Source organism: Streptomyces sp. HNM0574, assembly GCF_012726235.1.
Lineage (GTDB): Bacteria > Actinomycetota > Actinomycetes > Streptomycetales > Streptomycetaceae > Streptomyces.
Genome location: NZ_JAASAH010000006.1, coordinates 56,525 through 114,195 on the forward strand (window position 1 = coordinate 56,525; position 57,671 = coordinate 114,195).

At 73.6% G+C, this 57,671-nt stretch carries 45 protein-coding genes (2 of these 45 running past the window's edge); 31 read left to right on the plus strand and 14 right to left on the minus strand.

The features are described 5' to 3' along the window. Nucleotides 1-27, minus strand: partial view of a LacI family DNA-binding transcriptional regulator gene (locus HCC30_RS12960; protein ID WP_169442874.1) — the start only. The gene continues 960 nt to the left of window position 1, outside the view; 27 of the gene's 987 nt are visible here — the first part of the coding sequence; it begins with the start codon at nucleotides 25-27; the stop codon falls past the left edge of the window. 233 nt (nucleotides 28-260) lie between these two features. On the opposite strand from HCC30_RS12960, the gene HCC30_RS12965 reads away from it, so the two are divergent. Then, nucleotides 261-1,202 (plus strand): ROK family protein, encoded by a 942-nt coding sequence (locus HCC30_RS12965; RefSeq protein WP_169442642.1) that lies wholly within the window; start codon nucleotides 261-263, stop codon nucleotides 1,200-1,202. Between the two features lie 356 nt (nucleotides 1,203-1,558). Further along, nucleotides 1,559-2,590: an NUDIX domain-containing protein gene (locus tag HCC30_RS12970; RefSeq protein WP_169442643.1), complete on the plus strand. Its 1,032-nt coding sequence runs from the start codon at nucleotides 1,559-1,561 to the stop codon at nucleotides 2,588-2,590. A gap of 77 nt (nucleotides 2,591-2,667) precedes the next feature. Here the strand turns inward: HCC30_RS12970 and HCC30_RS12975 are convergent, their stop codons facing one another. Beyond that, nucleotides 2,668-4,053: a dipeptidase gene (locus HCC30_RS12975; RefSeq protein ID WP_346776614.1), complete on the minus strand. Its 1,386-nt coding sequence runs from the start codon at nucleotides 4,051-4,053 to the stop codon at nucleotides 2,668-2,670. 202 nt (nucleotides 4,054-4,255) lie between these two features. Between HCC30_RS12975 and HCC30_RS12980 the strand changes: the two genes are divergently transcribed. Continuing rightward, nucleotides 4,256-5,518, plus strand: a complete 1,263-nt coding sequence (locus HCC30_RS12980) for a geranylgeranyl reductase family protein (protein ID WP_346776615.1) — start codon at nucleotides 4,256-4,258, stop codon at nucleotides 5,516-5,518. Between the two features lie 19 nt (nucleotides 5,519-5,537). Here the strand turns inward: HCC30_RS12980 and HCC30_RS12985 are convergent, their stop codons facing one another. Beyond that, the gene (locus tag HCC30_RS12985) at nucleotides 5,538-6,770 is read right to left on the minus strand and encodes an MFS transporter (RefSeq protein WP_169442645.1); all 1,233 of its coding nucleotides are present in this window, start codon (nucleotides 6,768-6,770) and stop codon (nucleotides 5,538-5,540) included. Between the two features lie 35 nt (nucleotides 6,771-6,805). On the opposite strand from HCC30_RS12985, the gene HCC30_RS12990 reads away from it, so the two are divergent. Together HCC30_RS12990 and HCC30_RS12995 are read left to right on the plus strand one after the other, a co-directional pair. Next, the gene (locus HCC30_RS12990; RefSeq protein ID WP_169442646.1) at nucleotides 6,806-8,038 is read left to right on the plus strand and encodes an ROK family protein; all 1,233 of its coding nucleotides are present in this window, start codon (nucleotides 6,806-6,808) and stop codon (nucleotides 8,036-8,038) included. Nucleotides 8,039-8,072: 34 nt separating this feature from the next. Then, on the plus strand, nucleotides 8,073-8,456 hold the full coding sequence (locus HCC30_RS12995) for a PPOX class F420-dependent oxidoreductase (RefSeq protein ID WP_169442647.1): 384 nt from the start codon (nucleotides 8,073-8,075) through the stop codon (nucleotides 8,454-8,456). Nucleotides 8,457-8,480: 24 nt separating this feature from the next. Here the strand turns inward: HCC30_RS12995 and HCC30_RS13000 are convergent, their stop codons facing one another. The 3 genes from HCC30_RS13000 to HCC30_RS13010 all read right to left on the minus strand — a co-directional run bounded on the left by HCC30_RS13000 (nucleotide 8,481) and on the right by HCC30_RS13010 (nucleotide 10,410). Continuing rightward, a complete protein-coding gene (locus HCC30_RS13000) occupies nucleotides 8,481-9,281 on the minus strand; it encodes an aminoglycoside 6-adenylyltransferase (RefSeq protein WP_169442648.1) in 801 nt (266 codons plus the stop codon). Nucleotides 9,282-9,373: 92 nt separating this feature from the next. After that, nucleotides 9,374-9,814, minus strand: coding sequence for an ATP-binding protein (locus tag HCC30_RS13005; protein WP_169442649.1), 441 nt, complete (start codon nucleotides 9,812-9,814; stop codon nucleotides 9,374-9,376). Nucleotides 9,815-10,098: 284 nt separating this feature from the next. Then, entirely contained in the window at nucleotides 10,099-10,410 is a 312-nt protein-coding gene (locus tag HCC30_RS13010; RefSeq protein WP_169442650.1) for a hypothetical protein, read from the minus strand. Nucleotides 10,411-10,543: 133 nt separating this feature from the next. Between HCC30_RS13010 and HCC30_RS13015 the strand changes: the two genes are divergently transcribed. Continuing rightward, the gene (locus tag HCC30_RS13015) at nucleotides 10,544-11,734 is read left to right on the plus strand and encodes a PLP-dependent cysteine synthase family protein (protein WP_346776616.1); all 1,191 of its coding nucleotides are present in this window, start codon (nucleotides 10,544-10,546) and stop codon (nucleotides 11,732-11,734) included. Nucleotides 11,735-11,779: 45 nt separating this feature from the next. Here HCC30_RS13015 and HCC30_RS13020 read toward each other — a convergent pair whose 3' ends face one another. Continuing rightward, on the minus strand, nucleotides 11,780-12,259 hold the full coding sequence (locus tag HCC30_RS13020) for an SRPBCC family protein (RefSeq protein WP_169442652.1): 480 nt from the start codon (nucleotides 12,257-12,259) through the stop codon (nucleotides 11,780-11,782). Nucleotides 12,260-12,349: 90 nt separating this feature from the next. Next, on the minus strand, nucleotides 12,350-13,180 hold the full coding sequence (locus HCC30_RS13025) for a DeoR/GlpR family DNA-binding transcription regulator (RefSeq protein WP_169442653.1): 831 nt from the start codon (nucleotides 13,178-13,180) through the stop codon (nucleotides 12,350-12,352). A 195-nt stretch (nucleotides 13,181-13,375) separates the two neighbouring features. Here HCC30_RS13025 and HCC30_RS13030 point away from each other — a divergent pair, with 195 nt between their 5' ends. After that, on the plus strand, nucleotides 13,376-15,871 hold the full coding sequence (locus HCC30_RS13030) for a hypothetical protein (protein ID WP_240979548.1): 2,496 nt from the start codon (nucleotides 13,376-13,378) through the stop codon (nucleotides 15,869-15,871). On the opposite strand, the gene HCC30_RS13035 is transcribed toward HCC30_RS13030, so the two are convergent. Further along, complete coding sequence (locus tag HCC30_RS13035; RefSeq protein ID WP_169442654.1) at nucleotides 15,841-18,339, minus strand: right-handed parallel beta-helix repeat-containing protein; 2,499 nt, start codon at nucleotides 18,337-18,339, stop codon at nucleotides 15,841-15,843. The two genes, HCC30_RS13030 and HCC30_RS13035, sit on opposite strands and share 31 nt — an antisense overlap. 167 nt (nucleotides 18,340-18,506) lie before the next feature. Then, the gene (locus HCC30_RS13040) at nucleotides 18,507-19,109 is read right to left on the minus strand and encodes a hypothetical protein (RefSeq protein ID WP_169442655.1); all 603 of its coding nucleotides are present in this window, start codon (nucleotides 19,107-19,109) and stop codon (nucleotides 18,507-18,509) included. A gap of 540 nt (nucleotides 19,110-19,649) precedes the next feature. On the opposite strand from HCC30_RS13040, the gene HCC30_RS13045 reads away from it, so the two are divergent. Next, on the plus strand, nucleotides 19,650-21,065 hold the full coding sequence (locus tag HCC30_RS13045; RefSeq protein ID WP_169442656.1) for a family 2B encapsulin nanocompartment shell protein: 1,416 nt from the start codon (nucleotides 19,650-19,652) through the stop codon (nucleotides 21,063-21,065). Between the two features lie 59 nt (nucleotides 21,066-21,124). Next, nucleotides 21,125-22,501 (plus strand): family 2B encapsulin nanocompartment shell protein, encoded by a 1,377-nt coding sequence (locus HCC30_RS13050; protein WP_169442657.1) that lies wholly within the window; start codon nucleotides 21,125-21,127, stop codon nucleotides 22,499-22,501. A 94-nt stretch (nucleotides 22,502-22,595) separates the two neighbouring features. Here HCC30_RS13050 and HCC30_RS13055 read toward each other — a convergent pair whose 3' ends face one another. Continuing rightward, nucleotides 22,596-24,980: a phosphoketolase family protein gene (locus HCC30_RS13055; RefSeq protein ID WP_169442658.1), complete on the minus strand. Its 2,385-nt coding sequence runs from the start codon at nucleotides 24,978-24,980 to the stop codon at nucleotides 22,596-22,598. Between the two features lie 151 nt (nucleotides 24,981-25,131). Here HCC30_RS13055 and HCC30_RS13060 point away from each other — a divergent pair, with 151 nt between their 5' ends. The 3 genes from HCC30_RS13060 (at nucleotide 25,132) to HCC30_RS13070 (ending at nucleotide 28,637) form a co-directional block, all read left to right on the plus strand. After that, nucleotides 25,132-26,472 carry a helix-turn-helix domain-containing protein gene (locus HCC30_RS13060; protein ID WP_169442659.1) on the plus strand — a complete coding sequence of 447 codons (1,341 nt, stop codon included), beginning with the start codon at nucleotides 25,132-25,134 and terminating at the stop codon, nucleotides 26,470-26,472. Between the two features lie 246 nt (nucleotides 26,473-26,718). Continuing rightward, nucleotides 26,719-28,242 carry an aldehyde dehydrogenase family protein gene (locus tag HCC30_RS13065; RefSeq protein WP_169442660.1) on the plus strand — a complete coding sequence of 508 codons (1,524 nt, stop codon included), beginning with the start codon at nucleotides 26,719-26,721 and terminating at the stop codon, nucleotides 28,240-28,242. Then, nucleotides 28,242-28,637, plus strand: coding sequence for a DUF779 domain-containing protein (locus HCC30_RS13070; protein ID WP_169442661.1), 396 nt, complete (start codon nucleotides 28,242-28,244; stop codon nucleotides 28,635-28,637). Before HCC30_RS13065 ends, HCC30_RS13070 begins: the two co-directional genes overlap by 1 nt. A gap of 11 nt (nucleotides 28,638-28,648) precedes the next feature. Here HCC30_RS13070 and HCC30_RS13075 read toward each other — a convergent pair whose 3' ends face one another. Then, nucleotides 28,649-29,488, minus strand: a complete 840-nt coding sequence (locus tag HCC30_RS13075; RefSeq protein WP_169442662.1) for an MOSC N-terminal beta barrel domain-containing protein — start codon at nucleotides 29,486-29,488, stop codon at nucleotides 28,649-28,651. A 140-nt stretch (nucleotides 29,489-29,628) separates the two neighbouring features. Then, nucleotides 29,629-30,297, minus strand: a complete 669-nt coding sequence (locus tag HCC30_RS13080) for a DUF6643 family protein (RefSeq protein ID WP_169442663.1) — start codon at nucleotides 30,295-30,297, stop codon at nucleotides 29,629-29,631. Between the two features lie 615 nt (nucleotides 30,298-30,912). Between HCC30_RS13080 and HCC30_RS13085 the strand changes: the two genes are divergently transcribed. The 7 genes from HCC30_RS13085 (at nucleotide 30,913) to HCC30_RS13115 (ending at nucleotide 37,361) form a co-directional block, all read left to right on the plus strand. Further along, nucleotides 30,913-31,605, plus strand: a complete 693-nt coding sequence (locus HCC30_RS13085) for a class I SAM-dependent methyltransferase (RefSeq protein ID WP_169442876.1) — start codon at nucleotides 30,913-30,915, stop codon at nucleotides 31,603-31,605. A gap of 143 nt (nucleotides 31,606-31,748) precedes the next feature. Further along, nucleotides 31,749-32,825 (plus strand): pyridoxal-phosphate dependent enzyme, encoded by a 1,077-nt coding sequence (locus tag HCC30_RS13090; protein ID WP_346776627.1) that lies wholly within the window; start codon nucleotides 31,749-31,751, stop codon nucleotides 32,823-32,825. Beyond that, the gene (locus tag HCC30_RS13095) at nucleotides 32,822-34,051 is read left to right on the plus strand and encodes an ATP-grasp domain-containing protein (RefSeq protein ID WP_169442665.1); all 1,230 of its coding nucleotides are present in this window, start codon (nucleotides 32,822-32,824) and stop codon (nucleotides 34,049-34,051) included. The genes HCC30_RS13090 and HCC30_RS13095 overlap by 4 nt, the downstream gene beginning before the upstream one ends. A 38-nt stretch (nucleotides 34,052-34,089) precedes the next feature. Then, the gene (locus HCC30_RS13100) at nucleotides 34,090-35,067 is read left to right on the plus strand and encodes a ferric reductase-like transmembrane domain-containing protein (protein WP_169442666.1); all 978 of its coding nucleotides are present in this window, start codon (nucleotides 34,090-34,092) and stop codon (nucleotides 35,065-35,067) included. Nucleotides 35,068-35,258: 191 nt separating this feature from the next. Next, nucleotides 35,259-35,420, plus strand: coding sequence for a hypothetical protein (locus HCC30_RS13105; RefSeq protein WP_169442667.1), 162 nt, complete (start codon nucleotides 35,259-35,261; stop codon nucleotides 35,418-35,420). 173 nt (nucleotides 35,421-35,593) lie between these two features. Then, nucleotides 35,594-36,832, plus strand: coding sequence for a hypothetical protein (locus HCC30_RS13110; protein WP_169442668.1), 1,239 nt, complete (start codon nucleotides 35,594-35,596; stop codon nucleotides 36,830-36,832). Nucleotides 36,833-36,851: 19 nt separating this feature from the next. Beyond that, on the plus strand, nucleotides 36,852-37,361 hold the full coding sequence (locus tag HCC30_RS13115) for a hypothetical protein (RefSeq protein ID WP_169442669.1): 510 nt from the start codon (nucleotides 36,852-36,854) through the stop codon (nucleotides 37,359-37,361). Between the two features lie 7 nt (nucleotides 37,362-37,368). Here HCC30_RS13115 and mgtE read toward each other — a convergent pair whose 3' ends face one another. Continuing rightward, on the minus strand, nucleotides 37,369-38,736 hold the full coding sequence (mgtE, locus tag HCC30_RS13120; RefSeq protein ID WP_169442670.1) for a magnesium transporter: 1,368 nt from the start codon (nucleotides 38,734-38,736) through the stop codon (nucleotides 37,369-37,371). Between the two features lie 1,072 nt (nucleotides 38,737-39,808). On the opposite strand from mgtE, the gene HCC30_RS13125 reads away from it, so the two are divergent. From HCC30_RS13125 to HCC30_RS13180, 12 genes are all read left to right on the plus strand, one after another. Continuing rightward, entirely contained in the window at nucleotides 39,809-41,662 is a 1,854-nt protein-coding gene (locus tag HCC30_RS13125) for a phage tail sheath C-terminal domain-containing protein (protein WP_169442671.1), read from the plus strand. A gap of 136 nt (nucleotides 41,663-41,798) precedes the next feature. After that, a complete protein-coding gene (locus tag HCC30_RS13130) occupies nucleotides 41,799-42,323 on the plus strand; it encodes a phage tail protein (protein WP_169442672.1) in 525 nt (174 codons plus the stop codon). 19 nt (nucleotides 42,324-42,342) lie between these two features. Beyond that, entirely contained in the window at nucleotides 42,343-43,107 is a 765-nt protein-coding gene (locus HCC30_RS13135) for a hypothetical protein (protein ID WP_169442673.1), read from the plus strand. Then, on the plus strand, nucleotides 43,100-43,867 hold the full coding sequence (locus HCC30_RS13140; RefSeq protein WP_169442674.1) for a hypothetical protein: 768 nt from the start codon (nucleotides 43,100-43,102) through the stop codon (nucleotides 43,865-43,867). Before HCC30_RS13135 ends, HCC30_RS13140 begins: the two co-directional genes overlap by 8 nt. Nucleotides 43,868-43,871: 4 nt before the next feature. Next, entirely contained in the window at nucleotides 43,872-44,834 is a 963-nt protein-coding gene (locus HCC30_RS13145) for a DUF4255 domain-containing protein (protein WP_169442675.1), read from the plus strand. Nucleotides 44,835-44,867: 33 nt separating this feature from the next. Continuing rightward, nucleotides 44,868-46,811: an ATP-binding protein gene (locus tag HCC30_RS13150; protein ID WP_169442877.1), complete on the plus strand. Its 1,944-nt coding sequence runs from the start codon at nucleotides 44,868-44,870 to the stop codon at nucleotides 46,809-46,811. Further along, entirely contained in the window at nucleotides 46,808-47,155 is a 348-nt protein-coding gene (locus tag HCC30_RS13155; RefSeq protein ID WP_169442676.1) for a hypothetical protein, read from the plus strand. The genes HCC30_RS13150 and HCC30_RS13155 overlap by 4 nt, the downstream gene beginning before the upstream one ends. Further along, entirely contained in the window at nucleotides 47,152-54,768 is a 7,617-nt protein-coding gene (locus HCC30_RS13160) for a DUF4157 domain-containing protein (protein WP_169442597.1), read from the plus strand. Before HCC30_RS13155 ends, HCC30_RS13160 begins: the two co-directional genes overlap by 4 nt. Nucleotides 54,769-54,795: 27 nt before the next feature. Further along, nucleotides 54,796-55,554 (plus strand): hypothetical protein, encoded by a 759-nt coding sequence (locus HCC30_RS13165; protein ID WP_169442677.1) that lies wholly within the window; start codon nucleotides 54,796-54,798, stop codon nucleotides 55,552-55,554. Between the two features lie 19 nt (nucleotides 55,555-55,573). Next, nucleotides 55,574-56,323 carry a hypothetical protein gene (locus HCC30_RS13170; protein WP_240979549.1) on the plus strand — a complete coding sequence of 250 codons (750 nt, stop codon included), beginning with the start codon at nucleotides 55,574-55,576 and terminating at the stop codon, nucleotides 56,321-56,323. Between the two features lie 8 nt (nucleotides 56,324-56,331). Then, nucleotides 56,332-56,712: a hypothetical protein gene (locus tag HCC30_RS13175; protein ID WP_169442678.1), complete on the plus strand. Its 381-nt coding sequence runs from the start codon at nucleotides 56,332-56,334 to the stop codon at nucleotides 56,710-56,712. Continuing rightward, nucleotides 56,705-57,671 carry the 5' portion of a hypothetical protein gene (locus HCC30_RS13180; protein ID WP_169442679.1) on the plus strand. It continues 173 nt past the right edge of the window, so 967 of the gene's 1,140 nt are visible here — the first part of the coding sequence; its start codon is at nucleotides 56,705-56,707; the stop codon falls past the right edge of the window. Before HCC30_RS13175 ends, HCC30_RS13180 begins: the two co-directional genes overlap by 8 nt.

Below are 57,671 nucleotides of genomic sequence, written 5' to 3' on the forward strand. Positions count from 1 at the left end.
CCGCGCGCGGGCCGCGACGTCCTTCATGGTGGGCCGCTGGCCGTAGCGCGGCTCCGGGGCGCCGGCTCCGGCGGGTCGTGCGGTGTCGGCCACGGTGGGTCGTCCTTCTCGTCTCGGGTGTGGGGGCGTCGGCGGCGGGCAGCGGTCAGCATATCGGGTGGCACCGACGGCTGGACAACGTTGTCACAGTCGCGTCAGACTGACGCCGGACCGCTCCCGGCCGGTGAGCGGCAGGCACGTCACCCCGGGAGCAACCGCGCATGCGCACCGACCTCGTGGCCGCACTCGACATCGGCGGCACCAAGATCGCGGGAGCGGTCGTGGACCGCGACGGCACCCTCCTGGCCCGCGCCCGCCGACCGACCCCGTCCGGCACCGAGGCGGAGGCGACCATGGGCGCCGTCGCCGAGGTCCTCGACGAACTGGCCGGCGAGACCGCGCTGTGGTCCCGCGTCGGCGCGGTCGGCATCGGCAGCGCGGGCCCGGTGGACGCCGGTACGGGCACCGTCAGCCCCGTCAACATCCCGTCCTGGCGCGACTTTCCGCTCGCCCCGAGGGTGCGCGAGCACACCCGGGGGCTGCCCGTGACGCTCGTCGGGGACGGGGTGGCGATGGCCGCCGCCGAGCACTGGAAGGGCGCGGCGCGCGGCCGGCCCGACGCGCTGTGCATGGTGGTCTCCACCGGCGTCGGCGGCGGACTGGTGCTCGGTGGACGGGTGCACGCCGGGCCCTCGGGCAACGCGGGGCACATCGGGCACATCAGCGTCGACCTCGACGGGGACCTGTGCCCCTGCGGCGGCCGCGGCTGCGTCGAACGCCTCGCCAGCGGCCCCAACATCGCCCGCCGCGCCCTGGAGCACGGCTGGCGCCCCGGCCCGGACGGCGACACCGGCGCCGCCGCCGTCGCGGCCGCCGCGCGCGAGGGCGACCCGGTGGCCGTGGCCTCCTTCCACCGCGCGGCCCGCGCGCTCGCCGCCGGCATCGCCGCGACGGCCACGCTGACCGACATCGGCGTCGCCGTGGTGGGCGGGGGAGTGGCCTCGGCCGGTGACGTGCTGTTCGCGCCGCTGCGCAAGGCGCTGCACGAGTTCGCCGTCCTCTCCTACGTACGCCAACTCGACGTCGTGCCAGCGCAGATGGGCACCGACGCGGGCCTGATCGGCGCCGCCGCCGTCTGCGGGCTCCCCGCGCCCGGCGCGTGAGGCGGCGGCGCACGGGCGCCGTACGGGGGTGCGGTGCGCGGGGCGCGGCCCGTGCGCGCCGGAGCGGTCGGGTCGCCGGGTGGCTCTGTACGGCGACGGGGGTGGACGTGTACGACTGCGGGGTGAACTGCTCCGACGGGGACGCGCGGAGCCCGGTACCGGCGCCCGCCGCGCCCGGACGGGCGGCCGGGTTCCCGGGGCGGCCCGGGAATTCCGCCGGGGACGTGCCTCGGGTGACCGTCGCGGGTAAGTACGGCGGGAGCCGGACACGTTGACGGATCCCGCCGGGCCGTCCCGCCGGGGCGGGAGCGCGGCGGGCAGAGGATGCGGGGGCGACGGATGAGGGGGAACCGACCGTGTTGGTGTGGCTGAACGGCGCCTTCGGCGCGGGCAAAACCACGACGGCGCACGAACTCCTGGACCTGCTGCCGGGCAGCACGCTCTACGACCCGGAGCTGCTCGGGGCGGGACTGCGGCAGATGCTGCCCAAGGAGCGGCTCGGCGAGGTCGACGACGTGACGGAACTGCCGTCCTGGCGCAGGCTCGTGGCGGACACCGCCGCGGCGCTGCTCACCGAGGTGCCCGGGCCGCTGATCGCGCCGATGACGCTGCTGCGCCGGGACTTCAGGGACGAGATCTTCGGCACGCTGGCCGCTCGCCGCATACCGGTGCGGCATCTGCTGCTGCACGCTGACGAAACGATCCTTCGCCGCCGGATCGGCCAACGGGCCGACCGCGAGGGCGAGTCGGGCCGGCACCGCTGCCTGGAGCTGATCCCCGCCTACCGCGACGCGCTGGAGTGGATCGGCCCCGAGGCGCACGTCATCGACACCACCCGGCTCACCCCCCGGCAGACGGCCGAGCGGATAGCCGAGGCCGTGCACGCGGGCGCGGGCGCGCAGGACATCGTGCAGACCCCGGAGCCGAGGGCGGAGACCGTCGCCGCCGGGGTGCTGCTCTTCGACGAGCGCGACCGGGTGCTGCTCGTCGACCCGACGTACAAGCCGGGCTGGGAGTTCCCCGGCGGCATCGTCGAGTCCGGGGAGGCGCCCTCGCGGGCCGGACTGCGGGAGGTGGCCGAGGAGTTGGGCCTGAGCCTGGAGGGCACCCCGCGGCTGCTGCTGTCCGACTGGGAGCCGCCGCGCCCGCCCGGGTTCGGCGGTCTGCGGCTGCTGTTCGACGGGGGCCGGATCGCCCCGGCGCAGTCCCGCGGCATCCTGCTGCCCAACACCGAGCTGCGGGACTGGCGTTTCGCCAGTGAGGAGGAGGCCGCCGACCTGCTCCCGCCCGTCCGCCGCGACCGCCTGCGATGCGCGCTGCGCGCCCGGGAGCTGGGCCGTCCGCTCTACCTCGAACGCGGCGTCCCGGTGGGCAGCGGCGGCTGCTGACGCCCGTCACGGGGGAGGGGCCGCACCGCGTGAAGGGGCGGCGGGGAACCCGGAGTCCGGGCCCCGCCGCCCGTCCGTCAGGCGCCGGAGGCGTACCGCTGGAGGAACAGGGCCTCGGCGACCGAGAGGCGCTCCAGCTCCTGCGGCGAGACGCTCTCGTTGACGGCGTGGATCTGCGCCTCCGGCTCGCTCAGCCCGATCAGCAGGATCTCCGCCTCCGGGTAGAGCGAGGCCAGTGTGTTGCACAGCGGGATCGAGCCGCCCTGGCCCGCCGTCTCCATCTCCGTCCCGTCGTACGCGTCGCGCAGCGCGGAGGCCATCGCGGAGTAGGCCGGGCTGGTGGTGTCGGCGCGGAACGGCTGGCCCTGGCCGACCTTCTCCACCGACACCTGTGCGCCCCACGGGACATGGGCCTCCAGGTGCGCGGTCAGCAGCGCCGCCGCCTCCGCCGCGTCCTCACCCGGCGGGACCCGCAGGCTGACCAGCGCCCGCGCGCCCGCGTGCACGGACGGCGTGGCGCCGACGACCGGCGGGCAGTCGATGCCGAGCACGGTCACCGACGGGCGGGCCCACAGCCGGTCCGCGACCGTACCGGCGCCGGGCAGCCCGACGCCGTCGAGGACCTTCGCGTCGCGGCGGAACTCCTCCTCGGGGTACTGGAGTCCGTCCCAGCGGGCGCCCGTCTCCAGGCCGTCGATGACGGTGCTGCCCTCGGCGTCCCGGACCGAGTCGAGGGTGCGGATCAGCGCGGAGAGCGCGTCGGGCGCGGCGCCGCCGAACTGGCCCGAGTGCAGGTTGCCCTCCAGGGTGCCGACGGTGACGCGCAGCAGCGCCATGCCGCGCAGCGAGGCGGTGACGGTGGGCAGCCCGACGCGGAAGTTGCCGGTGTCACCGATGACGATCGCGTCGGCGGCGAGCAGCTCCGGGTGGGCCTCGGCGTACCGCTCCAGGCCGCCGGTGCCCTGCTCCTCCGAGCCCTCGACGATCACCTTCACGCCCACCGGCACACCGCCGTTGGCCTTCAGTGCGCGCAGGGCCAGCAGATGCATGACGAAGCCGCCCTTGCAGTCCGCCGCGCCCCGGCCGTACCAGCGGCCGTCCTCGCGCTCGGTGAGCTCGAACGGTGGGGTGTGCCACGCCTGTTCGTCCAGCGGCGGCTGCACGTCGTAGTGCGCGTACAGCAGCACCGTGGGGGCGCCCTCGGGGCCCGGCAGGTGGCCGTAGACGGACTGGGTGCCGTCCGGGGTGTCCAGCAGCCGCACCTCGGCGAAGCCCTCGGTGCGCAGCGCGTCGGCGACCCAGCGCGCGGCGCCCTCGCACTCGCTCCTGGGGAACTGCTCCGGGTCGGCGACGGACCGGAAGGCGACGAGCTCGGCGAGTTCGGCGCGGGCACCGGGCATCCGCTCGGCCACGGCGGCGGCGACGGCGTCGGGGGATCCGGTCTGGTCTGTGCTGAGAGCCACGGGAACGCTCCTTGTGGGCGCGACGTTGGGAACACGTGTGCCCGGCCGCGCCGCCGGGGTTGCCGTGCCTGCGGCAGCCGGTTCGCGCACACATGTACGGACGATTGCCGTCGATCCTCCCACAGGACGGCGCCCGGGCAGGGCGCCGTAGGATGCCGGACGGCCATGCACGAGCGACCTGGAGCGGGAGCGTAAGCACATCGTGAGCAGCGAGAACGCAGCCGGAGGCACCGGGGGCGAGGTCCCGGCGGAGGACGGCGCCGAGCGTACGGTCTGGGACGTCGTCGTGGTCGGTGCCGGACCGGCGGGAGCGTCCGCCGCCTACGCCGCGGCCGTCGCCGGGCGCCGGGTGCTGCTGCTGGAGAAGGCGGAGCTGCCGCGCTACAAGACCTGCGGCGGCGGCATCATCGGCCCCTCGCGCGACGCCCTGCCGCCCGGCTTCGAACTCCCGCTGCGCGAGCGGGTGCACGCCGTCACCTTCTCCCTCGACGGCAGGCTGACGCGGACCCGCCGCTCGCGGAACATGCTCTTCGGGCTCATCAACCGGCCCGAGTTCGACCAGGGCCTGGTCGACTGCGCCGTCGAGGCGGGCGCCGAGCTGCGGACGGGCGTGACGGTCTCCCGCGTCGAGCAGCACGGCCCGACGGTGCCCGACCGGCGCACCGTCGCCGTCGTCCTCTCCGGCGAGGAGGAGCCGGTGCTGGCCCGTGCGGTCGTCGGCGCGGACGGCAGCGCCAGCCGGATAGGGGCGCACGTCGGCGTCACCATGGACCAGGTCGACCTGGGTCTGGAGGCGGAGATCCCGGTTCCGCCGAGCGTCGCGGAGGACTGGGCGGGCCGGGTGCAGATCGACTGGGGCCCGCTGCCCGGCAGTTACGGCTGGGTCTTCCCCAAGGGGGACACCCTCACCGTCGGCGTGATCTCCGCCCGGGGCGAGGGCGCGGCCACCAAGCGGTACCTGGAGCAGTTCATCGCGCGGCTCGGCCTCTCCGGCTTCGAACCGCACCTCTCCTCCGGGCACTTGACGCGCTGCCGCACCGAGGACTCGCCGCTCTCCCGCGGCCGCGTCCTGGTCTGCGGGGACGCGGCCGGGCTGCTGGAGCCGTGGACCCGCGAGGGCATCTCGTTCGCGCTCCGCTCCGGGCGGCTCGCGGGGGAGTGGGCCGTCCGCATGGCCGAGGCGCGGGACGCGGTGGAGACGCGGCGGCAGGCGCTCAACTACGCGTTCGCCGTCAAGGCCGGGCTCGGCGTCGAGATGGGCATCGGCCGCCGCCTGTACGGGGTGTTCGCGCGCAAGCCCGGACTGCTGCACGCGGCGCTCACCGGCTTCCGCCCGGCCTGGAACGTCTTCGCCCGCTTCACCCGCGGCGCGACGTCCATGCCGGAGATCGTCCGCTCCCACCCCGTCGCCCGCCGCGCCCTGGACCGCCTGGACCGGAGCGGCGCGGCGGACCGGACGGGGTAGCCGGGGCGGGCCCGCGGGGTCAGGCCGTCTCCTCCCGGGCGAGCGCGTGCCGGGCCGCGAAGGCGACGGCGGCGGCCAGGGCCGCGAGCGCGGCGACGGTCGTCAGGGCCGCCGTCAGCGAGAACCACTCCGCGAGGAAGCCGATCGCGACGGGCCCCAGCAGCATCCCGCCGTAGCCCAGGGTGGACGCGGCGGCGACGCCGCTCGGCCCGGCCACGGCTCCGGCGTGGCCGATGGCGACGGGGAAGATGTTGGCCAGCCCGAGCCCGGTCACCACGAAGCCGGTGAGGACGAGCCAGACCGTCGGCCCGAGCGCGCCCAGCAGCATGCCGACGGCCGCCGTCGCGCCGCCCGCGACCAGCGCCCGGTTCTGCCCGAGCCGCTCCAGCAGCGCGGTCCCGGTGAGCCGGCCGACGGTCATCGCCAGCGCGAACACGGAGTACCCGGCGGCCGCGACGGAGGGCCCGGCGCCGAGGTCCTCCGTCAGGTGCAGCGCGCTCCAGTCGGCCAGCGCGCCCTCGCCGTACGCGGTGCACAGCGCGATCAGCCCGAGCAGGAGCACCAGCCACCTGGCCCGTCCGGTCATCCCCGGCGCCGGTGCGGCTCCGGCCGGTGCGGCGTCCGGCGGGGCCGGGGCGGGGGAGCGCAGCAGGGTGGGTCCTGCGAGCAGGGTGAGGACGAGGCCGAGCGCGGTGAGCAGCAGCAGGTGCCGGGTGGGGGAGAGCGGGCCCGCGAGGATCCCGCCGAGCCCGGCGCCGAGCATCCCGCCGAGGCTGAACGCGGCGTGGAAGGCGGGCATCACGGGCCGCCGGAGCGCCGCGACGAGGTCGACGGCGGCGGCGTTCATGGCCACGTTGATGCCGCCGTAGGCCGCGCCGAAGACGAGCAGGACGAGGCCGAGCGCGAGCGCGGAGTGGGTGAGCGGCGGCAGCGCGATGCTGAGCGAGAGCAGCACGCCGCAGAGCACGGTGACAGGGTGGTTGCCGAAGCGCCGGCACAGGCGCCCGGTGAGCATCATGGTGATCACCCCGCCCGCCGAGACGCCGAGCAGGGCGAGGCCGAGTGCGCTGGGTGAGGCTCCGGTCTGGGCCTTGATGGCGGGAATCCGGACCACCCACCCGGCGAAGATGAAACCGTCGAGGGCGAAGAACACGGTGAGAGCGGTACGCAGGCGGCGCAGGGCGGGGTCACTGGAGGCACCGTCGGTCGCGCGCCCGCGGAACCGCAGCGCACCCGCCCGCGCCGACCGCATTTTGTTCAGTGTCGGCACAAAGGAAGAATAGGTCCGTGACCCAGACGCGAACAACCAAGTTGGAGCGAGGGCGTACATCCCTCGGTCCCGCGCTCGAACTCGTGCACACCGGACGCGCGCCCACCCGCGCCGTGCTGACGGCCGAACTCGGCGTCACCCGCGCCACAGCGGGCGCCGTCGCCGCCGAACTCGAAACCCTCGGGCTCATCACCGTCGACTCCCGCCCCGGCGCCGCCTCCGGCACCCAGGGCCGGCCCTCGCACCGGCTCGCCGTCAACGAGGACGGGCCCGTGGTCCTCGCCGCGCAGGTGCACGCCGACGGCTTCCGCGCCGCGCTCGTCGGACTCGGCGGGCACATCGTCGCCACCGCGCCGGGCTGCGGCACCGTCGCCGCCGACCCGGCGCACGTGCTCGGCGAAGTCGTCGCCGCGGGCGCCCAGTTGCTGCGCGGCACCGGACGCCGCTGCGTCGGCGCGGGGCTGGCCGTCCCCTCGTCCGTCGCCGAACCGGAGGGCCGGGCGCTGAACCCGCTGCACCTCGCCTGGGAGGCGGGCGCGCCGGTGCGGGAACTGTTCACCCGCAGCCTGGCCGAGGCGGGCGTGCCGGGCCCGTCCGGTGACGCGCCCGCCGTCGGCTTCGCCGCGAACGACCTCAACCTCGCCGCCCTCGCCGAGCACCGGCACGGCGCCGGACGCGGCGCCCAGCACCTGCTCGTCGTCGGCACCGGGCACCGCGGCGTCGGCGGAGCGCTGGTGCTCGACGGGCGCCTGCACACCGGCAGTTCGGGCCTCGCCATGGAGGTCGGCCACCTCACCGTCGACCCCGGCGGCCGGCCCTGCCACTGCGGCAGCCGCGGCTGCCTGGACGTCGAGGCCGACCCGCTGGCCTTCCTGGAGGCGGCGGGCCGCGAACCCGGGCCCGAGATCTCGCTGCTCGACCAGGCCCGCGAGATGATCCGCACCGAGTACCCCGGCGACCCGGCCGTTCGCTCCGCCGTCGGCACCCTCATCGACCGGCTGGGTCTGGGCCTCGCCGGGCTCGTCAACATCCTCAACCCCGACCGGGTCGTCCTCGCCGGGCTGCACCGCCTGCTCGCCGAGGCCGACGGGGACCGGCTCCGCGCCGTCGTCGCCGACCGCAGCCTGTGGGGGCGGAGCGGCGGGGTGCCGGTGCTGCCGAGCTCGCTGGAGTTCAACAGCCTCGTCGGCGCCGCCGAGTTGGCCTGGCAGCCGATGCTCGACGACCCGCTGGGCACCCTGGGCGGCTGACGCGCGGGCGGGCCGCGGCCCGTAGGCTCGGTGCATGGTTCCCCCGGAGATCTCCCGCAGCCGGTACGTCAGCCTCGTCACCCACCGCCGCGACGGCACCCCGCGCGCCACTCCCGTGTGGGCCGCCGAGGACGGCGGCGAGCTGATCGTCTGGACCCGCGAGGACAGCTGGAAGGTCAAGCGGCTCCGCCGGGACCCCCGCGTCACCGTCACCCCCTGTGACGCGCGGGGCCGCACGGCGCCGGACGCGGCCCCGGTGGCGGGCACCGCCCGGCTGCTGGAGCGGCCCGGGGAACTCGCCCGCGTACGGCGCGCGCTGGCCCGCTCCTACGGCTGGCAGTTCCGGCTGCTGGACTCCGGCGGCGCCCTCTTCCGCCGGGGCAGGCGCCCGCACGTCGGCATCGCGGTCACCTTCTGAGGTGCCCGCCCGGGACGGGGGCGCTCAGCCGACCTCGGCCAGCAGGGAGCGGAGCTCGGCGTGCGCGCGCTCGTGGTCGAAGGCGGGGAACCCGTGGCGCGCGGCGGTCCGTTCGGCGAGTGCGACGTACAGGCCGGCCGTGGCCGCGAGGGCCCGCGCCGACTCCCGCGCGTCCAGCCCCGACCAGCAGTGCCGCAGCGCCTGCTGCACGTCCTCGTCCATCCACCGGCGCATCCCCGCGCCGAGGATGCCGGTGTCGAACTCCTCGCCGTGGCGCGCCCGGTGGTCCCACTCGATCATTTCGAGCAGCTGTTCCTTGAGGTCCTGGTCGCGCAACTTGGCCGACCACGGCTCGTCCCGGACGAGGGCCTTGGCCTCCATCAGCGCCGCCGCCCACGCCCAGTTCACCGACTCGTCGAACTCCTCCGCCGTCGGCGGCCCGTCGGGCTCGGGCCGCAGCGCGGCCGTGGCGGCGTGGCCGTCCTTGTCGAGCAGCACCCGGTACGGGCCCTCGTAGGCGCGTCCCTTCAGCTCCCCGGCCTCCAGCAGCGTGAAGTCGAGCTTCCCGCCCGCGTAGTACACCAGCCGCGTCGGATTGCCGTCGCCGTCCTCCAGGCGCTCGACGGCCAGCACGTCCCCGAGGCCGCGCCACCAGGACTCGTCCGCCAGCAGCCCGTCGCCGTCCCGGGTGAACACCTGGACGTCGCGGTCCGAGAGCCGGTGCTCGGTGCCCTGTGCCGCCGAGCCCGTCAGTACCAGTGCCCGTACGGCCGGGGTGCTCTCCGCCCACTTCGTCAGTGCCGCCAGGGCCGCCGTGTAGTCCATGCGCGCATCCTCACACGCGCACGCGGCACCACCCGCCGGATTCGGCCGCGCGGCCAACCGGACGCCGGCGCGCGGGGGTTGGCGCCGTGGTCTCAGGCGGTGGTGTGCGCCGGGGCCTCGGCAGGGGCCGGGGCCGTGGCGCGGGTGCGCCGTTCCGGGGCCGCGAAGGCGGCCGGGAGCGAGAACCAGACGACCTTGCCCGAGCCGTCCTCGCGGGCCCGCATCCCCCAGCTGTCGCTGACGGCCGCGACCAGGGCCAGCCCCCGGCCGCTCGTCGCCAGCGACTCGGCGGTGCGCACGCGCGGCAGGTGCGGGTCGTGGTCGCGGACGGCCACCGTGAGCCGGTCGCGGAGGAAGACGATCTCGACGGTGCAGTGTTTGTCGGGTCCGGCGTGCCGGTGCACGTTCGCCAGCAGCTCGCTCACGCCGAGGACGGCCGGGTCGATGAGGGGGTCCAGATGCCAGTAACGCAACTGCGCGGCGATGATGCGCCGCACCTGGCAGATCCTGTCGGGGAATGCCTGGAACTCCACCGAGCAGTGCCTGCTCGGTCCTGACTGTCGGCTTCTCACAGCTGCGGCTCCATCCTGCGGTCCCGGAATGCAGAACTGGACCTATGTGAGCTGGCTCACAGGGCCATGGCGTCAGGATGGGGCGCGCCCGCGGCCCCCGCATCCCGGCCCCCGGGGCGTTGCGGCAGACGGGGGACGAGTGCGGGCGAAGGGGCGCGGGGAACTGCGCGAACAGCCACGGCGTAGCCGCAGTCCGCAACGGCGAGCAGGGGCACCCTCGGATCAGGTGCGCCCGGAGGGGCGCTTCAGCGCCCCAGCACCCCGCGTTCCGCCGCGGCCTTCGCGCGGGCCGTGCGGACGGCGGTCATCAGCGCCTCGCGGTGCCCCAGGCTCAGCTGGAGCAGATAACGGGTGCCGCCCAGGCTCGCCATCGCGCGATCCCTGGCCCCGTAGCCGCTCAGCCGTACCTGCTCCACGGGGGCACTGTCGATCTCGCTGCCGTAGCTGGTCATCAGCACCAACTGGCCGTCCCGGACGAGCACATGGCCCGCGCGGGTCAGCGAGCGCAGCTTCTGCCAGATCCCCACCCCGGCAACGTCGAATTCCGGCTCCACCACGGTGCACCTCCCACGGTTCACTGCGGCCCGTCTCCCTGACCGGGCGTCCCCGCCCCACGACCGCACGACAACCCTCCGGGCAGTGTGCCCCGCCGTGCGGCCGTACACCAGACGGCCTTCTATGATCTGCCGCGTGAGCACCACAGAGCCGGCACCCGGCGAGGGAACAGCACCGTCCGCACGGCGCGAGGGGACCGCCTCCGCGCCCCCGTACGCGCCCGTCCCGACCGTCGACGTCGACAGGAGCGACCCGGAGTACCGGGCCTGGCTGAAGGAGGCCGTCCGCAGGGTGCAGGCGGACAGCGCCCGCAGCGCCGACACCCACCTGCTGACCTTCCCGCTCCCGGAGAGCTGGGGCATCGACCTGTACCTCAAGGACGAGTCGACGCATCCGACCGGCAGTCTCAAGCACCGGCTGGCCCGCTCGCTCTTCCTCTACGGGCTGTGCAACGGCTGGATCCGCCCCGGCCGCCCGGTGATCGAGTCCTCCTCCGGGTCGACGGCCGTCAGCGAGGCGTACTTCGCGAAGCTGATCGGGGTCCCCTTCATCGCGGTGATGCCGCGCACCACCAGCAGCGAGAAGACCCGGCTCATCGAATTCCACGGCGGGCAGTGCCACTTGGTGGACGACCCGCGGACGGTGTACGAGGTCTCGGCCGCCCTCGCGAAGGAGACCGGCGGCCACTACATGGACCAGTTCACCTACGCCGAGCGCGCCACCGACTGGCGCGGCAACAACAACATCGCCGAGTCGATCTACGAGCAGCTGCGGCTGGAGCGCTTCCCAGAACCCGCGTGGATCGTCGCCACGGCCGGCACCGGAGGCACCTCGGCGACGCTGGCCCGCTACATCCACTACATGCAGTACGACACCCTCGTGTGCGTGCCCGACCCGGAGAACTCCTGCTTCTTCGACGGCTGGGTGCACCACGACCCGGACCGCGCCAGCGACACCGCCTCCCGCATCGAGGGCATCGGCCGCCCCCGCATGGAGCCCAGCTTCCTGCCGCACGCCATCGACCGGATGATGAAGGTGCCCGACGCGGCGAGCATCGCCGCCGTCCGCGCGCTGGAGCGGGCCATCGGCCGCCGCGCCGGGGGCTCCACCGGCACCGGCCTGTGGAGCGCGCTGCGCATCGTCGGCGAGATGCTCGCGCAGGGCCGGACCGGCAGCGTCGTCACCCTGATCTGCGACCCGGGCGACCGGTACCTCGACAAGTACTACTCCGACGCCTGGCTCGCCGAGCAGGGCCTGGACATCACCCCGTACGCGCGCGGCCTCGACGACTTCCTCGCCACCGGCCGCTGGCCCGGCGCCGACTGAGCCCCCGCGCCCGCGAGTTGAGCGGCCAGGCGGGCAACTCGCGGGTCAGGCGCGGGCCGAGAGCAGCCGGTCCAGGCCGCGCATCGCGTCGCGGAAGGACTTGCCGACGCCGGGCCGCGCCAGCTTCAGCAGCATCCGCACCGGCGCCGGGCCGTCGACGGCCATCGTCCAGCGCACCAGCGTGCCCCCGGTGCCGGAGGGGGACAGCTGCCAGTCCTCGGCCATGGCGGTCACCCCGGGCGCCGTCGTGGTGTCGATCCGGTACGCGTACCGCTCGTCGGCCGTCGCCGCCAGGATCGTCTCGTCGAAGACGATGCCGCCCCTGAGCCGGACGCGCCGCCCGCGCCCCTCGCCGGTGGGCTCCGCCGACAGCACCGCGTCGAACCAGCGGGGCCAGTCCGTGACGTCCTCGGCGAGGCTGACGTAGACGGCGCCGGGCGGCGCGGACACCTCGGCGGTGAACGTCAGCCGGACCGGAGCGGACTCCGCGAAACCGAGCTCGACGGAGCGCAGTTGACGGGCCATGGCGGTGACTCCCTGTGAACGCGGCGGACTCCCGGGCGCGCACACCCTAGCCCCCGGGGGCCGCGATGTCCTCACCCGTGCGCGGGCCCCTCAGTCGCCGGACCCGCCCGCGACGACCAGCGAGGGGAGATGCTCCTCGATCTCCCCGCGGTCGGCGGCCGACAGCCCCGCGTCCGTCACGAGGGTGTCCACGTCCTCCAGCGAGCCGAACGAACTCAGGCCCACCGTGCCCCACTTGGTGTGGTCGGCGACCACCACGACCCGGCGGGCCGAGCCGACGAAGCGGCGGTTGGTCTCCGCCTCCGCGAGGTTGGGCGTCGACAGCCCCGCCTCCACCGATATGCCGTGCACCCCGAGGAAGAGCACGTCGAAGTGGAGCGAGCGGATGGCCGCGTCCGCGACCGGGCCGACCAGCGAGTCCGAGGGCGTGCGCACCCCGCCCGTGAGGACGACCGTCGCCGCGCCGGGCGTCGGGGCCTGGGAGCCGCCGGGGACGCGCTGCGCGGTGTGGAACACGTCGGCCACCCGCACCGAGTTGGTGACGACCGTCAGTTCGGGCACGTCCACCAGCTGCTGCGCCAGCGCGTACGTCGTGGTGCCGCCGGAGAGCGCGATCGCGCTTCCCGGCTGGGCCATCGCGGCGGCAGCCCGCGCGATGTCCGCCTTCGCGGACAGCTCCAGGGACGACTTCGCCTCGAACCCCGGTTCGTGCGTGCTCGCTTCGGCCAGCGGCACCGCACCGCCGTGCACCTTCTCCAGCGCACCCTGCCGTGCGAGGGCGTCCAGGTCACGGCGTACCGTCATGTCGGAGACGTTGAGCCGGCGCGTGAGCTCGTTGACGCGGGCGCCGCCGCGCCGCCGTACCTCGTCGAGGATCAGCGCCCTTCGCTGCTCTGCGAGGAGGTTCTGGTTGTCGCTCACCGTGCCTGCCGTCCTTTCGTCAACCGCGCGCGGATCGCGTTCATCCTCCCACGCGGCGGGCGTCGGCGACCGCGTCACGATTTCGCGCAGCTTCTGTGCGGACAGGTGCGCCGCGTGCGTGCCCGGAGGGATGCTGGCCGCCTGCGCGCACGCACACGCCGGGGGAGAACGCGGTTACGTCGGGGGAGCACCAGCATGCAGACAAAGGGTCCGGGGACACCGGACGCATACCGTGACCACACCGCCGTGCCCGGGCCCGCGCCGGGGCAGGCCGAGGGCACCGGGCCGCCGCCGGGGCTGAATCTGGAACTCCTCGTGCACGGCGTGGGCGGCACCACGCCCGAGGAGATGCTCGGCGACCCGCGTACCGAGCGCATCACCGGTGACCGGACGGCCGCCGTGCACCGCCGCCCGGACGACGTCGACGCCGAGAGCCGCCCGCAGGACTACCGGGACGAGCCCGTCGCCGAGGCGTACTGCTGGGCCAACCTGACCTCGGGCAACGGGGCGCGGGCGCTCTGGCTGATCCTGCTGCCCTTCATGGTCGTCAACCTCGCGCACTGGGCGCGGCCCGCGGCCGACGGGCGGCGCACCGCCGTACGGGTGCACGGCGTCGTGGTCCGGCTGCTCGCGCTGAGCCTGACGGTGCTGCTCGTCGCCGCCGCCTGCGAGGTCGCGCTGGACCTCGTCGCCTGGCAGTGCGCGGGCACGGCGGCCTGCGTCGCCGAGCACTCGTGGCTGGGCTTCATGGGCGTCGACTCCTCGGGCGGGGGCGGCTGGTGGAGCCAGCCGGGTCGCCGCCTCGCCCTCGCGGCCGTCGTCCCCGCGCTCCTCACCGGCCTGCTGTGGTGGCTCTCGCACCGCACCTGGGCGGCGTACGAGTCCCAGCCGCCGCTGCGCCGGGAGAACACCGACGCCGAACGCGGCACGGACCGGGCCCGGGTGCCGCTCGCGGAGCCCGGGTTCTGGTACGGGCGGCGGCTGGTGGCGCGGCTGCGCGCCGCGCACACGGCGGCCGGGTTCCTCACCGTCGCCGCCGGCGTCGCGGCGGCGGCCACCCGCTACGACCGCAAGCCCGGCGGCAGCGCCCTCCTCGACGCCCTGGGCTGGCTCACCGAGGCGCTGGTCGTCGCCGCGAGCCTGTGGGTGCTGTACGTCGTGTGCCGCAGGGGCCGCAAGGAGCGCAGGAAGGACGACGCGCTCGACCGGCTCACCGTCACCGCGCTGCCCGGCATCGCGCTCGGCGTGCTGCTGCTCGCCGTCGTGCACGCCTGCCTGTCCCGGCCCGGCTGGGAGTCGGCCGGGCGGGAGCTGCCCGGTGACGAGACCTTCGGGGTGCTCGCCGTCGTCCAGGGCACCCTCGCCGTCGGCCTCGGCGGGCTGGGGCTTTTCCTGCACCGGCGGCGTCCGGTGCCCCGTACGGTGCTGCGCGGGCTGGGCGCGGCCGCGATCGCGCTGCTGGCCTGCGGCCTCGGCGGGGTGATGTCCGGCGGGGTCGCCCAGCGGGTCGCGGACTGGCTCGACGGCGAGGGCACGCCCGGCATGGGCAACGGCCGGATCCAGGGGCCGCCGACGATGCTGACCTGGCAGGCGTCCATACTGCCGGTCCTGCTGGGCGTGCTGCTGGTGCTGCTGGGCTGGTTCGCGTACCGGCTGTGGCGCAGCAGCGGGCTGCTGACGGAGGAGGTCGACCGGAGCTACCCGGAGGTCTCCGAGGGCTGGGACGCCTCCCGCTCCCGCCGGATCGGCGGCGCGATCGCCCGTGCCGGGCTCACCGACTCGGCGCCCTGGCTGGTCGGTTTCATCGCGCTGGTCAGCCTGCTGCTCGGCACCGCCGCCGTGCTCGGCACCTGGCTGACGCAGGAGGTGCCGGGCCGCGCGGCCGACGGGATGCCGGACGTCGTCGACGGGTTCGCCGACACGGTGCAGGCCCTCGGATCCTGGCTGATCGGCTTCGGCTTCCTGCTCTTCCTGGCGCTGGGCCGGCGCGCGTACCAGGACCCGTCGGCGCGGCGCACCATCGGCATCCTGTGGGACGTCGGCACGTTCTGGCCGCGCGCCGCGCACCCCTTCTCGCCGCCCTGCTACGCCGAGCGCGCGGTGCCCGACCTGGCCTGGCGGATGGCGACCTGGACGAAGGCGACCGGCGGACGGCTCGTCATCTCGGGCCACTCGCAGGGCAGCGTCCTCGCCGCCGCGGCCGTCTGGCACCTGGAGCCCGCCACCCGAGGGCAGGTCGCGATGCTCACCTACGGCTCCCCGCTGGAGCGGCTGTACGGCCGCTGGTTCCCCGCCTACTTCGGCCCGGACCAACTCCGCGCGCTGCACGAGGAGTTGCACTGCTGGCGGAACCTGTGGCGGCTCACCGACCCGATCGGCGGCCCGGTCGCCATCCGCGGGGCCGTCGGCGAGAGCGGGGCGGAGGGCGAACGTCCCGACGTGGACCGGGGCCCGCTGCTCGACCCGCTGGCGTACGGCCGGACCGTCACGCATCCGCTGCCCGCGCCGATCCTGGGCCACGGCGAGTACCAGGCCGACCCGGCCTTCGACGAGGAGCGCGACCAGCTCCTCCACCGGCTCCGGCAGGAACGCCGCACGGAACCGGGCGTTCCGCACCAGCCGGGGGAGCCGGAACCGGCCCCCGGCGAGGGGCGGTTGGCTCAGGGCAGCGCGGGGACGTCGTCCGCGTAGAGCAGGGACAGCTCGTCGGTGCTCGGGTCGCCCAGCTGGGCGACCCGGCCCGCGTGCCGCTCCACCATCGCCTCGAAGGTCTGCCGCGCGGTGCGGCCGTTGCCGAAGGCCGCGTCGCGCGGCAGCTTCTCGAAGTACTCCAGCAGCGCCTCGGAGGTGCCTTCGCCGAGCCGGTACTCGTGCTCGTCGGCCTGCTGCCGGACGATCAGGAGCAGCTCCTCGGAGTCGTAGTCGCCGAAGGTGATGGTGCGCGAGAACCGCGAGGCCACACCGGGGTTGACGGCGAGGAAGCGCTCCATCTCCTCGGTGTATCCGGCGACGATGACCACGACCTCGTCCCGGTGGTCCTCCATCAGCTTCACCAGGGTGTCGATCGCCTCGCGGCCGAAGTCCCGGCCGCCGTCCTCCGGCGAGAGCGCGTACGCCTCGTCGATGAACAGCACGCCGCCGCGCGCCCGGTCGAAGGCCTCCTGGGTGCGGATCGCGGTGGAGCCGATGTGCTCGCCGACCAGGTCGACCCGGGAGACCTCGACCAGGTGGCCGGTCTGGAGCACCTCCAGCGCGTGCAGGATCTCGCCGTAGAGCCGGGCCACCGTCGTCTTGCCCGTACCGGGGGAGCCGGTGAAGACCAGATGCCGCCGTACCGAGGCGGCCTTCAGGCCGGCGCGCTGCCGTCTGCGGCCGACCTCGATCATGTCGATCAGGGCGCGCACCTCGCGCTTGACGCTCTCCAGGCCCACCAGCGCGTCGAGTTCGGCGAGGACGTCGGAGGACGGGCGGGCCTGCGGCGCCTCCAGCTCGTGCGGCGTCCTGGCGGAGGGGCCGGGCGGGACGGCGGCGGGGACGTCCGTGCGCGGCGGCGTCAGCAGCCCCGTGCCCGAGGCCGTCGCCCGCCGGGAGCCCTCGGCGGCCGCGGCCCCGTCGGCGGAGCCCGAAGCGGAACCCGAACCGGAGCCCGCGCCCGCGCCGTTGGGCGTGCGGGGCTGGGGCACCGTCACCGCGGACTCGTCGCTCGCGCAGTCCTCGACGAGCGGCCCCTCCTCGGCGAACTCGAAGCCGCCGCGCCCGCACCGCTCCGTACGGCAGCGGCGCAGCGTCGTCCGGCAGCCGTCGATGACGTGGAAGCCGTAGCCCTGCGAATCGGTGACCTTGCAGCCGTGCAGGGTGCCCCGGCCCTCGGCGGAGACGTAGAACCCGGCCTCCGTCGGGCCGGTGACGGTGCAGCGCTCGATCGTCGGGTCGGCGCCCTTGGTGATGATGAAGCCGGTGGCGGCCGCGTCCACCGTGCAGTTGGAGAGCGTGCCGCCGGTGCCGTGGTCGCGGAACCAGGCGCCGGTGGCGGCCTCCTTCACGCGGCAGTCGTCGAGCTGCACGACGGCGCCGTCGCTCACCGACACCGCGGTGCCCCGGACCTGGGTCAGGTCGCTGTCGATGACGTCCGCGCGGGAGCCGCGGTCCAGCACGAACAGCGCGTCGGGGACGCTGTGCACGCGGCAGGAGTCGAGCACGGCGCTCGCGCCGTCGCTGACCCAGACCGCCGGGTAGTCGCCCGTACTCTCGTGGATCTCGCAGTTGTTGGCGTCCACGCGGGTGCCCGGGTCCCAGACGGACAGGCCGTTGCGGCCGAAGCGGCGGACGGTGGAGCGGGTGAGCGTGAGGACGGCGCGGGAGCGCAGGTCGACGGCGTTCTCCGGTATGTCGTGGATGTCGCAGTCGGCGAGGGTGAGCACCGCGTCGGTGTCCAGGGTGACGCCGTCCGTCGAGGTGTGGTGCACCTGGCAGCCCGTCAGGTGCGCGGCGGCCCGCGCCGACACCTGGACGCCGGTGCCCTTGATCTCGTACAGCTCGCAGCCCACCGCCTCGGCGGCGCTGTCCTCGCCGTGCACCGACAGGCCGGCGCCGGAGGTGTGCCGCACCCGGCACTGCTCGAACCGCGGATGGGCGCCGTCGCGCACCGCCAGGCCCGCCTGGCCGGCGGCCACCACCTCGCACTCCTCGTACACCCCGCCCGCGCGGCCGCTGACGCTGATGCCGGCGCCCGCCGGGTTGTCGACCGTGCAGCCGCTCACCGTCGGCCGCGCGTTGCTGCGCACCTCCAGGCCGGAGGCCGAACGGGCCGTCACCCGCAGCCCGTTGAGCGTGGGCGCGCAGTCCTCCACCAGCAGCGCGGGCGCGGCCGAGTCCTGCCCCTCGATCTGGAGGTCGCGGATCTCGGCCGAGGCGCGGACGGTGAGGGCCACCCCGTCCGCCGGGGCGATCCGCACCGGGCCGCCGCCCGAGCGCTCGGGCCCGCGCAGCGTGACGGAGCGCTCCACGACGACGTTCTCGCGGTAGGTGCCGGGCCCGACCGTGACGACGTCGCCGTCGGCGGCGGCCTCCAGGGCGGCGGAGAGGGAGGCGTACTCCCCAGTGCGGCGCCGCCACCGCGACGTGCCGGCGTACGTCACCTGGACCGAGCCCTGTGCCATGGAGTGTGGTGCCCCAACCTCGTATGTACGGAAGACCTGTTGACCCGCGGGCGGCGCGTCACGCGGCTCGCTCCCCGGAGTGCACCACCGTAGCGTGTGCCGGGAGTGCCGCGGACGGTCTGCCCACGTCGTGGGCACGCGGGCGGTCGCGAGCGCCTGTGCGGACCCTAGTTGCCGGTACCGGTGCGTCCCCAGTCGGGTCCGATCCGGCGCCACTCGGCGGCCCACTCCGCGTACCGGCGGCGGAGGATGCCCCGTACCGCCAGCCGCCGCGCCCCCTCGACGAGGGCGGCGGCCGACGCCGCGGCGGCGACCCCGGCGAGCATCGCGTGCGCGCCCGCGGTGCGGACCGAGACGGGGCGCGAGGTGGCCTTGCCGCGCTTGTCCGTCCAGATCATGAAGCGGTCGCCGGGCTGGACGTCCCGGCCGGCCCGGACCGCGCCCTTGTGGACGTTGCCGTCGGGGCCCGCCCAGCGGGCGATGACGCGGCTGCGCCGGTCCTCCGGCGTCGCGGACTCGGGGTCGGTGTCGGCGGGCGGCAGGATCACGATCTCCTCGGCCGTCGCCCACACCCGCTGCCGCTCGGCGCGCTGTTCGTGCGCCGTCTTCACCAGCGCCTCGCGGGTGACCTCGGCCGTGCACCAGCCCGCGAGGGGTGCGCCGAGCAGCATCGTCAGCGCGGCCCAGAGGGCGACCCAGGCCTCGCGGCGGTCGGTACGGCGGCACAGCGGATTGCCGCGCCAACGCCACAGACCGACGATCGAGTGCACCGTGGTTCACCCCCTTCTCACCGGCGCCGTCCCGCGGGCCCCTTCCGGTCCTCCGGTTCTCGTACGGGCCTTCGCGTCCGTTACTCGCCTCCCCGTCGCGTCCCCCGCGCGACGGGCCGACTTTATCGGGTGCGGGGGTCTCGTGGAGAGAAGGGGGAGGGGTTTGTGCGTGCGGTGTCCGCACGGGGCGCGGCCCGTCCCCGCCGCGCCTCCGGGGCCCGCCCCCTCGCGCCGCCGGACCGCCGCGTGGCATGCGACCCCCGTGCGCCGGTGCTCCCCCTGTACGCCCTCCCGGTCCGTTCCGTGCGGGGGACTGCGTACGGTGACGAACTGCCGCTGCGCGTCCGTGAGTTGTCACCGTCCGTGGTCAACTCCCGCGAATGCGCCGGGGGTTACCCCGCGTGTGCGCCGCCATGCGCCGGCCCGGAGTCTCTTTCGGGCGATTGCTGCGATTGTCCCGGCCCGCCTAGCTTCGGGGCCGCAGTGAGTAATTGACCGGTCCGTGACGGTCGGCCGGGGCATTTCGATTGGCGGTAACACATGGCGACTGCGGTAGAAGGCGATTCGGGTGGGGAAACCGCGGCGGAAACGGCACAGCTGAGCCTTGCCACGGCCGCCGCGCGGAATCTGGCGACCACCACCAAGACGCCCCCGCAGATGCAGGGAATCACCTCCCGCTGGCTCCTCAAGGCCCTTCCCTGGGTGGAGGCGTCGGGCGGTACCTTCCGGGTGAACCGGCGGCTGACCCACACCCTCGGCGACGGCCGCGTCGAATTCGTCTCCACCGGCTCCGAGATCCGCGTCATCCCGCTGGAACTCACCGAACTCCCGCTGCTGCGCGGCTACGAGGACACCTCCGTCCTGCAGGCCCTCGCGGACCGCTGCGAACAGCGCGACTTCGGCCCCGGCGAGACCCTCGTCGAGGCCGGCCGCCCCTGCGACCGGCTCGTCCTCCTCGCGCACGGCAAGCTGCGCCGCACCGGACGCGGCAAGTACGACGAGTGGACCGAGCTCGGCATCCTCGCGGACGGCGATCACGCCGGTGACCAGCAGCTCGCCGGCGAACCCGAGGACTGGGCGTACAGCCTGGCCTCCGTCACCAGCGGCACCGTGCTCACCCTCAGCCGCGCCGCGTTCGAGGAGGTGTCCGCCCGCGCCGACAGCCTCCGCGCCCACCTGGAGGCCGCCCGCGCGGCGCTGCCCGCGCAGCGCACCGAGGACGGCGAGTCCGCCGTCGAGCTCGCCTCCGGCCACGCCGGTGAACCCACGCTGCCCGGCACCTTCGTGGACTACGAACTGAAGCCGCGCGAGTACGAGTTGAGCGTCGCGCAGACGGTGCTGCGGGTGCACACCCGGGTCGCCGACCTCTACAACGAGCCGATGAACCAGCTTCAGGAGCAGGTACGGCTCACGGCGGAGGCGCTGCGCGAGCGCCAGGAGCACGAGCTGATCAACAACCGGGAGATCGGCCTCCTGCACAACGCCGCCACCCGACAGCGCATCCACACCCGCACCGGCCCGCCCACCCCCGACGACCTCGACGAACTCCTCGCCACCGTGTGGAAGGAGCCCAGCGTCGTCCTGGCCCACCCCAAGGCGATCGCGGCCATCGGACGGGAGTTCTCCCGGCGCGGCCTCTACCCGTCGAGCGTGGACTTCGACGGCCACTCCCTGCCCGCCTGGCGCGGGGTGCCGATCCTGCCGTGCAACAAGATCCCGGTGACCAGGACGGGCAGCACCTCCGTGCTCGCGATGCGCACCGGAGAGAAGGCGCGGGGCGTCGTCGGACTGCACCGCACCGGAATTCCCGACGAATTCCAGCCGGGCCTCTCCGTCCGCTTCATGGGAATCGACGACAAGGCCGTCATCTCCTATCTGGTGAGCGCCTATTACTCGGCCGCCGTCCTCGTCCCCGACGCGCTCGGAATTCTGGAGGACGTCGAGATCGGGCACTGAGAAAAAGCCGAGAAGACCGCGAAAGACGCCACACCCCCGTACGGAAGGCACCGCCTCGCATGACCACCCAGCCCGAAGCGCCGCAGCTCAGCCTCGCCACCGCGGCGGCCCGCAATCTGGCGACCACCACCAAGACGCCCCCGCAGATGCAGGGCATCTCCTCGCGCTGGCTGCTGAAGATCCTGCCGTGGGTGGAGACCCGCGGCGGCGCCTACCGGGTCAACCGGCGCCTCACCCACACGCTGGGTGACGGCCGCGTCGAGTTCGTCTCCACCGGCGCCGAAGTGCGCGTCATCCCCCACGAGTTGCGGGAGATCCCGCTGCTGCGCGGACTGGAGGACACCGCCGCGCTGGAGGCCCTCGCCGGACGCTTCGTGCAGCGCGAGTACGCCGCCGGGGACACCCTCGCCACCCTCGGCGCCCCCGTCGAGGAACTGCTGCTCATCGCGCACGGCAAGGTGCGCAAGGCCGGCACCGGCAAGTACGACGACGAGACCAGCCTCGGGCTCCTCGCCGACGGCGACCACACCGGCGACCAGGCCCTCACCCCCGAGCCGGGGGAGTGGCAGCACTCGCTCACCGCCACGACCCGCTGCACCGTGCTCGCGCTGCCCGCCGCCGCGTTCCGCGAGGTCGCCGACGCCGCCCCCGAGCTCCGCTCCTACCTGGACGCGTACCTCGCCCGCGAGGTGCCCCGGCAGAACCGCAAGGGCGAGGCCGAGATCGACCTGAGCTCGGGCCACGCGGGCGAACCCACGCTGCCCGGCACCTTCGTGGACTACGAACTGAAGCCGCGCGAGTACGAGTTGAGCGTCGCGCAGACGGTGCTGCGGGTGCACAGCCGGGTCGCGGACATCTACAACGAGCCGATGGACCAGGTTCAGGAGCAGCTGCGGCTGACCATCGAGGCCCTGCGCGAGCGCCAGGAGCACGAGATGATCAACAACCGCGAGTTCGGGCTGCTGCACAACGCCGACCTCCAGCAGCGCATCCACACCCGCTCCGGGCCGCCCACCCCGGACGACCTCGACGAGCTGATCTCCCGCCGCCGCAAGACCCAGTACCTGCTGGCGCACCCGCGCACCATCGCCGCCATCGGCCGCGGCTTCAGCGAGCGGGGCATCTACCCGCCCGAGACGGAGCTCAACGGCTCGCTCGTGCGCAGCTGGCGGGGCATCCCGCTGCTGCCCTGCAACAAGATCCCGGTGCACGAGGACAACACCAGCTCCGTGATCGCGATGCGGACGGGCCAGGAGAACCAGGGCGTAGTCGGCCTCCACCAGACCGGCATCCCCGACGAGATCGAGCCGTCCCTCAACGTCCGCTTCATGGGCGTCGACGACAAGGCGCTGATCTCGTACCTCGTCAGCGCCTACTACTCGGCCGCCGTCCTGGTGCCCGACGCCCTCGGCATCCTGGAGGACGTCGAGGTCTGACCGCGCGGACGGCAGGAGGGGAGGGGCCCGGGGCCCGGCGGTGCGCGCGACACCGCCGGGCCCCGGCCCGGTTCCGGCCGGCCCCGTACGCCGGTCAGCCGGCGTCGGCGGCCGGGGTCCAGGTCCAGTCCGCGACCTCCGGCATGTCCACCCCGTGCTCCCGGATCCACGCGTGGTGCCGCTCCCGCATCCGCACCATCTCCTCCCGTACCGCCCGCGCGCGGGGCCCGAGCCCCGGCGTGCGGTCCACGACGTCCATCACCAGCCGGTACCGGTCCAGGTCGTTCCGCACCACCATGTCGAAGGGTGTGGTGGTCGTGCCGCGCTCGGTGTAGCCGCGCACGTGCAACTCCCCGTGCACCGCGCGCCGGTAGGCCAGCCGGTGGATCAGCCACGGGTAGCCGTGGTACGCGAAGATCACCGGACGGTCGCGGGTGAACTCCGCGTCGAACTCCTCGTCCGGCAGCCCGTGCGGGTGCAGTGAGCCGGGCAGCAGCCGCGTCAGGTCGACGACGTTGACCACCCGCACCGCCACCTCGGGCAGCAGCTCGCGCAGCAGCAGTGCCGCGGCCAGCGTCTCCTGCGCCGGCACGTCCCCGGCGCTGGCCAGGACCACGTCGGGCTCCTCGCCCGGACGCGCGGTGCCCGCCCACTCCCAGGTGCCCAGACCCCGCTCCACGTGCCGCCGTGCCTCCTCGGGCCCGGTCCAGTCGAAGCAGGGCTGCTTGCCCGCGACCACCACGTTCACCGTGCCGGTGGTGCGCAGCACGTGATCGGCCACGTACAGCAGGGTGTTGGTGTCCGGCGGCAGGTACACCCGCACCACCTCGGGGCTCTTGTTGAGCACGTGGTCCACGAAGCCCGGGTCCTGGTGCGAGAACCCGTTGTGGTCCTGCCGCCACACGTGCGAGGTGAGCAGGTAGTTGAGCGAGGGGACGGGACGGCGCCAGGGCACCTCGCGCGCGCTGTGCAGCCACTTGATGTGCTGCCCCGCCATGCTGTCGACGACGTGCGCGAACGCCTCGTACGAGGCGAACAGCCCGTGCCTGCCCGTCAGGACGTACCCCTCCAGCCAGCCCTGGCACAGATGCTCGGAGAGGACCTCGACGACGCGGCCGTGCCGGCCCAGGTGCCGGTCCGTGGGCAGGATCTCCTCCTGCCACGCCTTCGGCGTCTCCTCGTACACCTCGGCCAGGTGGTTGGAGTCCGTCTCGTCCGGGCCGAACAGCCGGAAGTCGCGGCGCTCCGCCGTCGCCGCCATCAGCGCGCGCAGCATCCCGCCCAGGACCCGCGTCGGCTCGTGCGCGCTCTCCCCGTGCCGCCGCACCGGTACGGCGAACGACTCCGGTGCGGGCAGCGGCAGTTCACGGGTGCGGGTGCCGCCGTTCGCCGGCCCGGACGAGCCCAGCCGCAGGTCGCCCTCCGGCACCCAGGCCACCGTGCCGGCGGCGGGCGCGCCCGCCGCGTCGAACAGCTCCTCGGGGCGGTAGCCGCGCAGCCACTCCTCCAGCTCGCGCAGCTTCGCGGCGTCCTCCCGCACGTCCTGCAACGGGATCTGGTGCGCCCGCCAGGTGTCCTCGACCGGCTCCTGAACCGTCCCCGCAGGACCCGTCCATCCCTTGGGTGTCCGCAGCACCAGCATCGGCCGGGGCGCGGCACCGTCACGCTCCCCGGCCGCCGCGCGTGCGCGCAGCGCGGCGATCCGGTCCAGCGCCGTGTCCAGGGCGCCGGCCAGGGCCCGGTGCACCTCGGCGTGGTCCGAGGCGGGCGTGGCCGTGACGTACAGCGGGTCGTGGCCGAAGCCGCGCAGCAGCGCGTCCAGCCGGTCCTGCGGCAGGCGGGAGAGCAGCGTCGGGTTGGCGATCTTGTAGCCGTTCAGGTGCAGCACGGGGAGGACGGTCCCGTCGTGCACCGGGTCGAGGAACGAGGAGGACAGCCAGGACGCCGCCAGCGGCCCCGTCTCCGCCTCGCCGTCCCCGACGACGGCGCAGACCAGCAGTTCCGGGTCGTCGAAGGCGGCACCGTAGGCGTGCGCGAGCGAGTAGCCCAGCTCGCCGCCCTCCTGGATCGACCCGGGCACCTCGGGCGAGGTGTGGCTGGGGACGCCGCCCGGCTGGGAGAAGTCCCGGAAGAGCCGCAGCATGCCCGCCGCGTCGCGCGGCAGCCCCGGGTCCAGCTCCGCGTAGCTGCCCTCCAGCCACGCGCCGGCCCGTACCGCCGCCGCGCCGTGCCCCGGGCCCCAGACGCACAGCGTCCGCTGCCGCCGGAGCCGGATGACGCGGTTCAGATGGGTGTAGACGAGGCCGAGCCCGGGGCAGGTGCCCCAGTGGCCCAGCAGCCGTGGCTTGATGTGCGCGGCGCGCAGCGGCTCCCGCAGGAGCGGGTTGTCCCGCAGGTACAGCTGGCCGGCCGAGAGGTAGTTCAGGGCCTGCCAGTGGGCCTGGAGCCGTGCGGTGCCGGATTCGGTGAGCGGAGGCATTCCGGACGGGTACCAGGGGAGGCCGGGGCCGACACCTGGCGCCGCGCGGCCGGGGGAGCCGGCCCTTGCGGAACCGAACACGGTAACCCGTCAACTGCCGTCCGTGTCACGCGCATTGCCCCGTCACCCAGGGGAGCGGCACGATGACGCTGTGCAGAATCCATGGCTGGCGCTCGAAGCAGGAGCCGACCCCGGCGAACGGGCCGGAGCGGTACGCCGTGCCCACGAGGAGTTCGTCACCGGCGGCGGGATAGGCGCGCCCGTGCGGCACGTCGTCGCGGAGTCCTGGCGCCGCTGCGCCGGGGCCAGCCTCGCCCCCGAGGGCGTCGCCCGCGTCGACCTCACCGACGACGCGCTGGAGGACCACCGCCTCGCGCACCCCCTCGCCGGCGTCATGCCGCTCTTCCGCGAACTGCTCGGCACCGTCGCCGACGACGGGGCGCACCTGCTGTCCGTCTTCGACGGCAGCGGCCGCATGCTGTGGGCCGAGGGCCACGCCCAGGTCATGCGCCGCGCCGAGCGGATGAACTTCGTCCCCGGGTCCCGCTGGGCCGAGGACCGGGTCGGCACCAACGGGCCCGGCACGGCGCTCGCCGTCGACCACGCCGTGCAGATCTTCGCCTCCGAGCACTACAGCCGGCACATCCAGTCCTGGACCTGCGCCGCCGCGCCCGTCCACGACCCCCGCACCCACCGGATCATCGGCGCCGTCGACATCACCGGCGGCAACCACCTGGCCTCACCGCAGAGCCTCGCCCTCGTCCAGGCCACGGCGCGCGCGGCCGAGGCGGCGCTCGCCGACCGCGCCCCGCGCGCGAGCGGCCGCCCCGTCCTCAGTGTCCTCGGCCGCGACGAGGCGCTGCTCGCCACCGGCGACGGCGGACGGCTGCGCCTCGGCAGGCGGCACAGCGAACTCCTGCTGCTGCTCGCCGCGCACCCCGACGGCCTCACCGGCGAGCGGCTCGCCGTCGAGCTGTACGGCGACCGGGACGTCAACCCGGTCACCCTGCGGGCCGAACTCTCCCGGCTGCGCTCGCTGCTGGGCCCCCTCGTCGCCTCCCGCCCCTACCGGCTGACGCAGCGCCTGGCCACCGACCACGACGCCGTCTCCGAGGCGCTCGCCGCGGGCGACCTCAGCGGCGCCCTCGCCGCCTACGAGGGCCCGCCGCTGCCCTCCTCCGAGGCGCCCGGCGTGCTCCGCCTGCGGCGGCTGCTGGAGGACCGGCTGCGCCGCCGCCTCCTGGCCCGGCGCGACCCGGCGCAGCTGGAGAGCTGGGTCCGCGCACCCTGGGGCGAGGACGACCTGGAGGCGTGGGAGGCGCTGCACGCCGCCCTCACCGGCGGCCCCGGCGGCCCCCTCCTCGTCGGCGGCCCCGGGACGCGCGCCGCCGTCGGCGCCGTCCGCTTCCCCCGCCGCGGCCTCGACCCGCTGGAGACCACCGCGGCGGTCCGCGTACGCGAACTCCGCGACGCCTACGGGCTCGACGGCTGACGGCTCTCCCCTCGTCCGGGGCCTGCCGGTACCCCCGCGGCCGCGCAACGTCCTCGCAACGTCCGGCCCGTTAGCGTTCCCGGCACGGAACGCACCCGCCTGTCCCGTGCGTGGTGGGTGCCGTTCCCCGGCTGTGCCCGGACGTGCGAGAGGAGCCGTCCGCGTGGCCCGTGAGGAGCCGTCCGGATGTCCGGACGTCCCGGGCACAGCCGCCCCGTCTGCCGCATCCGCCGGAGGAGGCCCCGCATGAGCCGCTACGCCGCACCCGGAACCGACGGCGCCGTCATGACCTACCAGCCGCGCTACGACCACTGGATCGGCGGCGAGTACGTCGCCCCCAAGCAGGGCGGCTACTTCGAGAACCCCACCCCGGTCAACGGCCGCACCTTCACCGAGATCGCCCGCGGCACCGCGGACGACGTGGAACGCGCCATCGACGCGGCGCAGGCCGCGGCGGGCCCCTGGGCGCGCAGGCCCGCGGCCGAGCGCGCCGAGATCCTCAACCGGATCGCGGCCCGGATGGAGGGCCACCTCGAACAGCTCGCCGTCGCCGAGAGCTGGGAGAACGGCAAGCCCGTCCGCGAGGCCCTCGCCGCCGACATTCCCCTCGCCGTAGACCATTGGCGGTACTTCGCCGGGGCGCTGCGGGCGCAGGAGGGCTCCCTCTCGGAGATCGACGAGGACACCGTCGCGTACCACTTCCACGAGCCGCTCGGCGTCGTCGCGCAGATCATCCCGTGGAACTTCCCGCTGCTGATGGCCTCCTGGAAGCTCGCGCCCGCGCTGGCGGCCGGCAACACCGTCGTCCTCAAGCCCGCCGAGCAGACCCCGGCCTCCATCCACTACTGGATGAGCCTGGTCGCCGACCTGCTGCCGCCCGGCGTCGTGAACATCGTCAACGGCTTCGGCGCCGAGGCCGGGAAGCCGCTCGCGAGCAGCCCCCGGGTGGCCAAGATCGCCTTCACCGGGGAGACCACCACCGGGCGCCTGATCATGCAGTACGCCTCGGAGAACCTGAAGCCCGTCACCCTCGAACTCGGCGGCAAGAGCCCGAACATCTTCTTCGACGACGTCTCCGCGCGCGACGACGACTTCCTCGACAAGGCCCTGGAGGGCTTCACCCTCTTCGCCCTCAACCAGGGCGAGGTGTGCACCTGCCCCTCGCGCGCCCTGATCCAGCGCGGCCACTACGCCGACTTCCTCGACGCCGGGACCGCGCGCACCGAACGCATCGTCCAGGGCCACCCGCTGGACACCGCGACCATGGTCGGCGCCCAGGCGTCCAACGACCAGCTGGAGAAGATCCTTTCGTACCTGGACATCGGCCGGCAGGAAGGCGCCCGCGTCCTCACCGGCGGCGCCCGCGCCGAACTCGGCGGCGAGCTGGAGGGCGGCTACTACGTCCGCCCGACCATCCTGGAGGGCAGCAACCGGATGCGGGTCTTCCAGGAGGAGATCTTCGGCCCCGTCGTCTCCGTCGCCGGTTTCGACGACTTCGACGACGCCGTCACCACCGCCAACGACACCCTCTACGGCCTCGGCGCCGGCGTGTGGACCCGGGACGCGAACACCGCCTACCGCGCCGGACGGGCCATCCAGGCGGGACGGGTGTGGACGAACTGCTACCACGCCTACCCGGCCCACGCGGCCTTCGGCGGCTACAAGCAGTCCGGCATCGGCAGGGAGACCCACAAGATGATGCTGGACCACTACCAGCAGACCAAGAACATGCTGGTCAGCTACTCGCCGAAGAAGATGGGACTGTTCTGATGGCCACCGGCCCGGGGCCCGAGCGGGTCGCGCTGACCGACGGGGCCGCCGGACTGCTGCGCACGCTCACGGCACGGCACGGGCCGCTGATGTTCCACCAGTCCGGCGGCTGCTGCGACGGCAGCTCCCCGATGTGCTACCAGCGCGGCGAGCTGCGGACCGGTGACTCGGACGTGCTGCTCGGCGAACTCGCCGTCGAGGGGCTGGCCGAGCCGGTGCCGTTCTGGATGTCCGCGAGCCAGTTCGCGTACTGGAGCCACACCCACCTCACGGTGGACGTGGTGCCGGGCCGGGGCAGCGGGTTCTCCCTCGAAGCCCCCGAGGGAGTCCGCTTCCTGGTCCGGTCGAGGCTGCTGGAGCCGGGGGCCGGGCGGGTTCAGCCGCCCGGCGGCTGAGCCGGGAGGCGTCAGCCCTGACGCTCCAGCACCTCGAACGAGTCTCCGCTGCGCACCCTGCCCGAATGCTCCGGGATCAGATTCTGGCCGAAGACCAGCTGGTCACCGAAGCGACGGTGGCGGGCCAGGGTGCGCAGCGGTTCCTTCCCGCGCTCCGCCGTGCCCTGGTCCGTCGTCGTCACCACGCAGCGCCCGCAGGGCTTGGCCACCCGGAAGGTGAGCTCGCCGACCCGGACGCGCCGCCAGGTGTCCTCCTCCCAGGGGGCCGTGCCGGTGATCACGACGCTGGGGCGGAAGCGGTTCATCGGCAGCGGGCCGTCGTCGGCGTGATCACCCTGCGCGATCAGGGAGTTGAGCGCGTCCAGCGAGGCGGTGGTGGTCACCAGCAGCGGATAGCCGTCGGCGAAGGAGACCGTCTCGCCCGGGCGGGAGTACGCCGGATCGACCGGACGCCGCCGCTCCGGCGCGTCCATGTGCACCAGCCTGACCTCGGTGCCCAGATACGCGGAGAACCAGGCGCCCGCCTCCTCGGCGGCCGGCACCGCCTCCACGGTGTCCCGCCAGACCTCCACGGTGAACAGCCCGGCGGTGGCCGGATCGGGCACCTCGACCTCCAGCGGCTCCCTCCCCGGAGCCGACACCCGCAGCCCGCCGCCGGGCAGGAGCTCGGCCGAGGCCAGGGCCAGCCGCGGCTGTTCGCGCTGGGTCAGCTTGGCGCCGTCCGGCCTGGTCAGCAGCCAGCGCCGGTCACCCGCGATCCCCCATGGCTCGACCTCCGCGCTGTCCAGACCCCGGCCCGCGAGGGCCTTCACGGGGTAGACGTGGATGGCTGCCAACGATGCTGTGGTCATGGCGTCCATCCTGCCACCGGGGCATGACAACGGACCGGGGCGTCCCCCGGGACGGCCCGAACACACCGGCCGGTGGCCGACGGACCGGTTCCCCCCCCCCGTTCACCGGCCCTCGGTCCGTCCCTGTGGTGCGCCTCCGCTCAGTAACCGCGCCCCTGGTAGGGGTGGCCGTACGGGTCCTCGTACCCGCCCTGGCCCGGCATCTGCCGCGGGACGGCGGGCCGGGGCGCGACCGGGCGCATCTGCGGCTGCTGCGGGGCCTGTTGGGGCTGGCCGTACGGCTGGCCCGGGGCCTGTGCGCGCTGCTGCGGCAGCTGACCCGGCTGCAACTGGTGCTGCGGCTGGGGCTGTTGGGGGTACTGCTGCTGGGGGTGCTGCTGCGGCTGCGGCCAGCCGTCCTGCGGGCCGCGCTGCCGGTCGGCGCCCTGCGGCGGCCCGTACGGCGACGGGGCCGCGGGGGAGTGCGCCGGGAAGGACGACGCCGGGACGGGGGCCATCGGCGAGCCCTGCTGCTGCCCGCCGTACTGCTGCGGACCCGGGCCCTGCGGGCCGCCGGGGCCGCCCTGCGGTGCCGCGGGCGGGTAGGGCTGCGGCGCGGGCTGTTGCTGCCGGCCGCCCGACGGGAGGGCGGGGAGCGCGGAGGGCAGCGCGGGCAGCGAGGAATTGCCCGGCTCGTACTCCGACGGCACGCGGATGGGGGCGATCTGCGGCGTCCCCCGCTCCGCGACGAGCATGTCGTAGATGGGGGTGTCGGGGTAGGACGGAGCAGCGTAGTAGCCGCCTCCGTAGGAGCTGCGGGGGAGGGTCATACCCATAAGTTAAGCGGAAAATGTCGCTGTTGGGGACCCTGGCAAGTGACCGGTTTCACGTGGCCGGAGAGCTTGCGCCTCATCAATGCGAGCGAATTCGCGGAAAACGGTCACACGTTGGGGTGCGGATCGTGTATGGGGGACGCGCCCGCCCCGTGACCACGGCCGATGCCCGACCGTACGGGACGGTCCGTCGCCGCACGTCAACTACGGGCCACAGCACGGGAGTTGAGGGGGCGCGGGACGGCGCGGGAGGCGGGGCGGGACGGTGTGCGCCGCCGCCGGGGGGCGTCCGTGGGCACCCCGTGCGCCGGGCACGGAATCTGACCGGAAACATCCGGTGAAAACCTTGTCACGCACCGGCAGTTGGTATACGCCAGCCCGTCACCGCGCCGTCACCCCGGCCGACCGCCCCGAGAAATCCGCCCCGTCCGGGAACCCGGCCCCCGCCCCCGCCGACCACTGGGGTGAACAGCGGGCAGGACGACGGCCGGAGTGCTCAAGGAGGCGGCGGTGCACACGACGAACAGGCACGGGGAGGACCGGACGGCGGCGGCGGACGCCGGGCCGGCCTGGTACGAGGACGAGAGCCTGTGGGCGGACTTCGCGCCCGTCATGTTCTCCGCCGAGCGGGCCGCCTCGGCCGCCGCGCTGGTGCGCGAGGCGGCCCTGCTGGACTTCCCGCCCTCCGCGCGGATTCTCGACCTGTGCTGCGGGCCCGGCCTGTTCGTGGCCCCGCTGGCCGCCCGCGGCCACCGGGTGACCGGGGTCGACCTGAGCCGGGACATGCTGGAGCGCGCCCGCGCGGCCTGTGACCTGGCCGGGGTGGAGGCCCGGCTGGTGCGCGCCGACATGCTCCGGTTCGCCGAGCCCGGCGATTACGACGTGGTCCTCAGCCTCTTCACGTCCTTCGGGTACTTCACGTCCGCGGAGGACAACCTCCGTGTCCTGCGCAACGCCTGGCACAGCCTCGCGCCCGGCGGGCGGCTGCTGGTCGACGTCATGGGCAAGGAGGTCCTGGCGGGCTGGATCGGCCGGCCGCAGGCCGTGGACCTGCCGGACGGCGGCTGCGTGGTGCAGCGCGACACCGTGCTCGACAGCTGGCGCAGGCTCCGCACCGACTGGACCCTCGTGCGCGGCGGCACCGCGCGCACCGTCTCGATCCACGCGCACCTCTACAGCGCGGCCGAGCTGCACGACCTCTTCCGCACCGCCGGCTTCGAGGACGTCCAGTGCTTCGGGGACTTCGACGGCGCCCCCTACGACCAGCACGCCCACCGCCTCGTCGTCAGCGGCCGACGCCCCTGACCCGCCCACCGGCACGTACGCCCCCACGCCGCCCCCCACCGGAGGACCCCCACGTGACACCCCGGCTCCGCGACACCCCCCGTACCGGCCAGGAACCGCCGCGGCCACCGGCCGGTTCCGGCCCCGTTCCCGACGGCCCGCACGTGCCCGTGCACGAGCACATCACCGACGCGCTCAAGGCGCCCGCCTTCGTGCGGCTGTCCGGCTCCGTCGTGCTCGCCCGCTTCGAGACGATGAAGGTCTACGCCGCGCTCGGCGCCGTACGCGAACTCCTCGACCGCGGCCGCATCGTGCCGGGCCAGACGCTCGTGGACAGCTCCAGCGGCATCTACGCGCTGGCGCTCGCCCTGGCCTGCCACCGCTACGGACTCGGCTGCCACATCGTGGCCTCCACCGCCGTGGACACCGTCACCCGCGCCCAGCTGGAGGTGCTGGGCGCCACCGTCGACCAGATGCCGCCGTCCGACAGCCTCCGGCTGGACCAGGAGCGCCGCGTGCGGCACGTACGGCGGCTGCTGGCCGAGCGGCCCGGGCTGCACTGGATGCGGCAGTACCACGACCCGGTGCACCTCAGCGGCTACCGCGAGTTCGCCGAACTGGCCGAAAAGGCCCTGCCCGGCGGCGAGTTGACGGTGGTGGGTGCGGTGGGCACCGGCGCCTCCACGGGCGGGCTCACCCGGGCGCTGCGGGGGAGGGGCCGCGCGGTGCGCCTGGTGGGCGTCCAGCCGTTCGGCAGCGTCACCTTCGGCAGCGAGGGCTTCCGCGACCCGGACGCGCTCATCGCCGGAATCGGCAGCTCCGTCCCGTTCGGCAACGTCCGGCACGAGCTGTACGACACGCTGCACTGGCTGGACTTCCGGCACGCCATGGCCGGTGCCGTGAGCCTGCTCCGCGCCCACGCCGTCTTCGCCGGACTGTCCACCGGCGCCGCGCACCTCGCCGCACGCTGGGAGGCCGCGCAGCACCCGGGCGGCACCTACCTGGTGCTCGGCGCCGACACCGGACACCGCTACACGGAGCGGGTGTTCGCGCGGCACACCGAGGCCCCGGACCCGCACACCCTGCGCCCCGCGCGGATCGAGGCCCTGGACGCGCTGCGTCCGCCGTGGTCCGTCATGCGCTGGCAGGGCAGGCCGGCGCCGGAGGCCGCCCGGCTGCCCGCGCACGAGACCGCGCAGGTCACGCGCGCGCAGGAAACCGCCCCCGGAGGTGCCCGGTGACGCTGGCCGCGCTCGAATCGCTCTCCTTCGGCCTGACCCGGCTGGCCGCCGCCGCGACCGCGGCCGGCCACCGGCTCGTCCTGCTCACCGGCGACCGCGGCGTCTACCGGCACGAGCTGGCCACCGTGCCCCCGGACGCGCTGGACGTGGTCGACGTCGACACCTCCGACCGCGAGGCCGTACGCCGCGCGCTGGCCCGGCTGCCCGCACTCGCCGGGCTCGTCGACACGACCGACACCTGGTCCGTCCCCGTCGCCGAACTCGCCGCCGAACTCGGCCTGCCCGGGCCGGAACCCGAGACCGTGCGGCTGCTGCGGGACAAGTCGCGGGTGCGCCGGGCGCTGCACGGCGCCGGGCTCAGCCGGGGCACCTCCGTCCCGCTCGCGCCGGGGCCGGGCGGCGCGGCCCGGGTGGTGGAGAAGGTCGGACTGCCCGCCGTGCTCAAGGACTCGGCGGGCACCTCCTCGCGCGCCGTGTGGATCGCGCACGACGAGGAGGAGCTGCGCGCCGCGCTCGCCGCGGCCGCCGGAACCCGGCTGACCGGACGGCTGTGCGCCGAACCCTTCCTCGCCGGCCCGCTGTACAGCGCGGAGACCCTCAGCTGGGACGGGACCACCCGGCTGCTCGCCGTCTGCGGCCGCCAGACCTCGCGCCGGCCGGCCGTGCGCGAGGAGGCCGCGGCGCTGCCCGTCGCGCTGCCCCCGGCCGAACTCGCCGCCGTCGAACGCTGGGTGGGCCGGGTGCTGGCGGTGGCCGGGCACCGGCGCGGCTTCGCGCACGTCGAGTTCGCGCACACCACGCACGGCCCCGAACTGGTCGAGATCAACCGCAGGATCGGCGGCGCCCTGATCGCCGAGGCCCTCTGCCGCACCCTGCGCACCGACGTGTACGCGGCGCTCACCGACGTCACCCTCGGCAGACGCCCGGCCCTGCTGGACGCGCCGCACCGCACCGACGGTCCCGCCGTCGCCTTCGTCCTCGTCTACGCCGACCGGCCCGGCGTCCTGGACGGCTGGACGGGACTCGACGGGCTGACGGCGTTCCCCGGAGCGCCCGAGTGGTACCCCACGCGCGCCCCCGGCGACCCGGTCCCCTCCGTGGACGACCAGCGCGGCTGCACCGGGATGGTGCTCGCCGAGGGGCCCACCGCCGAAGTGGCCCAGCACCGCGCCTGGAGCGCCGCCACCACGGTCCGCGCGGTGCTCCGCCAGGACCCCGCGGCGTGACCGCCCGCATCCCCACGACGGAAGACGGAGACCCGACGATGCGACCCGACCCCTCCCCGGAGCCGCAGCCCACCGCGGACGACCCCGGACCCCGGCGGACGGCGGCGCGGGTGACGCTCCGTTCGGACTCGCGGGCCGCCGCGGCCGACGGCCTGGCCGCCCTCGTCCTCACGGCACTGATCTTCGCGCTGCTCTACGTCCGGATCAGGAACGGCAGTTCCTCGACGCTGACCGTCATGCCGTTCATGGCCGACGCCGGCGCGTTCTGGCTGTACTTCCTCAGCCAGGCGTTCGGCTGGTCCGCGCTGCTGTGGGCCTGGCTGACGGTCCTGCTCGGCCTGCTGCTCTCCGGACCGCGCCCGCGCGCGCACCGGGGAGCGTGGCTCTCCGGCCCCCGGCTGGAGCGCCTGCACCGCACCACGAGCCTCAACACCATCGCGCTGATCGCCGCGCACGCCCTGGTGTTCGCCGCCGAACTGGTCCGGCACGACACCGGCGCCTGGCACGCGAGCCTGGCCCGCGCGCTCGTCGAGGCGTTCGTCCCCGGCGGCTACACCTCGGGCACCGGCCGTGTCGCGATCCCCGTCGGCCAGGCCGCGCTGTACCTCGCGATCCCGCTCGGCCTGCTGTTCTACGTCCGCCACCGGATCGGCCCGCGCACCTGGCGGGTGCTGCACCGCTTCGTGCTCGTCGTCTACGTCCTGAGCCTCTGGCACACGCTGCTGTACGGCACGAACGTCTGGTACGACGGCGCTTTCCGGACGGTGCTCTGGGCGCTCCAACTCCCGCTCGCCGCACTGTTCCTGCTGCGGCTGCTCCGCCCGGCCCGCCGCTCCCAGCGGCTGACCCGGCCCGGCCCGGGAGCGGGTCCGCGCCTGCGCTGGGGGCTGCGGCTCGCGGGCAGGCTGGTGGCCGCGGGGCTGGTGGTGCTGGTGCTCGTGGTGCTCGCCACGGGGCGCGACGGCGGCCGCGAGAAGCCCCCGGAGGACACCTCCTCGACCCACAACCACGGCTGACCTGCGGCGCGGAAACCGGCCGGGAGCCACATGTCCGGCGAGGGGCTTGTCAGTTGGGGGCCGCTGTGCGTTCACCGCCGGGTCACCCGGAAGTCCGTTGACACGTTCTTGGTGATCTCTTTACGCTCTCTTGGCATTGTGGCGGCCGCGCCGTGCGGCCGTACACACCCCCACGTACGACGGAGGTTCACATGGACAAGCTCATCGCGAAGCTGGCGCAGGACGACGTCTGGGCGAAGTGGGTCGCGGCCAACTCCGCGGCGGGCGACGCCAAGACCGGCTGCATCTCCGTCGCCAAGCAGGGCTGCATCAGCGCCGCCCCCGCCGCGGGCAAGGCCGGCTGCATCAGCTGACGCCCCCGCAGCCACCCGGCTGCCCCGGCCCACCCGGCCGGACGGCCCGCGGCCCGCGCTCCGGCGCGGCCGCGGGCCGGCGTCCGTACGAGCCCGCGCGTACGGCCCGCCAGGATCCGCGCGGGCGCCGCGCGTCCGTCACGGGGCGGACGCGTCAGCCACTGAGAGGTGCGATGAACGGCCAGCCCGCCCCCCACGTCGTCGACCGGATCAAGGACATCCCGCTCTACCGGTCGTCCGTCGCGCAGGGCTATTTCCCCATACTCGAGAAGTCCGACATCGCCGCCGGCTTCCCGGACAACTGGATGACGCCCGCGCTCGCCGCCGCGCTGGAGAGCGGCGAGGCCGAGTACGTGCTCTCCACCGGGACGAACCACGCCCGGATGCGCCTCATCCGTCCCCCGTACTTCCTGCTGCGCTCCTACTACCGGCTGTGGAGCGAGCACCCCGAGCTGTCCCGCACCTGGGAGCAGGGGTGCAGCCGGGTCTCGCTGACGACGGTGCGGGCCACCGAGCACGTCGCCCGGGTCAACGCGCGCAAGCGTGGCGCCGAGCCGGACCCCGCGCCGGAACCGGGGGAGCGGTGGCTCGACGAGCGCACCCTCTACCTCAACCTGGAGCTGGACCCGGCCCTGTGGGAACGGGCCGACGTGGAACGGATGCTGGCGGAGATCCGCACCGTCCAGCAGGCCCACCCGCAGGGCCTCTACCACCTCGACTGCTCCAGCTACCACCTCGCGCACCTGATGGCCAAGGCCGACGAATGGGGCCTGTGGGACGCGTTCCCGGCTCCGGCGACGGTCGTGCACGCCTACGAGTACACGCCGCTGAACGTCCGCCGGCTGCTGGTCGAGCGCTTCGGCTGCCCCGTCGTCGACCTCTTCGGCAGCACCGAGCTCGGATACCTGTACTACAGCGACGGCTCCGGCAGGTACCGGCCGTACCTGGAGGACATGAGCGTCGAGCTGCTGCCCGTCCTCCCGGGCAGCACCCTCTACAGCCTCATCGTCACCAGCGTCCGCAACCCCCACATGCCGCTGGTGCGTTACCGCTCCGGGGACTGCGTCCGCACCGACGACGGCAGCCCCGACCCGGAGCGCATCGTCCGCTTCTCCGGGCGCGAGAAGGAGCTGCTGGTCTCGCGGAACGGCCAGGTCGCCCAGGGCGACGTCGACGACCGCGTCGCCGCCGCCTCCTCCCGTGTCTTCGTCTACCAGCTGCACCGCCTCAACGGCGAGGAGTGCACCCTCTGCTTCACCACCTTCGACGGGCAGCCGCTGAGCGGCCCGGAGACGGAGGCGCTGCGCGGCGGCCTCGCCGAACTCACCGGAATGCGCTGCGAGGTGCAGCACCGCGAGCACATCCCGATCGGCACCTCGGGCAAGTACGCCTGGCTCGTGAACCATGACTGACCCGACCCCTGGGGGAACGATGACCACAGCGGCTCCGCACATCACCGAGGCCGACCTGCGCGCCCTGCTCGGCGAGCAGCTGCACGCCGAGGTCGTGGCGTACTTCGTGCGGGACACGGGGCTGGAACGGGAGGAGGTGGAGCGCCGGGTCACCGAGTGCCTGCGCTACCTCTACCTCGTCTCCCGGTACCGCGAGCGGCTCAGCGGCCTCTTCCTCCCCGTCGAGCAGCACATCGACGAGATCTGGCACTACCTGATCCTCCAGACCCGCGAGTACCGCGCCTGGTGCGAACAGCGCCTGCCGGGCGGCTTCTTCATCGAGCACCGCAGCATCGCGTACGAGGACTACCAGGAGGAGCCGCCGCGCGAGCGGATGCTGGAGGAGGCGCTGCGCTGGATACCGCTCTACTGCCGGGAGTTCGGCCCGTTCGACGAGGGCGCCCTGCCGCACTGGACGATGGTGCGCTTCCTGCACACCCAGCTGGAGATGCCGCTCGCGGACATCGCCGCACTGGAACCGGCCGCCTGAGCGCCGGTCAGACGCCGAGGACGGCGCGGGCGGTGAGGAAGTAGATCACCAGTCCGGTGGCGTCCACGAGCGTGGTGACCATCGGTGCCGACACCACGGCGGGGTCGATGCGCAGCCGCTTGGCGAGCAGCGGCATCGTCCCGCCGACGGTGGCGGCCCAGGCGCAGATGATCACGAGCGCGACGCCGACCACCAGCGCGATGCGCGCGCCGACGAACAGCGTGCCGACGACGATGCCGAGCGCCGCCAGCAGCCCGCCCAGCACCAGCCCCACCCGGCACTCGCGCCACACCACGGCGAGCAGGTCCGAGCCGCGGACCTCGCCCACCGCCAGCGCGCGCACGCAGGCGGTCGCGGCCTGCGCGCCGGTGTTGCCGCCGGTGCCGATCAGCAGCGGGATGAACATGGCCAGCTGCGTGACCTGTTCGAGGGTGCCCTCGAAGAACTGCGTGACGCTGACCGTCAGCGTCGCCGCGAGCAGCAGCAACAGCAGCCACACCACGCGGTAGCGGGCCAGCTGCCAGACGGAGGCGGCCATGTAGTGCCCGGCCCACGGGGCCGAACCGGACTGCCGTGCCACGTCCTCGGTGTCGGCCGCCTCCAGCACCTCGACGGCGTCGTCGATGGTCAGCAGCCCGACGAGCCGGTCCTCGCTGTCGACGACGGGCAGGTCGAGCACGTTCGTCTCGCGCATCAGCCGCGCCGCCGACTCCGCCGGGTCGGTGGCGTGCGCCCGCGGCGCCTCGGTGAGCACCAGCTCGGCGACCGTCCGCTCCGGCGGGCTGAGCACCAGCTCCCGCAGCTCGACGACCCCGGTGAGGTGCCGCACGCCGTCCACCACGGGGAGCGTGTACACCGTCTCGGCGTCGGTCCCGCGGTCGCGGACCCGCGCGAGCGCCTGCGCGACGGTGAGGTCCTGGTGCAGCGGGACCGTCTGCGGCGTCATGTACCGCCCGACGGAGCCCTCGGGGTAGCCGCGCAGCGCGGCTGTCACCTGCCGGTCGTGCGGGCTCAGCCCGGACAGCACGCGCTGCGCGACCTTGGCCGGGGCCTCGCGCAGCATCCGCACCCGGTCGTCCGGGTCGAGGCCCTCGACGAGGTCGCGGAAGGCCGCGTCGCGCAGGCCCATCACGATGGTCTGCTGGTCGACCGGCTCCAGCTCCTCGAAGACGCTGATCGCCAGGTCCTTCTCCAGCAGCCGGAACGCGGCGACGGCGTCGACGTCGTTCATCCGGGCCAGCTCGTCCGCGATCAGGTGCGGCGGGTGTTCGCCGAGCCAGTGCGCGGCGTCGCGCAGGTCGTGCCGGGAGAGTGCGGCCTCGAGCGTGGTCTCGGGGTCCGTGGGCAGGTCGTCGGGCAGCTGGGAATGCGTCATGGCGTGGTCCTCGCGGGGCAGGTGGTGAGCCGGCGGTGTGCACGGCGGCGGCACGGGACGCGACGCCTCGCGGGAGCGGTGACGTGGTGGGCCGGGCTCAGCGGAAGAGAACCACGGGGGCGGCACACGGGAACGACGGCGCGCTCGGCGCTGGCGGCGCGTTGCGGGAGCGCGATGGTCGACTGGGAGGCTCTGTGCGCATGCCCGACCACCTCCTCGCGTCCGATTCCGTACCGGCCCCTGCTGCTGCGGGCCGCCGACCAGGGTACCTTCCCGGCCGCGGAACGCCCCGGCCGGCCGCCGCGCCCCCGTCCCCGTGACGCTCGGGACGGGGACGGCCACCCTCCGTGGCGCCCCTTCCGGTCGTGACGGCGGAGAGGTGTGTCACCCCGGCGGGACGCCCTCTTTGTTCCGGGTGTTCCGGCTTTCACGGGGCGGCCATGGTCACGGAGGGAAATGTTCACCGCCGATCTCGGGCCGTCTGCACCGCGTTCCCGGCCGGGCGCAAGACCCCCTCCGTCGGGCGTACTTCACCGGCGGGCCCGCCAAATCCCCGCGAACCGCGTGTTGTTGCTGGTGACAGCGGTGTTTCCGGCGCCGGTGCGCCGCGTGCGCCACGGGCGGGGAAGAGGGGCGACGGCGATGTCCGGCGCCCTCGCGGTACCCGCTCCCACCCGTGCTGACCTGCGGTGATTTCCGGCCTTCGAAGAGGTGTTCCGAGGAGTGACGGGATTTCGACCCCCGGCCTTTCCGGGTCCCTCGTACGGACGAATCCAACTCGCTGACCTGCGACGGGAGTTCGCCTCCCGGTGCGAGGCGTGGCCGGGAACCTGGCAGAACTTTTGCGGATGGCTGGATCTCGCGGATGTGGGGTCCCGTCGATCCCGATAAGAATGTTCGCGCACTCGGGCATCAGGAGTCGCGCCACGGACCGCAGGACCACCGGGGGCGTGACACGGGGGGAAGCTCGCGAGTGCGTCGTCGCGTGCGCGGAGCCGCGTTCCCATCGCGGGCTCTGTCCCCTCTCCCCCTGAATGCCGCTGTCCAGGCGCTCGTAGGGATTGGAGGGGGAATGCCGACGAAGCCGACCTATCCCGGTGTTTACGTCGAAGAGATTCCCAGCAGCGTACGTACCATCACCCCGGTCACGACCGCGGCCACCGCCTTCGTGGGCCACACCCGCCGGGGGCCCCTCAACCAGCCGGTGCGGGTGACCAGTTACGCGGAGTTCGAACGCCGCTTCGGGGGACTGACCTCCCGGAGTGCCGTCGCGTACGCCGTGCACCAGTTCTTCGCCAACGGCGGCTCCATCGCCGTCATCGTGCGGGTCACCAAGGCCGGTTCGGGGGAGGCGGCCTGCGTCACCCTGGAGTCCACCGAGGGCGGCAGCGAGTGCCCGGTGCTCCGGGTCACCGCGCGCGAGCCCGGCGTCTGGGGCTGCGGACTGCGCGTCGCCGTCGACTACGACACCACCGCGCCCGAGGAGACCTTCAACCTCCGGGTCTCCGACGCCCGCGGCGAGGCCCGCGAGTTCTTCGGCAACCTCTCCATGGATCCCGGCCACGGCCGGTACGTCCAGACGGTCCTCAACTCCGGCTCCCAGCTGGTCCGGGCCGAGGTGCTGGACGGCGCACAGGGACGCCCCGACCCCTCGGGCACCGTCTCCAAGCCCTTCTCCGGCGACCTGCCCGCGCTGGACGTCGACCTGACCGTCAAGATCGGCGACACCGAGCGGGAGTTCACCCTCCACGACCCGGACGAGGACGGCGAGGCGCCCTGCTCCGTCGCCGAACTCGCCCTGCTGCTGGAGCGCAAGCTGCGGGCCCTGCCCGACGCCCCCGGGCGCTCGGACTTCGCCGCCGCCGACGTCACCGCCTTCGGCAACCGGCTGCAGACGGTCGCCGGCAGCGACGACCCGGAGGCCGTCGTCCGCTTCGTCGGCGAATGCGCCAACGACCTGGGCCTCGAAGCCTCCGTCAACCCGCCGGTGTTCGCGCTGGAGGGCGGAGCCGACGGCGAGGCCCCCGGCCCGCGCGACCTGATCGGCAGCGACGCGCGTAAGTCGGGGCTGCACGCCCTGCGTGACGTCGACGACATCAACCTCCTCGCGCTGCCCGAGCTCGCCGGGTACGAGTCCACCCAGGACATGATCACCGTGCTGGCGGCCGCACAGCGGATCTGCCGCGAGGAGCGGATCTACCTGCTCGCGGACGCCCCCGCGTCGTGGTCGGGCGTGGACGCGGCCCGCACCGGCATCGCCGCCTTCGAACCCGTACGCGGCAGCCACGCGGGCCTGTACTTCCCGCACCTGCAGATGACCGACCCCCTCACCGGGCGGCTGCGCTCCTTCCCGCCCTCCGGCGCCGTCGCCGGTGCCATCGCCCGCACCGACAGCGAGCGCGGCGTGTGGAAGGCACCGGCGGGCACCGAGGCGCGCCTCGCGGGCGTGCACTCGCTGTCCGTGCAGCTGACCGACCGGGAGAACGGGCTGCTCAACCCGCTCGGCATCAACTGCCTGCGCACCTTCCCGCTGGTGGGCCACGTCGTGTGGGGTGCCCGCACGCTGGACGGCGCGGACGCCCGCGAGAGCGAGTGGAAGTACACCCCGGTGCGGCGGCTCGCGCTGCACATCGAGGAGAGCCTGCACCGCGGGCTGCGCTGGGCCGTGTTCGAGCCCAACAACGAGCAGCTGTGGCAGCAGATCCGGATGAACGTCTCCTCGTACCTGCACACGCTCTTCCAGCAGGGCGCCTTCCAGGGCAGCACGCCCCGCCAGGCGTACTTCGTCAAGTGCGACAACGACACGACGACCCGCGAGGACGTCGAGAACGGTGTGGTGAACGTCGTGGTCGGCATCGCGCCGGTCCGGCCCGCCGAGTTCGTGATCGTCAAGGTCCAGCAGATGGCCGGGCAGTTCGAGTTCTGACGCGGACGCCGACGTCCCCGGACGTCACGGGGCCTGACGGCCCGGCGGGTGCCCGGCGCACCCGGCGGGCCGGCCAGGGCCCGGATCCGCAGTCGACCCGACTCCCGGCCGGAAACCGAGGAACCGAAGGAATCCGATGGCAGAGTTCCAGATAAACGCCCATCGCTTCGACCCGTACAAGAACTTCAAGTTCCTCGTCCTGTGGGACGGACGTACGGTCGCGGGCATCAGCAAGATCAGCCCGATGAAGCGGACCACCGAGGTCGTCAAGCACCGGCACGGCGGCGACCCCAACTCCCCGCGCAAGTCCCCGGGACGCTCCGAATTCGAGGGCGTCACCCTGGAGCGCGGGGTGACGCACGACCCCGAGTTCGACCGCTGGGCCAACAAGGTCTGGCAGGTCGGCGCGGGGCTCGGCTCCGAGGTGTCGCTGGCCGACTTCCGCAAGGACATCGTCATCCAGGTCCTGAACGAAGCGGGCCAGGTCGCCGTCTCGCACAAGCTCTACCGCGCCTGGCCCAGCGAGTACCAGGTGCTCGGCGAGATGGACGCCAACGCCAACGCGGTGGCGATCCAGAGCCTCAAGCTGGAGTGCGAGGGCTGGGAGCGGGACTACGAGGTCCCCGAGCCCGCCGAGCCCTCCTTCACCCACCCCGCCTGAGCAGCGGACGGGACGGACGATGGCGCACACGGAAGCCGCACGGCTGCTCGCGGTCTGGGAGGAAGGACTCTCCGGGGCCGCGGCGGACCGTGCGCTGACCCTGCACCGGGCGGCACGCCCGGACACCGGCCCCGGGGAGCTGCCCCGGGTCCCGGTCGGCGAGCGCGAGGCCGATCTGTACGCGTTCCGGCGGGCACTGTTCGGCGACCGGATGCAGGTGCTCACCGAGTGCGCGGCCTGCGCCGAGGTCATGGAATTCGACCTCGACGCGGGTGAGTTGGCGGCCCGGCCGGCCCGCCCGCGGGAGCCGTTGCGGGTGACGGCGGACGGCTGGGAGATCGACTTCCGGCTGCCCGCCGTCGCCGACATCGAGGCCGCCGCGCGCCACGGGCTCCCCGCGCCGGACGACGGAGCGGCGGCCGCCGGGGACGCGCTCCTCGCCGCCTGCGTGGTCACCGCGCGCCGGGACGGCGAGGAGATCCCGGCCGAGCGGCTGCCCGCGCTGCTGCCCGGCACGGTGCGCGCGAAGCTCGCCGAGGCCGCCGAACAGGCCGACCCCGCCGCCGAGATCACCCTCGACATCGCCTGTCCCGAGTGCGGGGTGACCACCCCCGCCGAACTCGACATCGCCTCCTACCTGTGGACCGAGCTCGACGCCTGGGCCCGTGACGTGCTGCTCGACGTCCACCTGCTCGCCTCCGCGTACGGCTGGAGCGAGCCGGAAATCCTGGCGCTCTCGCCGACCAGGCGCCGCTACTACCTGGAGCTGTGTGCGGATGTCTGACTACTTCGACCGGCTGCTGGCCCGCCACGCACCGGCCGCACGCCCCGCGCCGGGCGCCCCCGCCGCGCGCCGGGTGCGGGTACGCCCGCGCCTGCCCGGCCCGTTCGAGCGCGTCGAGGCCCTGCGCGGGGACCGCGACGAGTACCAGCTGGAGACCCCGGCCCGCCCGGACGCCCCCGCGTCCCGGCCGGACAGCGGCCCCGCGCGCGGCACCGCACCCGGCGTGCGCGAGATCCGCACCGAACGCGAGACCGTCGTACGCGCCGGGCCCGCGCCCCGCGAGGACACCGCGCCCCGTCCGCGTGCGGACCAACAGGGGCCGCGGGCCGCGCCGTTGCGGCCTGTGCCCCGTACGCCGCGGCCCTTCGCGGCACCGGCCGGGGACGGGCGGCGGCGCGGCGGGCGCCCGGACGGACCGGCCGCTCCCGCGCCCTCGGCGCCGGCTGCGCCCGCCGCGTCCACCGGGCTGTTCGGGGAGCCGGTCACCGCGCTCCCGGCCGCCCGCCCCGCCAGCGGCGACCGCGCCGCAGCCCGGGACGCGCAGCGGGCCGCCCCGGGCGGGCGGCGCGGCGGGCAGGGCCAGGCGGAGCGGGTCGTGCACGTGCAGATCGGCCGCCTGGAGGTCAGCGCCGCCTCGCCCGCGGCCCCGTCGCGCGGCGGTGGGCCCGGCGCACGGCGGGAGACGGGGCGTACGGCGCCGACCGTGAGCCTGGAGGACTACCTCGCGCGCGGCGGCCGCAACGGGGAGAGGAGCAACTGACGCCATGAGCAACGCACTTGCCGTCGCTCACGTGACGCAGGCCCTGGCGCTGCTGATCGAGAGCAACCTGCGGCCCGAGATCGACATGGCGGTGTCCGTCGAGACCCGCAAGCCGCCGGCCGATCCGCCCACCGAGCCGACGATCACGGTGTTCCTGTACCAGGTCACCCACAACCCGTCGATGCGCAACACCGACCTGCCCACCCGCGCCTCGGACGGCACCCTGGTCAACCGCCCCGTCGCCGCGCTCGATCTGCACTACGTGATCAGCGCGTACGGCGAGGAGAGCGAACTCGTGGGGCAGCGGCTGATCGGCTGTGTCGCGCGGGTCATGCGGGAGTTCCCGGTGCTGCCCGCCGACGTCGTCGAAGAGGCGGGCCGGCGGCCGTACCTCGCGGGCAGCGATCTGGCCTCCTCGGCGCAGAAGGTGCGGTTCACGCCGCTCCAGATGGACATCGACGAGACGTCGAAGCTCTGGGGCATGCTGCACCAGACCCCGTACTCCCTCTCGATGACCTACCAGGGCTCGCTGGTCCTGGTCGAGGGCCGGGAGGAACCGGAGCGCAGCCGTCCGGTCGAGCGCACCGAGGTACGGGTCGGCGCCGGTGTCCCGTCCGCCGACTCACCCGCGGGCGGCGGCACTCCGGCGCGGGGCGCGGGCTCGCCCGGCGTCGCGCTGACGACGGACCCGGCCGACGGCCACGGCCACGCCCCGCCCGCGAAGGGCCCCGACGCCGAGGAGACCCCGGCCGAGCCCGCACCGGCCCGTCCCGCCTCGCGCAAGGGGACGGCGAAGAGCACGACCGCCGCGAAGAAGTCCCCGGCGGGCAAGTCCCCCGGGCAGCGCGCCGGTTCGGGGAAGTCCGCCCCCGCGCGGGGCGCGGGCCGGACGGGCCGGGGGAAGGCCCGTCGTCCCGGCGGCGATCAGGGCAGCGGCGGCGAAGCGTCCCACGACAAGGAGAGCTGAGGAGCGGTGCACGACACGGGGGCTGACCAGGGGATGACGGGAGACGCGGCGGAGCTGTCCGCCGCGGTCTCCGGCGTGCTCGCGCGCGTCGACGCGCTCGCCGCACGCGCCCGCCCTTCCACCGGCGGTTCCGGGCCGGCGGAGGAACCGGCGGCCCCCGCAGGGGAGTCGGTCCCCGCGCCGCTGGCCGCGCTGGTCTCCGCCTTCGGCCTCAGCACCTTCGAACGGGACGTCCTGCTGCTCTGCGCCGCAGCCGAGCTCGACCCCACCACCGCGGCCCGCTGCGCCGCCGCCTCCGGCGACCCCGACCGCGCCCACCCCACCTTCTCGCTCGCCCTGGCCGCGCTCGCCGAGCCGCACTGGAGCGCCCTCACCCCCGTCGCCCCGCTCCGCCGCTGGCGGCTCGTCGAACTCGCCGACGAGACCCGGCTGACCACCTCGCGGCTCCGGGTGGACGAGCGCGTCCTGCACTTCCTCACCGGCTCGCCCTACCTCGATCCCCGGCTGCACGGCATGCTCCGCCGCGCCGCCGTCCCCGAGACGCTGCCCGTACCGCACGAGCGCGCCGCGGAGCGCGTCGCCGGAGGCTGGAGCGTCCGCCGTCCGGACGCGCCGTTCCGCGTCGAGCTCGTCGGCGGCGACCTGCGCACCCGCGAGGACGTCGCCGCCTCCGCCGCCGCGAAGGCCGGCCTCGCGCTGTACACCATGACGGCCGAGGACGTGCCCACCGACCCCGGCGCACGGGACGCCTTCGCGCGCCTCTGGCAGCGCGAGGCGGTGCTGCTGCCGGCCGCGCTGCTGCTGGAGGCGGGGGAGCAGGAGCGGGAACAGGCCGCGGCCACCGAGGCGTTCATCGCCTCGGCCGCCGTGCCGCTGGCCGTCGCGGCGGCCGAGCCCCGGCGCACCGACCGGCCGCGCGGCGAGCGCGTCACCGTCCCCGTCCTCGACGACGCCGAGCAGCAGACCCTGTGGCGGGAGGCGTTCGCCGACGTGCCCGGGCTGGAGGCGCGCCAACTGCACGACCTGGCCGCGCAGTTCCACCTGCCGCCGCACACCGTGCGCTCGGCCGCCGTCGCCGTCCGCCGCGACCTGCCCGGCCCGGGAGCGGACGGCCCCGACGCGCACGCGCTCGCCTGGCAGGCCGGCCTCTCCGAGGCCAGGATCGGGCTCGACGGCCTCGGCCGGCGCATCGAACCGCAGGCCGGCTGGGGCGATCTCGTCCTCGCCGAGCGGCAGTTGAAGATCCTCCGCGAGATCGTCGCGCACGTCCGCCAACGCGCCCGTGTCCACCAGGAGTGGGGCTTCGCCGGGACGCTCCGGCGCGGCCTGGGCGTCACCGCGCTCTTCGCGGGCAGCTCCGGCACGGGCAAGACCCTCGCCGCCGAGGTCATGGCCAGGGAACTCGGCCTCGACCTGTTCATCATCGACCTCTCCCAGGTCGTCAGCAAATACATCGGCGAGACCGAGAAGAACCTGCGCAAGGTCTTCGACGCCGCCGAACTCGGCGGCGCGCTCCTGCTGTTCGACGAGGCCGACGCCCTCTTCGGCAAGCGCAGCGAGGTCAAGGACAGCCACGACAGGTACGCCAACCTGGAGGTCAGCTACCTGCTGATGCGGATGGAGGCGTACCGCGGGCTGGCCATCCTCACCACCAACATGAAGAAGGCCCTCGACACCGCCTTCCTCCGCCGCATCCGCTTCGTCGCCGACTTCCCCTTCCCGACCCACGAGGAGCGCGCCGAGATCTGGCGCCGCGTCCTGCCCGACCGGGCCCCCGTGAAGGACCTGGACGCCGGGGCGCTGGCCCAACTCACCGTCGCGGGCGGCTCGATCCGGAACATCGCGCTCTCCGGGGCCTTCCTCGCGGCCGAGGAGGGCGACCCGCTCCAGATGCGGCACATGCTGTCCGCCGCCCGCACCGAGTACCAGAAACTGGAACGTTCGCTGACGCCCTCGGAGGTGCGCGGATGGGTATGAACGGCACGCACGGCAGGCACGCCGGAGGCCCGGGGGAGTCCGCGCCCCGCGAGATCCGCGTCGACATCGGGGAGCTCGCGCTCGACGGCTTCCACGGCGACCCCGACCGCGTCCTCGCCGCCTTCGAGGCCGAACTCACCCGCCTCGTACGGGAGAAGGGCGTCCCGCTCGCCGCCGACGGCGAGCCGCGCGCCCTCGACGCGCTCTCCGGCCTGCCCCCGCTGCCCTCCACCGTCTCCGCCGGGCGGCTCGGCGAGGCCCTCGCCCGCTCCGTGCACGCGGGTCTCTCCGGCGAGGGGGAGGCACCCGGCCGGCGCCCGGACGGGAACGGGAGGCGCCGATGAGCACCTCGCACGCGTCCCCCGAGGAGCAGCGGGCCGCCACGGAGGCCAGGCGCCGCAAGCGCAAGGAGCGCGCCGCCACGTCCCGCACACCGGAGCCGAAGGAGATCGTCAGCGGCGCCGGCCAGCCCCTGGACACCGGCGTCCGGCGCGAGTTGGAGGAGCAGCTCGGCCACGATCTCGGCAACGTCCGGCTGCACACCGACCGCGACGCCGACGCCCTCACGGGCATGCTCGGCGCCGACGCCGTCGCCGTCGGCCAGGACATCTTCTTCCGCGAGGGTGCCTACACCCCCGGCACGGCCGAGGGCAGGCGCCTCCTCGCGCACGAGCTGCTGCACACCGTCCAGAACCCGTACGGGCTCGGCACCCTCCGCGCCGGCCGCGAGCTCGGCGCCGTCAGCCTGCCGCACGAGGCGGCCGAGCGGGAGGCCGAGAGCGCCGCGCAGTCCACGGTGCGCGAGGACGAGACCGAGAGGAACGCGACGCCGGACGTCGAGCCGGGCCAGGCCACCCCGGGCTGGCTCCGCTACGCCACCGTCGACGCGGACCGCACGCGCGCGGAACGCCTCGACCCGCCGTCCCTGGTCGAGCGGCTCGTCTCCAGCGTGCTGCGCTCGCTGCGCGGCGACCCGGCCGACGTCTCGGGCCGGGTGCGCCTCGAACTGGCCCGGATGGCACCGGAGTTGCAGGACTCGGTGCTGGACCGGCTGGAGGTGCGGCTGGCCTCACCCGACTACGGCCGGCTGCTGGACCTCGTCGGCGAACTCGACGCCGACGGCGCCCCGTTGCCGCTGGCCGCCGCGCCCGCGCCGGAGGCCGTGCCGGACGCGATCGAGGGCGTCGAGCAGGAACGCGAGCAGCGGAACAAGGCCGCGCGGGACGCGCGCGAGTCGAAGGAGACCTCCAGGGACGAGCACCGCAGGCGCGCCCAGCGCACCAAGGCCGAGGACCCCGAGCGCGCGGAGCGCGGCGGCGGCAACGGCTCCGGTGACGGCACGGCCGACGCCTCGGGACAGTCCGGCGGCACCGACAAGCAGCAGCCGGGCGCCGGAGCCCGCGGCCCCGGCAAGGAGGCCGGCAAGCGCACCGGCGAACGCGACTCGTCCGACGGCGAGACCGAGAAGCAGCAGGAAGGCCAGAAGGACGAGAAGCGCAGCCCGCAGGACGAGGAGCAGCAGAAGGAACAGCAGGAGCAGGAGAAGGAACAGCAGGGCAAGGACCAGCAGGACGAGGAGCGCGCGAAGGAGGAGAAGGAGGGCAAGGACGAGGAGGCCAGGAAGGCCGACGAGGAGAAGAAGGAGCAGAACAAGGACGACGACAAGGAGGCCGAGGAGAAGGACAAGGAGTCCGCCGACGAGGACAAGGGCGCGGACCGCGAGGAGGAGGAACGCGAGGCCGGCAGGAAGGAGGCCGAGTCCGAGGGCGAGCGGCAGGACGAGGACGGCGGCAGGGACGAGGGCGAAGCGGCGAAGGAGTCCGCCGGCGCCCCCGGGGCACTGGACCGCAGCCAGGCGGAGCCGGGCGAGAAGGACCGTACGGGCGGGGCCCGCACCGAGGCGCGGGAGACCGCGGAACCCGAGAGCGACGACGAGCCCCTCGGCCTCGGCCAGGAGACGGACGACGAACTCGCCGCCGACGCGCTCGCCGGGGACAAGGACGGGGACGACGCCTCGGCCGAGGACGCCGAGGGCAAGAGCGCCTGGGACACCGAGATCAAGCCCGAGGACCACGTCCCCGAGGACGACCTGAACCTCTCCGGCGTCCGGACGGCCGACCGCATCGCACCGGGCGGGGGGTCGGGTGCGGGCTCGGGCGGCGGCGCGGGCTCCGGATCGGGTGCTTCGGGGCAGGGGGCGCAGTCGTCCTCGGGGGCCCCGTCGGCCGCTGCCCCCTCCTCGGCGCCCGGCGCGACCCAGGACTCCGGCTCCGGCTCCGCCTCCGGCTCCGGTTCGGGTTCCGGTCCGGCCTCCGGTTCCGGTGCGGCGGGTGGCGCGCAGGCCGCGTCGGCGCCGGCCAAGTCCGGTGGCGGGAGCGGCGGTTCGGTCGGTACCGGTCCCGGCGGCGTGCCCGTCGTGGCGCAGCCCCCGGCGACGGCGGCGGACGCCGTGGAGAGCGCGCGCCGCAGCGAGGACGCGCGCGAGGGCGAGTCCGAGGACGCCGGAGCCGCCGAGCGGAACGAGCAGAAGGCGCAGTCCGACCGCGAGCTCCAGCCCGGGAAGTCCGCCGACCAGGAGGTCGGCCCGGACCCGGAGGACGGCACCGCCTCGGGCCAGGACCAGGACACCGAGAACGGCACCCCCGGCGCGGGCAAGGACGGCGCCGAGCCCGGCACCGGCGAGAAGGAGGACGAACGGCAGCAGCGCTCCGAGGAGCGCGACCGGGACGCCACCGCCGAACGCCGCGCCCAGGACGCGAACCAGGACGCGGGCGGCGCCGACACCAGGGAACCGGGCGCGGCCGAGGGCGGCTCCTCCGAGAAGCTCGCCAAGGCCGACGAGGACGCCCGCGGCCAGGGCACGGGCGCCAGGTCCGAGTCCGGCAAGGACGGCGAGTCCGGCAAGGACTCCAAGGACGCCCAGGACTCCAAGGACGGCAAGGAGTCCGGCACTTCGGGGGAGTCCGGCAAGGACGGGGAAGGCCGGGGCGCCTCCGGCGGCGACGCGGAGAAGAAGTCCGGGGAGGATTCCGGAAAGGAGTCCGAGAAGGATTCCGGTTCCGCCGACGGCGAGAAGGAGTCCGGGAGCCCGGACGGGCAGAGCGGCTCCGGCAAGGCCGAGGAGGACGGCGCCACCAAGGACACCGCCGAGGGCCGCAAGGGCCAGGCGACGGAGCCCGACAAGGCCGCGGGCGAGGAACCGGCCTCCGCCGCGTCCGACAGCGGCCCCTCGTCCGGGGCGGGCGGCGCGAACGCCCGGGGCGGGGACGGCAACCGTCCGGCCGCCGGCGGGTCCGCCGCCTCCTCCGTCGCGGCCAAGTCGGCCACCCCGAAGGGCGGCGGCGCCCGGGCCGACGCCCCGGCGAAGAGCGAGCCGGCCACACCGGAGCGCCCCCGGCCCGGCAGCCCGCAGCGCGCCGCCGCCAGGAAGGCGGCCAAGAGCGGCGCCGCGAAGAAGGCCGCGCCCGCGCCCGGCCCGAAGTCCGCGGCGTCCCGGCCGGCCGCCGGGCCCGCGGCCAAGTCCCCGTCCCGGCCCGCCTCTTCGCCGTCCGGCGGGGGCGGCGGCCCGAAGGCCCCCGCGCCCAAGGGCGGCGGCGGAGCCAAGGCCAAGGGCGAGAAGAAGGAGCCCCCGGCGCCCGACGTCTCCAAGTCCACGCCAGAGGCGGGCCTGGCCACGGCGGCGAAGCTCAAGCCGCACAAGGCGCTGGAGACCATGAAGGGCGTCGGCGGCGCCGTCAACCGCGACGTCTCCAAGGAGCGGAGCCGGCTCAAGAAGGCGCCCCCGAAGATGGAGCGCCCCTCCGGCTCCCCGAAGACCCTCAAGGGCGGCCCCAAGGCGGCCGCCCCCGGCCAGTACACCAAGGCGAAGGTCGACCGCACCAAGGCCGCCAGGGGCAAGACGCCCGAGATCAAGGGCGGCAACAAGCCCCAGGGGAAGCTCCCGCAGGCCGAGATGGAGGAGCCGAGCTGGTGGGACATCGGCGTCACCATCATCGGTGAACTGGGCAAGAAGGCCCTCTCCAAGATCCTCCCCATCGACGAGCTGACCGACTCCATCGACGGCCTCAACGACAAGGACGACGAGCTCCACAAGGCCCGGGTCGGCGACGCGCCCCGGCTGCCGATGAAGGACGACTCCGACCCGCAGCGCACCGACGAGCAGCGGCAGAAACTCGACGAGCGGCGCGACGAGCTGCACAAGTCCGGCCGGGAAGACGCCGCCAAGCCCATGGGCGAGGACCAGATCTACCCGGACGTCCCCCGGGAGACGCTCAAGGGCAAGGTGCCCGACGGCGGGAAGCAGGGCGGCAAGGGCGGCGCGGGCAAGGGCGGCAAGGCGCCCGGTGCGGGGAAGCTGCCCGTCGAGGCGGTGTCCGCCGTCGCCGAGCACGACCGCGGTCCGCAGATCAAGCGCGGCTTCTCCCAGGGCCAGAAGGACATGGGCAAGGAGCGCTCCGACAAGGACAAGCGGCAGCGCGAGGCCCAGCAGAAGCACGACCGTGCCATGCAGAAGGAGGTCGCCGACAGCGGCAGGAAGCAGGCCGAGGAGCGGGAGAAGGGCCGGTCCGAGGTCGCCGGTTCGCGCGAGAAATGGCGCAAGGAGCAGGACGACAAGACCAAGGGCATCGACGAGAAGAAGGGCAAGAAGTACGACGAGGCCCGCAAGGAGGTCAAGGAGAAGCAGGAGGACACCGACAAGAAGGTCGACAAGCGGACCGAGGACGACAACAAGGAGATCGACAAGAAGCGCACCGACGCCGAGCGGGACGCGAAGAAGGAGAAGCAGGGCGGCAAGGAGAAGTCGGGGGACTGGCTCAGCCAGTCGATCGACTGGGTGAAGGAGCAGTTCACCAAGCTCCGGAACGCCATCACCCGGGTCTTCGAATGGGCGCGTGAGAAAGTCACCACGCTCATCGAGAAGTTCAAGCAGGAAGTCTTCGGCCTCATCGACCGGGCCCGCGACTGGGTCGTCCAGCGGATCAACGACTTCGCGGACGGTCTCATCGCCCTCGGCGACGAACTCCTCGCCGACTACCCGGCCATGCGCGACAAGTGGCGCAACACCATCGACGGCGCGCGGGACACCGCCGTCAAGAAGGTCAACGAGGCGGCCGACACGCTGAAGAACGTCGCGGGCAAGCTCCTCGACGACCTCGGCGCCGGGCTCAACAAGGGCCTGGACCTGCTGGAGAGCGGCATGCACGCCGCCGTCGACATCGCCGAGACCGCCGTCGTCAAGGGCATGGAGTACGGCGGCGCGGCCCTCAACGCCCTCGGCGAATGGGCCCAGATCGCCGCCGACATCGTCACCGATCCGGGCGGCTGGATCAGCAACGCGGGAAGCTCGGCGCACGCCGGTGCGAGAAACCATCTCTTCAACGAGATCAAGTCGGCCGTCAAGGAATGGTTCAACCAGAAGGTCCAGGAAATCATCGGAATTCCGATGGAGACCTTCAACACCCTCGTCAAGGGCGGGGTCAGCCCCGAGCAGATGGGCAAGATGGCCTGGGAAGCCGCGATTCCCGAACTCCCGGGCCTCATCGGCCAGCTGATCATCGAGAAGGTCGTCTCGAAACTCATACCCGGCGCCGGCTGGGTCATGGCCATCATCGACGCGCTGAAGACGGCGTACGGCGCACTCAGTGAAATCCTGCGCGCCTTCGGCCTGTTCATGGACTACCTCAAGGCCGTCAAGGGCGGCGGCGGGGCGGCGGCCCTGCTCTTCGCCAAGGCCGTGGCCGCCGGCGTCGTCGCGCTCCTGGAACTCATCTACGAGGCGCTCATCAGCGGCGTCGGCAGGGTGATGGGCGGGGTGGCGAACTCACTCAAGGGCATGGCCCGCGGCATGCGGCAGAAGAAGCCCGCGCCCAACCGCCCCAACAAGCCCGCCACTCCGCCCGCGAAGCCGGGCGGCAAGCCCGGCGGCGGCCCCGGCAAGCCGGACGGCAAGGAGCAGCAGCCCGACCGCGAGGAGGGCGAGAAGCCCGGACGCCCGGGCAAGCCGCGCCCCGGCGAGCGCCCCGCGCCGCCCCGCAAGTCCCAGCCGGAGAAGGAACCCCGCCCCGAGAAGCGCCCGTCGCCGGAGAAGAAGCCGGGCCCCGACAAGCAGCGCGACGCCGACAAGAAGAAGGAGAAGGAGGACCGGCGCGAGGAACGCCGCGAGGAGGGCAAGGACGTCAACGCGGCCAGGCGCCGCCAGCGCGAGGCCAACCGCAAACTCCGCGAGGGCGACCGCCGCGACCGCGACGAGTCCACCCCCCGCCGCGGCCCCGCCCGCGACACCCTCCGCAAACGCGACCGCGACGACGACCGCGACCGCGACCGGACCCGCGACGACGACAAACGCCGCGACGACCGCCGCGACGACGACCGCGACCGGGACAGGAACCGCGACCCGCGCCGCCGCGACGAGAACACCAGGCGCCGCGACGAGGCGGACCGCAACCGCCCCGACACCCGCCGCAAGGACGACCAGCGCCGCGACGACGACCGCCGCCCCGACTCCGACCGGGACCGCGACCGCCGCCGCGAGACCGAGGGCACCAAGAAGCGCCCCCGCCGCGACGGCGAGTCCCGCCCCGGCCGCCAACTCCGCCGCGCCCGCCAGACCGTCAAGGCCGCCCTCAACCGCACCCGCCGCGCCGGCCGCCGCCTCCTCAACAAGGCAGGCAACGCGGGCCGCAAACTCACGAACAACGCCCGCCGCATGCGCGACGCCTACAAACGCCGCCGGGACCTCCTCCAGAAGCAGCGCCAACGCAGGGCGGAGGCCAAGCGCCAGCAGAAGGAACGCAAGCGGCAGAAGGTCCGGAAGAAGGAGAACTCGCAGGAGTCGAAGGCGGATCGGCTGCGGAGGATCATTGCCCGCATTCGACCCAAGATTACAAAGGTTTTGCAGCACGGAATAGAAGGGGTTGCTTTCCGTGCATTGATGGCGGGGATGCGATCGTGGTATCGGCTGACCAGCCTTTCTGCCCAAGGGCGCCCTGGGTTTGAGGTCATCGCGGCGCTCAATCCCAGCGGGAAAGTGCGAGAGGGGATCTGGAACGATGACGAAGCGGTTCTGAGCCTTGATGATCGATACGAATCGTTTGCGATAAATGACCAGAGTGCGCAGCTGCGTAGAGCCCTGACTGAAAGGTTCAGTACGCTACCTGAGAACTCCAGTCCACAAAAAATTCGTGCTGCTGCCGAGCAGGTTGCGCGACCCTTCATGAAGAAGGGGGAGCGATTGAAGTGGGATGAGCATCAGGATGCTTTGCTGGTTTCGCTGGTGCGACCCGACAAGAAACATGCCCCCTCTGGGCTGGGGGTCTTCAGGAAGGGGGGAGAGTATCGGGAGGACTCGAAGGCGGAGGGGGTTGTCGAGGGGCAGAAGGTGATTAAGGGGCCAGGCGGTGAGGAGTATGTCCTTGATTCGATAAACCAGTTGGTTCCTCGGTACGTGAGGCGGAATCTTTCGGCTGAAGACGCGGCGCGAATTGACGCAGGGAAAGGGCCGCAGTCGACCGAGCAGACGTATCGGCAGAACAAGAAGGCAGGGAAGAAGAAGGATCGCAACTCGCTGAGAAGTCCTAATTACCCAGCCAATAAACCTGCCGATCACGCAATAGGTGGCTATCCTTCGAAGTACATTTCGACCTCGAAGCAGCTCGAGGGTGACATAGTTGACCCCGAAGGCTATGAGATCGGTGGAGAAAAGGGGCGCCCCCTCAGGACTCCACCATCTGAGAGTAAGCAAAGGTATGGCAGTGGGATTGTCATGATTGACTTGGCGCAGATTCCGCGTGCCGATCTGTTCGACTTGTCTACCCCTCGAGGTCAGAAGGCGCGTGAAATGGAAGACAACCCCAGCTCGCAGAGGCGAATGCTGAAGGGGATGGAGGATACGATACGGACTCAAGAGGTCGTGGTGCGCAAGAGTATTCCGCTCGATGCGATCGTGGAGATTGGCTAGACGGTATTACTTGGAAAGGTTGATCGAGTGGAATCTTACTACTGGGAAGGCTGTGAGCCTGAGGGGTCCGTTCTGCGGTCAGCCTTCCGGGAGCTTGATCGGGGAGAGTCGAGGGGAAAGGTGATCGAAAGTTTCCTTTTCCTGCTTCGCAGTGGAGATATCGTCGCAGTAGGAATAGCTCTAGACTACTATAAGGTTGCAGAGATTTCGAGCCTGAGGGCTGGCTCGGAGCCCGGACTTGCAGAGTATTCGCAAGAAGTTTTGGAAGTGGCGCGTGCTGTTTTGGATGGGGGGCCATCATCAGCTTCGCTGAGTCCACTTGTCGGCAAGGGGGCGAACTATGCCAGCGCGCTTCATGTGATGGTGAATACTGCCACTCTTGAGGATGTTGACGTTCTTGTATCCCATATGAGTGACCCTGTCAGCCCTGAGGTTAGGAATCTTGCCATCGAGGCGTCCGGTGGTGTCCTTTGGCGGTATGAGGCTGGAGACTCACGTCTCCTTTCGGTGCTCAAGGGGATTGCTCTCGGCGAAGCTGAGGTTTACGTGGACCGTGTGAGTGCGCTTGGGGCTATCGGCGCAAGTCGCTTGCCCGCTGCAGTTGGTGCGCTGGTGGAAGCTACTGAGGATGCGGATGTCCGCATCCAGGCGCATGCCGCGCTGCAGCTATCTGAGGAGGATATTGTGGGCGAGTATCGGAATCTACTTGAGAATCTAGCGGAAAATTGGGGTGATGACGCACCATTTCCGGCCGAAGAGGTGCGGAGCGCGCTTCAAGATGACTGACCAGGTCAGGGAGTGACCAATGACCCGACACGCAGACATACCTAGGCCCATAAGGTCCGGCATCGTCATAGTCGACCCCGAGCGCGGTACCCCCCAGCGCGTCATCGTGTTGCAGTTCAATCCGGACACTCTGGAGCGGTCGTTGGCGCCGCAGGCTGCCGGGGGTGGGGGTGAGGGCGGGGAGAGCGGGGGTGACCGGAACGAGGCGTTGCGGTTGAAGGGGCCCGCGCAGGAGACGTGGAAGTTCACCGCGGAGATCGACTCGACGGATCAGCTGGAGGTGGCGGCGCCGGACGGGATTCATCCGCAGCTCGCCGCGCTGGAGATGCTGGTGCATCCGACGACGGCGCAGATCCGGGAGAACAGCAGGCTGACGAAGAAGGGCGCGATCGAGATCAGCCCGATCGAAAAGCCGTTGACGCTGTTCTCGTGGGGCAGCAAGCGTGTGATGCCGGTGCGGCTGACGGAACTTTCCGTCAACGAGTCGGCGTTCGACGTGAACCTGAACCCGATGCGGGCCGCGCTCAGCATCGGGATGAAGGTGCTGTCGGTGAGTGACCTGCCGGCGGGGCACCGGGGCGCCGAGCTGTACATGGCGCATCTGGCGCAGAAGGAGCGGCTGGCGGGCATGGCGGCCGGCGGAGGCCTGGGCTCGCTGGGTCTCGCGGGCCGGGACCTGGGCGCCGGCGGTGTGCCGCGCGGCCTGGGCGCGGGTGTGCCGCGGGCCGGCGGCACGGGCAGCGGTACGAGCACGGCAGGCAGGGGGTAGCAGGGACGATGGCGGGGATCGAGCCGTACGAGAGCGCGCTGGACCGGATACCGGGGGCGCATCCGTACCCGAGTACGAGCCGGTACCACGAGGCGGAGATCGGGGTGCACCGGCTGCCGGACGGTACCGAAGTGCGGTACGCCAAGCGCCGGTTGCTGCCGCCGCTGGAGCGGGACGAGGCCGGGGACGAGATCGTGCCGCACACCGTCAGCGCGGGCGAGCGGCCCGACCATCTGGCGCAGCGGTACTTCGGCGACCCGGGCCAGTGGTGGCGGATCGCGGACGCCAACCCCGTGCTGGATCCGGCCGAGTTGACGGCCGAGCCGGGGAGCGAGATCGGGGTGCCGCTGTCGGGCGGCTTCCCGGGGAGCGGGGCGCCGCGTGGCTGACGAGCCGATCGGCCGGGGCCCGGTGCATCTGGGGCTGCTGATGGGGCCGAAGCTGGCGAAGCCGGTGCCGCAGGAGGTGTCGGAGGCGCTGCTGTCGGCGCAGATCACCATGACGGCGGGGGAGCGCAGCGGCTTCCAGATGGCCTTCGACCTGACCAAGGGCGGAATGATCACCCAACGGCTGCTGCCCGAGGGCTTCTTCAGCCCGCGCACCCGCGTGATCGTCACCGTCACCGTCAAGGGCACCCCGAAGGTGCTGCTGGACGGGCTGATCGTGCGGCACGAGGTCGGCGCCAGCAACCAGCCGGGGCAGACGACGCTGACCGTCACCGGCGAGGACCTGACGCTGCTGATGGACCTGGAGGAGCGCACGGACAGCTTCCCGAACCTGGCCCCCTCCCAGCGCGTGCACCGCATCCTGCGGAACTACGCGGACTACGGGATCGACCCGCGGATCATCCGGGAGCAGATCCCGCAGCAGCCGCGCCGCGAGCTGCGGGTGGACTACCAGACGGGCACCGACCTGGCGTACATCAACGACCTGGCGCGCGCGAACGGTTACACCTTCTACCTGGACCCGGGCCCCCGCCCCGGCCGCTCCACCGCGTACTGGGGCCCGGAGCAGCGGCTCGGGCAGCGGCAGCACGCGCTGAACGTCAACATGGACGCCGACTCGACGGTCGACCAGCTGACCTTCGCCTACGACGGCACGGCCCGCGAGGAGCCGCAGGCCCGCGTGCAGGACCCGCGGGACCGGGAGTCGCGGCTGCTGCCGCAGCGTCCGATCGACCCGCTGCGCCCGCCGCTCGGCCGCCGTCCGACGCCCGCGCTGAAGCGGAAGACGCTGTCGGGCACGGCGAAGATGGACCCGGCGCAGGCGGAGGCGCAGGCGCTGGCCCGCGCCGCCACCTCGGCCGACGCGATCTCCGGTTCGGGAAAGCTGGACGTGAACCGGCACG

Bases quoted from the DNA above. Each gene is read 5' to 3' on its own strand.
- HCC30_RS12965 (WP_169442642.1), top strand. From the start codon at position 261: ATGCGCACCGACCTCGTGGCCGCACTCGACATCGGCGGCACCAAGATC.
- HCC30_RS12985 (WP_169442645.1), bottom strand. From the start codon at position 6,770: ATGCGGTCGGCGCGGGCGGGTGCGCTGCGGTTCCGCGGGCGCGCGACC.
- HCC30_RS12995 (WP_169442647.1), top strand. From the start codon at position 8,073: ATGGTTCCCCCGGAGATCTCCCGCAGCCGGTACGTCAGCCTCGTCACC.
- HCC30_RS13000 (WP_169442648.1), bottom strand. From the start codon at position 9,281: ATGGACTACACGGCGGCCCTGGCGGCACTGACGAAGTGGGCGGAGAGC.
- HCC30_RS13020 (WP_169442652.1), bottom strand. From the start codon at position 12,259: ATGGCCCGTCAACTGCGCTCCGTCGAGCTCGGTTTCGCGGAGTCCGCT.
- HCC30_RS13030 (WP_240979548.1), top strand. From the start codon at position 13,376: ATGCAGACAAAGGGTCCGGGGACACCGGACGCATACCGTGACCACACC.
- HCC30_RS13035 (WP_169442654.1), bottom strand. From the start codon at position 18,339: ATGGCACAGGGCTCGGTCCAGGTGACGTACGCCGGCACGTCGCGGTGG.
- HCC30_RS13045 (WP_169442656.1), top strand. From the start codon at position 19,650: ATGGCGACTGCGGTAGAAGGCGATTCGGGTGGGGAAACCGCGGCGGAA.
- HCC30_RS13050 (WP_169442657.1), top strand. From the start codon at position 21,125: ATGACCACCCAGCCCGAAGCGCCGCAGCTCAGCCTCGCCACCGCGGCG.
- HCC30_RS13055 (WP_169442658.1), bottom strand. From the start codon at position 24,980: ATGCCTCCGCTCACCGAATCCGGCACCGCACGGCTCCAGGCCCACTGG.
- HCC30_RS13065 (WP_169442660.1), top strand. From the start codon at position 26,719: ATGAGCCGCTACGCCGCACCCGGAACCGACGGCGCCGTCATGACCTAC.
- HCC30_RS13070 (WP_169442661.1), top strand. From the start codon at position 28,242: ATGGCCACCGGCCCGGGGCCCGAGCGGGTCGCGCTGACCGACGGGGCC.
- HCC30_RS13075 (WP_169442662.1), bottom strand. From the start codon at position 29,488: ATGACCACAGCATCGTTGGCAGCCATCCACGTCTACCCCGTGAAGGCC.
- HCC30_RS13080 (WP_169442663.1), bottom strand. From the start codon at position 30,297: ATGACCCTCCCCCGCAGCTCCTACGGAGGCGGCTACTACGCTGCTCCG.
- HCC30_RS13085 (WP_169442876.1), top strand. From the start codon at position 30,913: ATGTTCTCCGCCGAGCGGGCCGCCTCGGCCGCCGCGCTGGTGCGCGAG.
- HCC30_RS13100 (WP_169442666.1), top strand. From the start codon at position 34,090: ATGCGACCCGACCCCTCCCCGGAGCCGCAGCCCACCGCGGACGACCCC.
- HCC30_RS13105 (WP_169442667.1), top strand. From the start codon at position 35,259: ATGGACAAGCTCATCGCGAAGCTGGCGCAGGACGACGTCTGGGCGAAG.
- HCC30_RS13110 (WP_169442668.1), top strand. From the start codon at position 35,594: ATGAACGGCCAGCCCGCCCCCCACGTCGTCGACCGGATCAAGGACATC.
- HCC30_RS13115 (WP_169442669.1), top strand. From the start codon at position 36,852: ATGACCACAGCGGCTCCGCACATCACCGAGGCCGACCTGCGCGCCCTG.
- mgtE (WP_169442670.1), bottom strand. From the start codon at position 38,736: ATGACGCATTCCCAGCTGCCCGACGACCTGCCCACGGACCCCGAGACC.
- HCC30_RS13125 (WP_169442671.1), top strand. From the start codon at position 39,809: ATGCCGACGAAGCCGACCTATCCCGGTGTTTACGTCGAAGAGATTCCC.
- HCC30_RS13130 (WP_169442672.1), top strand. From the start codon at position 41,799: ATGGCAGAGTTCCAGATAAACGCCCATCGCTTCGACCCGTACAAGAAC.
- HCC30_RS13135 (WP_169442673.1), top strand. From the start codon at position 42,343: ATGGCGCACACGGAAGCCGCACGGCTGCTCGCGGTCTGGGAGGAAGGA.
- HCC30_RS13140 (WP_169442674.1), top strand. From the start codon at position 43,100: ATGTCTGACTACTTCGACCGGCTGCTGGCCCGCCACGCACCGGCCGCA.
- HCC30_RS13145 (WP_169442675.1), top strand. From the start codon at position 43,872: ATGAGCAACGCACTTGCCGTCGCTCACGTGACGCAGGCCCTGGCGCTG.
- HCC30_RS13150 (WP_169442877.1), top strand. From the start codon at position 44,868: ATGACGGGAGACGCGGCGGAGCTGTCCGCCGCGGTCTCCGGCGTGCTC.
- HCC30_RS13155 (WP_169442676.1), top strand. From the start codon at position 46,808: ATGAACGGCACGCACGGCAGGCACGCCGGAGGCCCGGGGGAGTCCGCG.
- HCC30_RS13160 (WP_169442597.1), top strand. From the start codon at position 47,152: ATGAGCACCTCGCACGCGTCCCCCGAGGAGCAGCGGGCCGCCACGGAG.
- HCC30_RS13170 (WP_240979549.1), top strand. From the start codon at position 55,574: ATGACCCGACACGCAGACATACCTAGGCCCATAAGGTCCGGCATCGTC.
- HCC30_RS13175 (WP_169442678.1), top strand. From the start codon at position 56,332: ATGGCGGGGATCGAGCCGTACGAGAGCGCGCTGGACCGGATACCGGGG.